The sequence below is a fragment of the Pseudooceanicola sp. genome (assembly GCF_029213205.1).
In the GTDB taxonomy this organism is placed as follows: domain Bacteria; phylum Pseudomonadota; class Alphaproteobacteria; order Rhodobacterales; family Rhodobacteraceae; genus Pseudooceanicola.
The window spans coordinates 166271-209857 of sequence record NZ_JARGNH010000003.1; the positions used below are offsets into that span (position 1 = coordinate 166271).

Here is a 43587-nt window from a genome sequence, read left to right on the forward strand (position 1 = left end):
CGGCGGGCCTTTCACATCGCTCGAAGTCGTGGGTGTTCAGCCTTCCAACTTGTCCTGGGTGCGCAGGTCGAAATCGCTGGCGTCATGACGTTCGTGCAGTTGCTGGCTGAGCTCGCCGCTGGTGCGGTTGACGATCCGCCCGCGTTTGACGGCGGGGCGTTCGGCGATCATGTCGGTCCAGCGGATCACATTGGTATAGCTTTCAGCGTCGATGAACTTGCCCGCGTCATAGGCGATGCCCTTGACCAGTGATCCATACCAGGGCCAGACCGCCATATCGGCAATCGAATAGTCGCTTCCGGCGAAATATTCATTGTCGGCCAGGTGCCGGTCGAGCACGTCGAGCTGGCGCTTGACCTCCATGGTGAAGCGATCAATCGGATATTGCCATTTTTCCGGCGCATAGGCGTAGAAATGCCCGAAGCCGCCACCGAGATAGGGGGCCGATCCCTGCAGCCAGAACAGCCAGTTCAGCGCCTCGACCCGGGCCCGGCCCTTGGGCAGGAAGGCGTCGAATTTTTCCGACAGATGCAGCAGGATCGCGCCGGATTCAAACACCCGGACCGGGGCGCCATCGGAATGATCCATCAGCGCCGGGATTTTCGAATTCGGATTGGCATCGACAAAGCCGCTGCCGAATTGATCACCCTCATGGATGCGGATCAGCCAGGCGTCATATTCGGCACCCGAATGCCCGGCAGCCAGCAGCTCTTCGAACATGATGGTGACTTTTTGCCCGTTCGGGGTGCCGAGGGAATAGAGCTGGAACGGGTGTTTGCCGATCGGCAGTGGCTTGTCATGGGTCGGCCCGGCGACAGGGCGGTTGATATTGGCAAAGCGGCCACCGCTTTGCTGTTCCCAGGTCCAGACTTCGGGGGGCGTGTAGCTGTCTTGCGGCATCGTGGTTCCTGTCATTATGGGGGGCGAGGGACGGTCCAGTTCGGGGCCGGACTAGACACTGATTGCGCCGCCGCCTCAACCCCGCCGAAACCGGTCACCTATTTGTGACGTCGCAGCCTGGCCCGCGCTGCTGCGCGACTAGGCAATGTGAAATCCCCGGAGTTCGCGAAACAGCGGCATGGTGTAAAATGCGGTGACATAATCGCCCAGGCTGATCTGACCCGGCGCCAGGGTGGTGAAGCAATCGGTATAGCTGTCCGCTTGGTGGCGCAGATGTTGCAGCAGCGCGTCGCCGGGCAGCGGGCAGGGTGGCCATCTGGTCTCTCCGATTTCGGGTGCAGGCGCAGGATACCCGCGTTCGTACCTTGGCCAGCCCGCATGGCGAAATCTCATGGCGGGGTTTGCGCCGCGCGGTCAAAGCGACCATGCTGCGCGGATGAAGCCACCTGATGACGCCAAGGCCCGCCGCGCAATCGCGCCGGTGATCTGCTATCCGACCGAGGCGCTGCCGCAGCCCGATCTGGCGCTCTACCGCGCCGCGCGGGCCGGGGCGCGCAAGGTCGGCGCGGTGGTGGTGCCGCCGCGCGACGCGGCCATGTTCAAGGTGGCCGCCGGACAATTCTTTCGCATCAGCTGCAAGGCGGGGCCGCAGGTCGGCGATCTGAACCTCTGGCAGGCGGAGAATCACGACGAGGCGTTCTATTCCGGCAAGACCCGGGCGTTGCATGGCACCCATCTGGGGCTGGGCGATCGGATGTGGTCCCGCTTTCCCTATCTGCGGCCGATGGCGACGATCATTGCCGATACGCTCGACTGGTATGGCCAGGATGACTATGGCGGCCGGGTGCATGATGTGATCGGCACCCGCTGCGATCCCTATACCCATCACCTGCTGAGCGGGCAGGATTATCACCATTGCTGCCATTCCAACCTGACCCGCGCCCTGGCCGCTGAGACCGGCCAGCCCATCGCCGAGGCCGCGGCCTTGGTGCATGACGTGCTGAACGTGTTCATGTGCACCGGGTTTGACCGGGGAACGGGGCGCTATTTCATGAAAGCCTCGCCGGTGCGGCGCGGCGATTACATTGAATTCTTTGCTGAAATCGACCTGATCGGCGGGTTGTCGGCCTGCCCCGGTGGCGATTGTTCGACCGAGCATTCCAGCGATAGAGCCGCCTGTTACCCGCTTCTGGTCGAGGTGTTTGCGCCCGATCCGGGCGCGCTGGCTGGTTGGCAAAGCCCGGCCGTCAACGGGTATTCAGGCAGTCATGGGGCCTAGGCCGAGGCCGCGATCAAGTCAGAGAAACGCCGTTTCCAGCGCGATCTCGACCATGTCGCCAAAGCTTTTCTCGCGCGCGTCCGAGGGCAGCGATTCGCCGGTCAGCAGATGGTCGGACACCGTCAATATCGCCAGTGCCTGCACCCCGTAGCGGGCGGCGAGGGTGTAAAGCTCACCTGCCTCCATCTCGACCGCCAGAATGCCGTGCCGGGTCATCTGTTCGGTCAGGTCGGGGCGTTCGTCATAGAACACGTCCGAGGAATAGATCGGCCCGGTGTGCACCGTCACGGCCTTGTCCTGGGCCCGGTGCCAGGCCTGGTGGGTGAGGCGAAAATCAGCGGTCGGGGCAAAATTCAGCTCGCGGAAAATGCCGCGCGACGGGGTCGACACCGTCGTCGCACTCAACCCCAGGACAATATCGCGGAGCTTGACCCGCTCTTGCATCGCCCCACAGGACCCGATGCGGATCAGGGTCTTGGCGCCGTAATCGCGGATCAGCTCGTTCACATAGATCGACAGCGACGGCATCCCCATGCCGGTGCCCTGAATGGTGACCCGGTGGCCGTTCCAACTGCCGGTAAAGCCCAACATGCCGCGCACCTGGTTCACGCATTCGACATCTTTGAGAAAGGTCTCGGCCGCCCATTTGGCGCGGTAGGGGTCGCCCGGCAGCAGCACGGTTTCAGCGATCTGGCCGGGTTCGGCGCCGATATGGATGGACATGGACAGGCTCCGCCTTGGGTGGATTTCAGGCGAACTATTCCTGTGGACGTGCTGAATTGCAAATGGTGGTTTGCGCGGCGGGGCCGGGCGTCAGGGTCAGCCGCGGCCGATATAGGGCATGTTGGTGGCCATGATCGTCATGAATTGCACGTTGGCCTCGGGGGGCAGATCGGCCATGTTCTGCACCGCGCTTGCCGCGTGGCGCACGTCCATCGTCTGCGGCATCTCCCCGGCGCGCCCCGATTTGATCGCCTCGTCCAGCAGCGGGGTGCGGGCATTGCCGATGTCGATCTGCCCGCAGGCGATGCCAAAGCCACGGCCATCCAGCGACAGGGTCCGGGTCAACCCGGTCACCGCGTGTTTGGTGGTGGTATAAGCCACTGACTTTTCCCGTGGCACATGCGCCGAGATCGAGCCGTTGTTGACGATCCGCCCGCCCTGCGGTGCCTGGGCCCGCATTCGGGCAAAGGCGGCGCGGGCACAGAGGAACATGCCGGTGACGTTCAGGTCGACAATCTTGCGGAACTCGTCCGGGCTCAGTTCATCAATCAGCGCCGCGCGTCCAAAGGCCCCGGCATTGTTGAACAAAACGTCGATCCGCCCGGCCCAGTCGATGAATTGGTCGAACGCCGCCTCAACCGCGCTTTCGTCGGTCACATCGGCGGGCAGGCAGAGCGCGTTGGCATGGCCCCCGGCGACGGCGGCGAGCGCGTCGGCGCGGCGCGCCAGCAGGCCGACCCGCCAGCCCTGGGCCAGGAACAATTCGGCGCAGCTGGCACCAATGCCCGATGACGCACCAGTGATCAGGATGGTTCTCATGTCGTTTCCTCGTCTTCGGCAATCAGCGACAGCGGCGCCGGCGCCACCCGCAGATCATCGACCCTGAGCGGCCCGGTCGGTTTCGACAGCCGGTTGCGCACCACCCAGTACAGCCGCTCTTCGGCCCGGGTGATTGCCACATAGGCCAGCCGTTTCCACAGCGGTTGCCCGGCCTCGCTGCGCCCGGCGCGGGCGGCGGCATAGAGGTCGGGGGCAAAGACCTGCACCGATTCCCACTGACTGCCCTGCGCCTTGTGGATGGTCACCGCCGCGCCATGCAGAAACGCCGCGCCCATGCGGGCGGCAAAGGGGATGAACGGCTCTTCCTCACCGGGTTTTTCGATCTTGACGATGGAGGCGGCCGAGACCTGTGGATTCTCGGCGCCGATCACATGCAGGCGTGAAAATCCGGGCTTTGATCCGGGGCCGAGATAGATCACCTGCGCCCCCTTGATCAGCCCGCGCGCCTCAAGATCGAGGCGTTTCTTGCGGTGTTTCAGCGGCAGCTCGATCCCGTCGCAAATCAGCGGCTCGCCCGCAAGCAGGGCATCCTCGGGCGCGTGATGGACATTGCGAAAGGCGTTGATCAGCCGGATCCGGGTGACATTGCGCCAGACCAGAACCGGTGAGCGCGCCATCAGATCGACCTCGACCCGCTGCGCCCAGACCACCCGGTCGTCGCGTTGGGCAATGTCCTGCACCATCTGTTCGAAGTCCTCGAAATCAATGGCGGGATCGGCCAGCGCATGCGCCAGATCGAGGATCGGATTGTCGGCGTCTTGCCGGTGCACCCGGTCCAGATGCATCACCGTCTCGGCGGGCAGATCGTCAAACACCATCTTGCCGGATTGGTTCACCGGGGCGAGCTGCGCCGGGTCGCCAAATACCAGCAGGGTTGGGAAAATCTCTTGCAGATCGGCAAATTGGCGCTCGTCCAGCATCGAGGCTTCGTCGACCAGCCCCAGATCCAGAGGATCGTCGCGGCGTTTCCAGCCGGTGATGAAATCCGACCCGCGCAGCCCGGCGGCGGCCAGTGCCCCGGGGATCGAATTGTTGGATTGATAGAAGGTATAGGCGCGGTCCAGCGCGGTCTGTGACAGCCCGTCGACCACCGGCCGCTCGCCCTCTCCGGCCAGCCATTCGGCGATCCGTTCATATTCGGGGTCATAGACCGGGGTGTAGAGGATTCGGTGGATGGTGGTGGCAGGCACCCCGCGCAGCCGCAATACCGAGGCCGCCTTGTTGGTCGGCGCCAGAATCGCCAGCGTCCGCTTGTCGGGGCGCTTTTTGGGTTCGTAATCGCCGCTGACAATCGCCACCCCGGCGGCACGACAGGCGCGCACGATTTCCGCCAGCAGCAGGGTCTTGCCCGATCCCGCCTTGCCGGTCACCGCCAGCACCCGTCCCTTGCCAGCCCCGGCGGGGCGGGTGCTGGCCGAGTCGATATCGACGCCAGCAGCGCGCAGCGCTTCGGCGATGCGGTCATGCGCATCGGCCTGGTCATGGCTGAGGGTGAGCGGGCCGGGCGGCGCGGAGGGACCATTCATCGGCCCAGACTAACGCCCCGCGACAGGGCGCGCCAGCATGCTCAGACCACAACAGTGCCGTCAGCCACCGCGCGGGCCACAGCATGGATGGTGGAAGTGGCGCCGAGCTTGACCCGGGCCGAGCGCAGGTGGTCGCGCAACGTGTGTTCCGAGATGTTGAGCCGTTGCGCCGCCTTGGCCCGGCTGAGGCCGCGGGCGATCAATGAAATCACATCGATTTCACGCGGCGTCAGGGCGCGCGGCTGATTGTGTTCGGCCGCTGTCAGACGCCTTGCCTGCATATGGAAGTCGCGGGCGATGAGTTCGATATCGGGGCGCCGATCAGCGACGAAAATCGCCCAGGCGTTGTCGTCACATTCCATATGGGCCGACAAGATCGCGAATTCGCCATGCGGGCCATGGATCGGCACCGACAGCGCTTGCGGGGACAGGCCATGGGCGCTCGATTGCGCCAGAAATTCACGGGCCATGTGGTCGTTCAAATACAGGGATTTCCAATTCCGCGTCTCGAATTCATGGATCAGGCTGCGGGCGATCGGATTGCTCCGATCCTGGCCGGTCGACAGATACCAATCGATCCAGGCCTGGCTGTAGGTCTGGACGCTCACCGGTTTGCCGGGGGCGTTGAACCAACGGTACGACAAATCATCCAGGCCAAGATGGTCACGGGCCAAGAGCACTGCAGATTGCAATGCTGCGAAACTATCCGCGTTCGAAATTGCGCATCTTAGGGCGCTGATTGGCGATATCCGCAACACCTTCATTTTCGCCTCGATCCTCTGCTCGCGGCGTCTGGCTTGACGCAGCCTGTGCCGCCGCCTCAATATGGGCGGCCACATCGGCGAGCCCATGCTCGACCGCATAGCGTCGGACGTCTGACAATACGTCGATGATCCATTTGTGTTTCATGACCGCTACCATCCGAAAGTCTTAATGGAAGTTATTAACAGGCCGTTAATAGCGTAGGCGTCAATACATGTTTCAGGGGAAATGAAGTTTTATCAACACCCTCTTTTCGGGGGGTGCTGACATGTTCAAGTGCCTGCGATGATAGGATTTAACCAAAAAGTAACGCCCCCGATATCATTTAATTGATTCGGGGGCGTTGAATTTTCTCTAGTCGGAATTAGGGGCTATTTGCCCGCTTCGACAACATCCTCGACCGTGCGCAGGCCGGTGCGTGGCGATTGCACCAGAACCGCCATATTGCCGGGCTTGTGTTGATTGCGCAGCATTTTCAGATGCGCCGCCGGGATTTCATCCCAGGGGAACACTTCGGACATGCAGGGATCAATCCGGCGTTCCAGCATCAGCTTGTTGGCCGCCGCCGCCTGTTTCAGATGGGCGAAATGCGAGCCCTGAATGCGCTTCTGGTTCATCCAGACATAGCGGGCGTCCATCGTCAGATTGTAGCCGGTGGTGCCGGCACAGATCACCACCATGCCGCCCTTTTTGCAGACAAAGGTCGAAACCGGGAACGTCGCCTCGCCGGGATGTTCAAAGACCATGTCGACGTTCACGCCCTTGCCGGTGATGTCCCAGATCGCCTTGCCGAATTTGCGGACTTCGCCAAACCAGGTTTTGTATTCCTCACTGTTGACGACAGGGAGCTGCCCCCAACAGTTGAAATCCTTGCGGTTGATCACACCCTTGGCGCCCAGATCCATGACGAATTCGCGTTTGTCTTCGTCCGAGATCACGCCGATGGCATTGCCGCCCGCCGCATTGATCAGCTGGATCGCAAAGGATCCCAGACCACCGGAAGCGCCCCAGACCAGAACGTTTTGGCCAGGTTTCAGCTCATGCGGGTGATGGCCGAACAGCATCCGATAAGCGGTGGCCAGGGTCAGCGTGTAGCAGCCGGATTCTTCCCAGGTCAGGTGCTTCGGACGCGGCATCAGCTGCTGCGCCTGGACATTGGTAAATTGCGCGAATGAGCCGTCGGGGGTCTCATAGCCCCAGATCCGCTGGCTGGGCGAGAACATCGGGTCGCCGCCGTTGCATTCCTCGTCGTCGCCATCGTCCTGGTTGCAGTGGATCACCACCTCGTCGCCGACTTTCCAGCGCTTGACCTTGTCGCCAACCGCCCAGACCACGCCTGCGGCATCCGATCCGGCGATATGATACTCGGCCTTGTGCACGTCAAACGGGCTGATCGGAATGCCGAGCCCGGCCCAGACGCCGTTGTAATTGACCCCGGCGGCCATCACCATCACCAGCACTTCGTGGCTGTCCAGCACCGGGGTGTCGACCACCTCGACCTTAAAACTCTTGTCAGGTTCGCCATGCCGGTCGCGGCGGATCGTCCAAGCATACATTTGCTTGGGCACATGGCCCATCGGGGGCATTTCGCCGACTTCGTAAAGGTCTTTCTTGGGGGCGTCATACGCCGCGATGCCCGGTTCGTTATCGAGCGCCATTGCAAGCCTCCTGCGTGGTTTATGCCGCGATGCAGAATCGCGAGGGGATGCCGCACCGAATATCGACCGATGCGCAACAATGCAATGCCAACCGCGTCAAAATTGTAATTTTATGACCGAGCAGGTGCAGAAAGTGGCGTGTCTGATGATCTAGTGAAAGGCCAGGACCGCTCCGAGGATGATCAGCAAGAGCAGCGCGATATTGCTCCGTCCCAAGAGGCGGGCCCGTGCCGCCGCCGCCGCATCGCCTGCGGCACCGGCGCGGGCTGCCCGGGTTGCCACGACAATCGACAGGACCAGCAGGGCGACCAGCAACAGCTTGCCCCAGAACCAGGCCGATTTGTCCCAGAGATCACCGAGACCGGCCAGCGCCGCCCCGGAAAAGATCAACAATCCAATCGCCGCCCGACCGGTTTTCTGAATCACCGGCACCAGCGGCAGGATCGTCGTGCGCTGATCGACCGGCGTGCGCGCGATCTGCAACGCCAGCAGCGGACTGCCAAAAGTTGCGGCACCGCCCAGTGCCAGGGCGGCAAAATGCACAAACAGCATCAGGTCATACATGGATTTGTCCCATCCGGCCCGGTTTGGGCCTATCCTCACTGTCGCACCGGTGGCACGACTCGGGCAAGGGCTGGATTGCGCCGCAGCGCAGCACGTTGACATTGCCATAATCTGTCCGATATCTAGGCTTGCACGAAAGAATATTACCGACGCCTTGCCGTCGATGACATGCCGCCGATAACAAGATGCCACCGATATGATGACGGAGCGACTGCCATGACCGATACCAAAAAGGACAAGCCCTGGCTGTTCCGCACCTATTCCGGCCATTCGACCGCAGCGGCGTCCAATGAACTTTACCGCACCAACCTGAAGCGCGGCCAGACCGGGCTGTCGGTGGCTTTCGATCTGCCGACCCAGACCGGCTATGACAGCGATCATGTGCTGGCGCGCGGTGAGGTCGGCAAGGTCGGTGTGCCGATTGGCCATCTCGGTGACATGCGCCAGCTGTTCGATCAGATCCCGCTGGCCGAGATGAACACCTCGATGACCATCAACGCCACCGCGCCCTGGCTGCTGGCGCTCTATATTGCCGTGGCCGAAGAGCAGGGCGCGGAGCCTGCGCAATTGCAAGGCACGGTGCAGAACGATCTGATCAAGGAATATCTGTCGCGCGGCACCTATATCTGCCCGCCGGCGCCCAGCCTCAAGATGATCGCGGATGTGGCCGAATATTGCTATCTTGAGGTGCCGAAATGGAACCCGATGAACGTCTGTTCCTACCACCTGCAAGAGGCGGGTGCGACGCCGGAACAGGAACTGGCCTATGCGCTGGCCACGGGCATCGCGGTGCTGGATGAATTGCGGCCCCGGGTCCCGGCCAAGGATTTCCCGACCGTGGTCGGGCGGATTTCCTTCTTTGTGAACGCGGGCATCCGTTTTGTCACCGAGATGTGCAAGATGCGTGCCTTTGTCGATCTCTGGGATGAGATCTGTGCCGAACGCTATGGCGTCGAGGATCCGAAATTCCGCCGCTTCCGCTATGGGGTGCAGGTGAACAGCCTCGGCCTGACCGAGCAGCAGCCGGAAAACAACGTCTATCGCATCCTGCTGGAAATGCTGGCGGTGACGCTGTCCAAGAAGGCCCGGGCGCGGGCGGTGCAATTGCCCGCCTGGAACGAGGCGTTGGGTCTGCCGCGGCCTTGGGACCAGCAATGGTCGCTGAGGATGCAGCAGATCATGGCCTATGAGACCGACCTCCTGGAATATGACGACCTCTTTGACGGCAACCCGGCGGTGGACCGCAAGGTGGCAGAGTTGAAGGCGGCGGCGCGGGCCGAGCTCAACAATCTCGACGCGATGGGGGGGGCGGTCTCGGCGATTGATTACATGAAGTCGCGGCTGGTTGAATCCAACGCCGAACGGGTGAACCGGATCGAGACCGAAGAGACCGTGGTGGTCGGGGTGAACCGCTGGACCGAGGCCGAAACCTCGCCCTTGCTGGGATCAGACGGCGGCATCATGACCGTCGATCCGGCGGTCGAGGCGGATCAGGTTGCCCGGCTGAACGCCTGGCGTGCGGCGCGCGATCCGGCGGCGGTCGAATCGGCGCTGGCGGCGCTGCGGGCGGCGGCGGCGGCGGGCGACAATGTCATGCCAGCCTCGATCGCAGCGGCCAAAGCCGGGGTGACCACCGGCGAATGGGCCGCGCAGATGCGCAGCGTGCATGGCGAATATCGCGGCCCGACCGGCGTTGCGGCGGGCATGTCGAACAAGACCGAAGGGCTGGAAGAGATCCGCGATGCGGTGGATCTGGTCAGTGATCGGCTGGGTCGGCGGCTGAAATTCGTGATCGGCAAGCCGGGGTTGGATGGTCATTCCAACGGCGCCGAGCAGATCGCCTTTCGTGCCCGCGATTGCGGCATGGATATCGACTATGCCGGTATTCGCCTGACCCCGGAAGAGATCGTCGCCAAGGCGAAATCCGAAGCCGCGCATGTGGTCGGGCTGTCGATCCTGTCCGGCAGCCATATGCCGCTGGTCGAGGATGTGCTGGTGCGGATGCGTGCCGCCGGGCTGGGCCATATTCCGGTGATCGTCGGTGGCATCATCCCGGAGGCGGATGCGGCGCAGATGTTGTCGCAGGGGGTGGCCAAGGTCTATACGCCGAAAGATTTCGTGCTGAATGCGATCATGATGGATGTGGTGGCGCTGGCCGATCCGACGGCGGTGGCCGCCGAATAGGGGCGAGTCTGAATCGGGCGCAGTCTGTTGGCGGCGCGGTCTGGAGGACAGATGCCGAGAGAATGCCGCAGGGTTCGGGTGACAGGCCGGGTGCAGGGCGTGGCGTTTCGCGCCTGGAGCCGGGGTCAGGCCAGAAAGCTGGGGCTGAGCGGCTGGGTGCGCAACGACGGCGACGGGTCGGTGTCGGCGCTGATCTGCGGCGACAGAGCGGCGCTCGAGGCGATGATCACCGCCTTCTGGCAGGGGCCGGGGGCCGCCGAGGTGCGCGATGTGCAGGTCGTCGCGGCGGCGCGTGCCGAGATCACCGGGTTTGAAATTCTGCGGTGATGGCGCCGGGTTTTCCCGGCGCCCAAGGGCCCGCCAATCCGGCCATTGAGGCCGGATCAGCGGGGGCCTCCGGCGGGAATATTTAAGGCAAGATGAAGCGCAGGGCGTTCTTGGTGCTCGGCGCTGTGATCAACGGGTCGGCACCGGGCTGTCGCCACGGTAGTCGTAAAAGCCACGGTCGGTCTTGCGGCCCAGCCAACCGGCTTCGACATATTTGGTGAGCAGCGGGCAGGGCCGGTACTTGGTGTCTGCCAGACCGTCATGCAGCACGTTCATGATCGCCAGGCAGGTGTCGAGCCCGATGAAATCGGCCAGTTCCAGTGGCCCCATCGGGTGATTGGCGCCGAGTTTCAGCGCCTGGTCGATGGAGCGGACATTGCCGACACCCTCATAGAGCGTATAGACCGCCTCGTTGATCATCGGCATCAGGATGCGGTTGACGATGAAGGCCGGGAAATCCTCGGCCGAGGCGGCGGTCTTGCCGATCCGTTCAACGATGCCGAGGCAGGTGGCGAAGGTCGCCTCATCGGTCTGGATGCCGCGGATCAGTTCGACCAGCTGCATCACCGGCACCGGGTTCATGAAATGAAAGCCCATGAAGCGTTCGGGCCGGTCGGTGCGGCTGGCCAGCCGGGTGATCGAGATCGACGAGGTGTTCGAGGTCAGGATGGTGTGGTCCTGCAGATGCGGCACCAGCTCGGCAAAGATCGCGTCCTTGATGGTTTCGCGCTCGGTTGCCGCTTCGATCACCAGGTCGGTCTGGCCGAGGTCGGTCAGGGTCAGGGTGGTGCCGATCCGCGCCATCGTCGCAGGGCTGTCGGCCTCGGAGATCAACCCGCGGCTGACCTGCCGGTCGAGGTTGCGCTTGATCAGCGCCATGGCGCTGTCCAGCGCATCCTGGTTCAGGTCAGTGAGCAGAACCTCATAGCCCGCCAGGGCCATCACATGGGCAATGCCATTGCCCATTTGTCCGGCCCCGATCACGCCAATGCGCCCGATGTCCATGTTGCGGCTCTCCCCGTTTCTATGTCGGGCAAGCATACGCGGGGGCGGGGGCGGGCCACAAGGGCGGCAGGCCGCGCGGGTTAGGCGGGCGTTAGCAATTTTGCGCAACAACAGGCGCGGGTGAGGCGATTTGGCGGTGGGGTCGATGACCTACGAGATGCGGCGCGACGAGGCGCTCGATTACTTTTCATATTGCTATGACGGATCGAAAAGCCGGTTTCGCGGGCCGCGCCGGCGGATCGAGGGCAATTACATTGCTTTCCTTGGCGGCACCGACACCTTTGGACGGTTCATTCCGCGGCCGTTCCCGGCGCTTGTCGAGGATCGGATCGGGGTGCCCTGCGTGAATTTCGGTCGGGTCAATTCCGGGGCCGATTCCTATCTGCAGGACGAGGTTGTGCTGGCGGCGATACGCCAGGCCCTGATCACCGTGCTGCAGGTGCCGGGGGCGCAGAATTTCAACAATCGCTATTATTCGGTGCATCCGCGCCGCAATGACCGGTTCCTCAAGGCGACGCCGTTGCTGCGCCAGACCTATCCGGATCTGGATCTGGCCGAGGTGAATTTCACCCGGCATCTGCTGCGCCTGCTGGCGTCGGGCGGCGGCGAGCGCTTTGCGCAGCTGGTGGTGGAACTGCAGCGCGCCTGGGTGGCGCGGATGTCCGAGCTGATCCGTCAGATCGACGGCCCGGTGCTGTTGCTCTGGCTGGCGGATCATCCGCCCTGTGATCCGCGCAGCGCGAGCGGGGGCAGTGCGAGCGGGGGGACACCGGATGCTTGGCGCGATCCGCTCTTCGTCACCGCGCCGATGGTGCAGGCGCTGACGCCACAACCGGCGGCAAATGTTCAGGTGGTGGTCAGCCCGGCGGCGTTGGCGGCGGGCGGCGCGGGCATGGTGTTTGGCGAGGCCGAGGCGGCAGTGGCGGCGGGGTTGTTGGGTCCGGCGGCGCATGTCGAGACGGCGGATGCCCTGGCGCCAATGTTGCGGGCGATGTTGGCCCCGGCCTAGCGCGAAAACGCGAACGGGCCCGACAGAGCGGGCCCGTTCATCAGATCAAGTGACCGGGATCAGCCGGATCAGAGCTTTTCAACCAGCTCCGGCACCGCGTCGAACAGATCGGCAACCAGACCGTAGTCGGCAACCTGGAAGATCGGCGCCTCTTCGTCCTTGTTGATCGCGACGATGACCTTGGAATCCTTCATCCCCGCGAGGTGCTGGATCGCGCCGGAAATGCCGACGGCGACATAAAGGTCCGGTGCCACGACCTTGCCGGTCTGACCAACCTGCCAATCGTTCGGGGCATAGCCCGAATCGACCGCCGCACGCGAGGCGCCGACGGCGGCGCCCAGCTTGTCAGCCAGTTTTTCGATCAGGTTGAAGTTCTCTTCGGACCCGACGCCACGGCCGCCGGACACGACGATCCCGGCCGAGGTGAGCTCGGGGCGGTCAGAGGCCGCGACCTTGTCTTCGAGCCATTCCGACAGGCCCGGATCGCCAGCGGTTGCGGTGGCTTCGACTGCGGCCGATCCACCGGTGCCCGCGACATCAAAGGTCGAGGTGCGGAAGGTGATGACCTTGGTCGCGTCCTTGGATTTCACCGTCTGGATCGCATTGCCCGCATAGACCGGACGTTCGAAGGTGTCGGCATCGATCACCGCGGTCACGTCGGTCAGGATCATCACGTCAAGCAGCGCGGCAACGCGCGGCAGGATGTTCTTGGCGTCGGTGGTGGCGGGGGCGGCGATGTGGCTGTAGTCACCGGCCAGCGACACGATCAGCGCCGCGACGGGTTCGGCCAGGCGATGACCATAGAGCGCGTCTTCGGCGACCAGCACCTTGGACACACCGGCAATCGTCGCCGCCTCTTTGGCGGCATCGGCAGCCGAGGCCCCGGCACAGAGCAAGGTGACATCGCCCAGGGCTTTGGCGCCGGTCACAGCCTTGGCGGTGGCGTCCATCGCCAGCGCGCCATCATTCACTTCGGCAAGCAGAAGAACGGCCATTACACGATCCCCTTCTCTTTGAGTTTGGCAATCAGCGTGTCCACGTCAGGCACCATTTCACCGGCTTTGCGGGTTTCCGGTTCGGTCGTCTTGACGATTTCCAAACGCGGGCTGACATCGACGCCATAATCGGCCGCGGTCTTTTCATCCAGCGGCTTTTTCTTGGCCTTCATGATGTTGGGCAGCGAGGCGTAGCGCGGTTCGTTCAGCCGCAGGTCTGCGGTGATGATCGCGGGCAGCTTGACCTTGATGGTCTGCAGGCCGCCGTCGACTTCACGCGTTACGGAGGCGGTGTCGCCTTCGACATTCAGGTCGTTGGCGAATGTCGCCTGCGCCCAGCCGGTCAGCGCCGCCAGCATCTGGCCGGTGGCGTTCATGTCGTTGTCGATCGCCTGTTTCCCGGCAATGACCAGGCCCGGCGCTTCTTCGTCGATCACGGCCTTGAGGATTTTCGCAACCGCGAGCGGTTCGATATCCTGATGCACGTCATCGGCGGCAACAACCAGGATCGCGCGGTCCGCGCCCATGGCCAAGGCCGTGCGCAGGGTTTCCTGCGCCTGTTTCACGCCGATCGAGACGACGATGATCTCTTCGGCCTTTCCGGCCTCTTTCAGGCGGATCGCCTCTTCGACGGCGATTTCGTCGAATGGGTTCATCGACATCTTGACGTTGGCGAGATCGACACCGCTGCCGTCCGATTTGACACGGACCTTCACGTTATAGTCGATCACACGTTTGACAGGCACAAGCACCTTCATTGACGCGGTCTCCTTTGCTTCGACCCCGGCGCGGATTCGCGGTATCGGGGCCATCTCTCGCGTGTTGATATAGTCTCGAAACCCGACAGGACAGTGCAAAAACGCTCTAAAATTCCATGCGAACGCGGCGAATTGTCCGATCAGCGGGCTTAAATTCCACAATACGGAATGACTGGTGTGCCATTCAGTCGGTTCAACTGCGCCATCGGGCCAAACAAGTCCATCGGCCTGCGGCTGTTTTCACATTTTGGGCGAATTTGTCCAATAGGCTTGACGCCAGTCAAGGCCACAGCGCGCCACCAGTCAGAAAAGGGATCAGGATATGCCAATCAATTCGCGCAATTTTTCCCGCTTCGGGATTGCCGCTCTCGCGGTGCTGGCGCTGGCCTTCGGCATCGCGGCGCTGCTGCGGTCCGGGCCGGAGGTGCGCGTCGTCAGCCAGACCGGTATCGACACCGGCGGTGATGGCTTTGTTCAGATGCAGCGCTCGATCAGCGGTGGGGCGGGCGGGCCCATGCGTGACAGCCTCATCTGCGTTATCGAGAACGGCAATCAGCGCTGTACCCGCAGTTTCGACTGACAGCGCCAGCGGGTGACGCCCGAGCAGCCGGCGCGCTTGGTCGGTTTTGGATCATCATCGGTCGGATGACAGGTGCATTTGACGCGCGTTCAGGGGCATATCTGATCCTGCCCAACAGAACCGGAGCCGCCCGCGATGAAATCCCATGTCAAAGCCCTTGTCGTTGGCGGCGGTGCCGTCGGCACCTCGATCGCCTATCATCTGGCGCGGGCCGGTTGGTCGGATGTGATGCTGCTGGAACGTGACGAGCTGACCTCGGGGTCGACCTGGCATGCCGCCGGGTTGCTGCCGCTGTTCAACATGAGCTACGCGACCACCCATATTCATAAATACTCGGTCGAATTCTATAAATCTCTTGAGGCCGAGACTGGGCTGAACGCAGGCTTTTCCATCGTCGGCAACCTGCGGATGGCACAGAGTGACGCGCGGATGGATGAGTATATGCTCTATGCCGCCACCGCCGAAACCGCCGGGGTGCCCTATGAATGGATGACGCCGCAGCAGATCAAGGACCGCTGGCCCCTGGTGCGGACCGACGACCTGAAAGGCGCGATCTACCATCCGACGGACGGCTATATAAACCCGGCGGATGTCACCATGGCGATGGCCAAGGGCGCTCGTCAGCGCGGCGTGACGATCGAACGGCGCTGGCAGGTCGATGGCTATCACTGGACCGGCTCCGCCTGGCAGGTCACCTGCACCAAGATGATCGAACGCGGCGGCAATCTGGTGGCCTCTGACGAACACGTGGTGATCAGCGCCGAGCATGTGGTCACCGCCACCGGCAATCACGCGCAACGCACGGCGCGGCTGCTGGGGAGCAAGACGCCGGCGATTCCGGTCGAACATCAGTTTATCGTCACTGAACCCGATCCGGCGCTGGTCGCCTATCGCGCCCAGGGCGGCGGCGAACATCCGGTCCTGCGCGACGCCGATGCCAAATGGTATGTGCGCGAGGAACGCGGCGGCTGGATCCTCGGCCCCTATGAACGCGGCGCCCCGGCGCGCTTTGCCTATGGCGTGCCGGACTCGTTCCGTGCCGATCTGTTCCCGCTCGATCTGGATCGGATCGAGACGGAATATCTGTCGATGATCCACCGGTTGCCGTCGTCGGAGAATGTCGGACTGAAGGACGATTTCAATGGCCCGATCTGCTATACCCCGGATGGCAACCCGTTGGTCGGCCCGGCGCCGGGTCTGCGCAACATGTGGCTGGCTGAAGGGTTCTCGTTTGGCATCACCGCTGCCGGCGGCACCGGTCATTACCTGGCGCAGCTGATGGTGGCGGGCGAGGCCGAGATCGACATGGCCAGCCTTGATCCGAAACGCTACGGGGCCTGGATGACCACCGAATACGCGGTCGCCAAGAACGAAGAGGCCTATGAGCACGTCTTTATCCTGCACCACCCGGATGAGGAACGTCCCGCCGCCCGGCCGCTGCGCTGCTCGCCCGCCTATGACCGGCAAAAGGCCGCAGGCGCGCAATTTGGCCAGGTGAATGGCTGGGAGCGCCCGAATTACTACGCGCCGCTTGACTTTGACGACCACGCCGCGCGCAGCTTCCGGCGCGGCGGCTGGTGGCGCCATGCGGTGGACGAGGCGCAGGCGGTGCGTGCGGGCGTCGGGCTGATCGACGCCAGCGCCTTTACCAAGCACATCATCAAGGGACCGGGCGCGACGGCGTTCCTGGACTGGTTCACCACCAACAAATTGCCGAAGGTCGGGCGGATCAACCTGACCTATGCGTTGATGGGATCGGGCACCACCCGCACCGAATACACCATCGTCCGGCTGGCCGATGACGAATATTATCTGGTCTCCGCCGGCGCCTGGACCGCTTATGATTCCGATTACCTGCGCAAGGCGATCGAAGACATGGAACCGGAATTCGGCCGTATCGAACTTCAGGACGTCACCACTCAATGGGGCGTTTTCGCCATTGCCGGGCCGAAATCGCGCGAGGTTCTGGGCGCGTTGATCCGCGATGCCGATCCGGCGACGGCGCTGAGTAACAAACGCTTCCCCTGGCTGTCGATGCGCCTGATCGAACTTGGCATGGTGCCAGTGATGGCGATCCGGGTGGCCTATACCGGCGAATTGGGCTGGGAATTGCACCACCCCATAGAGATGCAGAACCACCTCTGGGATCAGCTGATCGCCGCCGGTGAACCGCAGGGGATGAAACTGGTCGGGGCACGGGCGCAGAACTGGCTGCGGCAGGAAAAGAGCTATCGCGCCTTTGGCACCGAACTGGGCCGCGACGCCACCCCGCTTGAGGCCGGGCTCGACCGGTTTGTCGATCTCGACAAGGAGTATCATGGCAAGGCCGCGATGCTGGCCACCGGCCACCGCGCGACCTGCGTCACCCTGCTGATCGACGGGCCCGGCGATGCCGATCCCTGGGGCCGTGAGGCGCTGTATCACAACGGCGAAAAGATCGGCCGCCTGACCTCGGGCGGCTATTCGGTGGCCTTCGGCAAGAGCATCGGCATGGGCTATGTCCGTCCCGATCTGGCGCAGCCGGGGCAAAAGCTGAAACTCAGGATGTTCAACGTCCTCTGGGACGCCGAAGTGACCGAAGATAGCCCCTATGACCCCGCCAATGCCAGCATCCGCAAGGATGGCTGAGGCCTTTCCCGGCTTCATCTTGCCCTAAATATTCCGGGGGAGTCGCGCCGCAGGCGCGGCGGGGGCAGCGCCCCCTCCGATCCCGGCCAGTTTCTCTAGGCGGCGGCCAGCTCGTCAAAGCATTCCAGCGCCTTGGCCGCGTACATCATCGCCGGACCGCCGCCCATCTGCAGGGTCATCGCCAATGCGTCGCCGACCTCGTCGCGGCTGGCGCCGCTGCGGATCAGCGTGTCGACATGCAGAACGATGCAGCTTTCGCAGCCCTTGGTGACGGCAATGCCCAGGGCGACGAATTCCTTGGTCTTGAAATCCAGCGCGCTGCCCGTCTTGACTGCTTTGGTCAGCCCGCCAAAGGCACGGGTGGCGTCGGGGATGGTCTTGTTCAGCACCCGCAATTGGGATTTGGTCTGTTCGAGTTTGTCACGCCAGGACATCTGCGGCTCCTTGTCGGTTTCACCGCTGTCAGAACATATCCGGGATATCGCGCGCCTTGATCGGGATCAGATTGCGGGTCTATTGCTGCCGCCGGAGCCGCCATTTCTCAAACCCCACCGCCGAGCCGTTGAACAGGTTCAGATCGACCCTGGTGTAGAATCCCGGCGCCAATCCGGTGCCGCTGTATTGCCAAAACGTCCAGCGATGGCCGGGATAGGTCTGTGCCGGGTGACCGGCGGTCGAGCGCAACCAGAATTCGGTGCCGCGCAGCAGATCCATCCGGTTGCGCTCAAAGAAATCCGGGGTCGAGTAGATCAGCGGACGGGTGCCGTAATGGGCTTCAAGCGCGTCGAGGAATACCCTGGCCTCGGCGCGCACCGCTTCGGCGGGCGGGCGCTCGGTACAGGTCGGCGAAAACGGCGTCCATTCCATGTCCAGAACCGGCGGCAAGGCGCCCTTGGTGCGCGGCACATTGGCAATGAACCAGCGCGCCTGTTCGATGGCCGGGCGGCACCAGTAATAGAAGTGATAGGCGCCCCGGGCGATCCCGGCCCGGCCGGCGCCGCGCCAGTTCTCGTGAAACCGTTCGTCCAGCCGGTCACCGCCCTCGGTCGCCTTGATCCAGGCAAAGCGCATCCCGGCCTTGGCGGCGCGATCCCAATAGGCCTTGCCCTGGAACCGCGCCACATCGGTGCCATGCACCGGGTAGCTGGCCGGTGTGCGCCCCGACCAGTCATGCGGATCTGCATCGCCAAATTGCGCGGGCAACCCCGCCACCGGGCGGATCTGCGGGGCTTTGCGACTCTCGCCTTCACCACCGCAACTGGCGATCAGCGCGAGGGCAAGGCAGGCGGTGGCGAGACGGGCCAACATGGCGAGACCCTCCGGTCAGGAAAGCGGCTTAGCGAAAGCGGGCAGGCGACAGGGCGGTGACAACGGCGGCGGGCAGGGACGGCGGACGGCCATCGGCCAGATCGGCAAGCAGTTGGCTGGCCGCGGCGGCGGTCTGAAACCCATAGCCGCCCTGGCCTGCAAACCACAGGAAATCCGGCGCGTCGGGATCCGGCCCGATCACCAGCGCCCGGTCGGGGGCAAAGCTGCGCAGCCCGGCCCAGCTGTGTTCGACCCGGGTGACCGGTTCGGTCACCATCTCCTCATAGCGGGCCAACCCCTCGGCCAGAACCATGTCATCGGCAAAGGCGTCATGCGGCGGCATCGGATGCGCCTCGGCGGGTGAGACGATCAGCTTGCCGGCATCGGGCTTGGCATACCAGCGCTCACCCAGCGCGTCGATGAATGGCCAACCCGAGAGGTCCAGCTCGCCGGGTGCCGGGATCTGCGCCATCGAGCGGCGGTATGGGGTGATGCCGATTGCTGGGACCCCGGCCATTTCGGCAACCGGATCGGCCCAGGCCCCGGCAGCATTCACCAACCGCCGGGCGCGGACCTCTTGCGCCCCGGCCCGCACCCGCCACAGGGCGCCGTCGCGGCTGATGGCGCTGACCGGCGCGTTGAGGCGCAGCTCGGCGCCATGTGCGCGTGCCGTGCGCGCGAAATTCTGGATCAGCAGATCGGTGTCGAGGGCCGAGGAATCTTTGCGCCATGCCGCCAGTGCCACCCGGTCCGGATGCAGGATCGGCACCAGCGCCCGGGCCTCTTTCAGGCTGATCCGGGTAAAGCCGAATTCGGCCGATTCGCGCTGAAATGCCACCTCTTCGCCGGGCCGGGCGATCAACAGAACCGGCCTCGGCGATAATATGCCAGTGTCCGAGCGGGTCAGGTAATCCTCGCTGGCCTCGTTCAGCGCTCGCACCGCCGGATTGCCATAGGCCTTGAGGAACATCGCAGCCGAGCGCCCCGAGGCGTGGTAGGCGAGTGCCGGTTCACTCTCAACCAGTAGTGTTTTGCCCAGCGGTGACAGCCGCGCGGCAGCGGCGACTCCAGCCACCCCGCCACCGATTATCAAGACGTCGAACAGGTCATCCATCGTTGGAATATGGCACGGATGCAGCCAATCCAAAAGCCGGGGCGCAGAGGGTGAGGAATTCCTGACTCGGCGCTGTTACAGTTTCCGGGTAACCTCACGTCAATTCAAAGTGAGGGATAATCATGTCTGCCAACATGTCTGCCAAAAATATTTCCGATATTATCCGTGGGCGCAGTCTTTTTCAGATCGCCCCCGACGTCCCGGTCAGCGAAGCCTGCGCGCGTCTGGCCCAACATCAGATCGGCGCCCTGCCGGTTGTCGAGAATGGCCGTTTGATCGGCATCGTCAGCGAACGCGACGTGATTGGCCGGGTCGTGGGGTGCGGCCTGTCGCCAGAAACCATCCGGGTGCGCGAGGCAATGACCGCCGAGCCCGAAACCATCAACGCCGGAAGCTCGGTGGCGCAAGCGGCGGGCGTGATGCTCGGCGGCGGCTTCCGGCATCTGCCGGTGGTGCGCGAGGGGGCACTGGTCGGGATGATTTCGCTGCGCGATATCCCGGCGCAATACCATGTGCTTATGGAACGTCAGAACGACTATGTCCCTGAGCGGCTGAGCGCCTGAGGCGCAAGCGTCGGAACCCGGCAAGCTGCGGTCGGACAGCCCCGCAAAGAAAAAGGCCCGGTGAGGTGATCACCGGGCCTTTGCTTTGCTGTGACCGCGCTTATTGCGGAATACTGCCTTCGATGCCTTCGACGTAGAAATTCATCCCCGCCAAGGTGCCATCATCGGCGGTTTCGCCCGCCGCCAGCCAATCCGATCCGTCCTGTTTCTTCAGCGGGCCGGTGAAGGGGTGATAGGCACCCGAGGCGATGCTGTCTTTCAGCGCCAGCGCTTCGGCTTTCACGTCGGCGGGCACCGCGTCGGTGATCTCGCCAATGCCGACCATGCCGGCGCCGATGCCGTCCCAGGTCATCTCGCTCACCCAGGTGCCATCCATCACCGCCTTGGTCTGCTTGATGTAATAGGGGCCCCAGTTGTCGATGATCGAGGAGACCCGCGGTTTCGGTGCGAATTCTGCCATGTCCGAGGCCTGACCAAAGGTATAGACATTGCCCGCCGCCTCGGCCGCCGCCTGCGGGGCGGTGGAATCGGTGTGCTGCAGGATCACGTCGGCGCCCTGTTCGATCAGCACCTTGGCCGCATCGGCCTCTTTCGCCGGATCGAACCAGGTAAAGGCCCAGACGATCTTGAACGTCACATCCGGGTTTACCTTCTTGGCGTGGATATAGGCCGAATTGATGCCGCGGATCACCTCGGGGATCGGATAAGAGCCGATATAGCCGACAACGTTGCTTTTGGTCAGGCGACCGGCAATCGTGCCCTGCACCGCGCGGCCTTCATAAAAGCGGGCGCTATAGGTGCCGACATTCGGTGCGGTCTTATAGCCGGTGGCGTGTTCGAATTTCACATCCGGGAATTTCTTGGCGACGTTGATCGTCGGGTCCATATAGCCGAACGAGGTGGTAAAGATCAGCTTGGCGCCACCCAGGGCCATCTGGGTCATCACCCGTTCCGCATCCGGGCCCTCGGGCACGCTTTCGACAAACACGGTTTCCACCGCATCGCCGAATTCCGCCTCGACCGCCTGGCGGCCCTTGTCATGCTCATGGGTCCAGCCGCCGTCGCCGATCGGACCGACATAGACAAATCCGACCTTCAGCTTTTCAGCATGGCTGGCCGCCATCGCGCCCGATGCGACAAGCGCAAGGGTCGCGGCGGTTCCGGCCAGGAAGCTACGTTTGTTCATCTTCATAATGGACTCCCTTCAGTTATTTTGATCCCGCCTCATTGCGCGGCGTGGAATATCCGGCCAAGTGCGGCCGGGGCGCGGCTCTTGTCCGCCGACATGATGACGAGCACGAGGATCGTGATCAGGTATGGGCTCATGGAAAGGTATTCGACAGGAATCGCAAGGCCCGCCGCCTGCAAGTTCAACTGCAGCACGGTGACACCGCCGAACAAATAGGCGCCGAGCAGGACGCGCCAGGGTTTCCAGCTGGCAAATACCACCAGCGCCAGCGCGATCCAGCCAGCGCCCGCGGTCATGCCTTCGGTCCATTGCGGCACCCGGATCAGGCTGACATAGGCGCCGCCGAGCCCGGCGCAGGCGCCGCCGAACATGATCGCCAGCACCCGCACCCGGCGCACCTTGTAGCCCAGCGCATGGGCGGCATCGTGGCTTTCACCCACCGCGCGCAGGATCAGCCCGGCGCGGCTGTAGCGCAGAAAGGCCCAGACCGCAGCGACCAGGGCGATGCCGAAATAGACCATCAGGTCATGGCCGAACAGGATTCGTCCGACCACCGGCAGATCGGTCAAAAACGGGATGTCGATGCGCGGCGTCGCGGGCGGTTTGATCCCGACATAGCCCTGGCCCAGCAGCGCCGATAGCCCCAGCCCGAACAGGGTCAGCGCCAGGCCCGAGGCGACCTGATTGGCCAGCGCATATTGGGTGAGAAATGCGAACAGCAGCGACAGCATCGCGCCGCCCAGTGCCGCCGCGACAAAGCCCAGCAAGGGTGAGCCGGTGATCACGGCCGCGGCAAAGCCGCAGATCGCCCCGGTGATCATCATCCCCTCGACCCCGAGGTTCAGCACCCCGGCGCGTTCGGTCACCAGCTCGCCGATCCCGGCCAGCAGGATTGGTGTCGCCGCGACCATCAGCGAGGCGATCAGCAGGACCGGGTTGATGGCGCTCAAATCCATGCTGCGTCCTCCGTTGTGTGCTGGGTCCGGCCTGGCCTTGCCCGGCCGAATTGCCCTGCAGGGCCTGGGCCGAAACCGGGCTCAGCCCGAGGAGGACCGCCAGCCTGGTCCGATCTGAACGTCGTATCGAACGGCGCATCGAAAACCGCATCCGAGAATCCCATCGCAAAAATCCTTGTTGCACCAGGATAGGATGGCTTTGGCGTCTCGCACATCATGCCTTGACCCTCCCGCCAAATCGCAGCCGGTAATTGGTCAGCACGTCGACCGCCAACAGAAAGAACAGCAGCATCCCCTGGAACACCTGAATCGCCGCGGCGGGCAGGCCCAGGGTGGATTGCGCGATCTCGCCGCCGATATAGGTCAGCGCCATCAGCAGCCCGGCCAGCAGAATGCCGACAGGATGCAGCCGCCCGAGAAAGGCGACGATGATCGCGGTAAAGCCATAACCGGCATTGAAATCGATGCTGACCTGCCCGGCAGGGCCCGAGACCTCGAACAGCCCCGCCAGCCCGGCCAGGGCACCGCCGACGCCAAGGCAGAACACCACCAGCCGTGCCGGAATCACACCGGCAAAGCGCGCCGCGCGCGGCGCCTCGCCGGTCAGCCGGATGTGAAATCCCAGCAGGTGCCGGTTGAGCAGGATATAGCCGAATATCACCGCGATCAGCGCCGTCGCCACGCCCCAATGCATGCCGGTCCCGGCAAAGATCTCGGCGTTATGGGCACTGTCATATTGCTGCAAATTGCGGCTGCCGGGAAACCCGAATCCCTGCGGGTTCTTCAGCAATCCCAAGGACACCGAGGCCAAAAGCTGCTCGGCCACATAGACCAGCATCAGGCTGACCAGGATTTCGTTGGTGCCAAAGCGCACCTTCAACAGTGCCGGGATCATCGCCCAGAGGAAGCCACCCAGCGCCCCGCAGATCACCATCAGCGGAAAGATGAACCAGCCCTCCATCGGGTAAAACGCCAGCCCGCAGCCGGCGCCACAGATCGCCCCGATGATATATTGCCCCTCGGCGCCGATGTTCCAGATCCCGGCGCGAAACCCCAGGCTCAGCCCGGTGGCGATCAGGATCAGCGGTGCCGCCTTGACCAGCAATTGCGGGCGATAGAAAAACGCGTGCTCGCCGAGCAGCGGGTCATAGAAAATCGTCTGCAACGCCACCAGCGGGTCCTTGCCCAGCGCCGCGAACAGCAGCCCGCCGAACACCAGCGTCGCCAGCACCGCCAGCAGTGGCGTCGCCCAGGCCCAGCCGCGCGACGGCTGGCGTCGTTTTTCCAGCCTCAGCATGCGCCCGCCTCCAGATCAAACCGGACCCCCGGCTTCATCTTGCCAGAAATATTCCCGCCGGAGGCTCCGACCCGTGCCAGGGGCACCAAAGCCGGGCGTGCGTGCGCGCCCAAACCAAATCTCCTGAATTCACCGGCCCTAGACATGCGCCACCTCCATCCCGTGGGCGCCGCCCATCATCAGCCCGATCTGTTCGACCGACAGCCCCTTGGCGGGGACCACCGTGCTCAACCGGCCTTCGTTCAGCGCCGCAAAGCGGTCCGAGACCTCCATCAATTCGTCCAGGTCCTGGCTGATCACGATCACCGCGGTGCCGCCCTCGGCCAGGTCAAGCAGCGCCTGGCGGATCACCGCAGCGGCGGCGGCGTCGACGCCCCAGGTCGGCTGATTGACCACCAGCACCCCGGGCCTCTGCATCACCTCGCGGCCAATGACGAATTTCTGCAAATTCCCCCCCGACAGCGACCGCGCCGCGTTTTCGGTGCCCGGGGTGCGCACATCGAACCTCTTGATGATCGCCTCGGCAAAGTCCCGCGCCTTGCCCCAGTATAGAAACCCGTGGCGTTCCAGCCCCTCGCGTTCGACCCCGGTCAGCAGCGCGTTCTCCGTCAGGCTCATATCCGGCGCCGCCGCGTGGCCCAGCCGTTCTTCGGGCGCGCTCAACAGCCCCATCCGGCGCCGCGCCGTCGGCCCCAGGTTGCCGATCTCGCGTCCGTCAAAGCTGACCATCTCCGCAGAACTGAGCATTTCGCCCGAGAGCGCCGCCAGCAGCTCGTCCTGGCCATTTCCGGCAACCCCGGCCAGGCCCAGCACTTCGCCGCCGCGCACCTCAAAATCGATATCTTTCAGCGATGTGCCGAATTGCGCCGGTGAGGCGATGTTCAGCCGGTTCACCGCCAGCCGCACCGGGCCGGGCAGCTTGCCTGCCCGTTCCGGCACATGCAGTTCGGCGCCGACCATCAGTTCGGCCATGTCTCGGGCGGTGGTGTCGCGCGGCACGCAGGTCGCCACCTTCTTGCCCAGCCGCAGGATCGTGGCCTCGTCGCAAAGCGTGCGGATTTCCTCAAGCTTATGGGAAATATATAGGATCGAGGTGCCCTCGGCGCTGAGCTTGCGCAGGGTGGCGAACAGAATCTCGACCTCCTGCGGGGTCAGCACCGAGGTTGGCTCGTCCATGATCAGCAGCTTGGGATCCTGCAACAGGCAGCGCACAATCTCGACCCGCTGACGCTCGCCCGCACTCAGATTGCCGACCAGGCGGTCAGGATCCAGCGGCAGGCCATATTGTTCGGACACCTCGCGGATCCGCTGTGCCAGGTCGCGCATCTTTGGCGGATCGGCCATGCCGAGCGCGATATTCTCGGCCACATTCAGCGCGTCAAACAGTGAGAAATGCTGAAACACCATCGCCACGCCCGAGGCCCGCGCCGCCTGCGGCTCCGCCGGGGCAAAGGGGGCGCCGTTCAGCACCATCTCGCCGCTGTCCGGTTTCACCAGCCCATAGATCATCTTGACCAGCGTCGATTTCCCGGCACCGTTCTCGCCCAAGAGCGCGTGCACCTCGCCGCGCAGGATATCAAGGGAGACGCCGTCATTGGCGACCACGCCGGGATAGGCTTTGGTCAGCCCCCGGATCGAAAGCAATATGTCTGTCTCGGTCACGCGGTCCTGTCCTTTCGGATATCCTGCTGCGCCACATTCATCAATAAGGCCGCAGCCACCCCGACGGCAATCGCCTGGGGATGTTTGCCGAGGCGTTTGTCGCCGATCGGGCACTGGATGCGGGAAATATGCGCATCCGCATGGCCCGCTGCTGTCAGCCGTTTGCGGAACCGCGCCCATTTGGTCTTCGATCCGATCAGCCCGGCCCAGCCAAAGCCGCGGCGCAGCAGCGCGTCGCAGATCGCCAGATCCAGCGCATGGGCATAGGTCAGCACCAGATGCGCCGCGTCCGGCGGCGCATGTGCCGCCAGCACCGCCGGATCGGCAGCCGGGATCGTCTCGACTCCCGCCGGGATATCCTCGGGAAATCGCTCAGGCGTGGTGTCGATCCAGGTGATCGCCAGGCCGGGCAGGGGCGCCATCACCGCAACCAGGGCGCGGCCGACATGACCGGCGCCCCAGATCCACAGCGCCCGCCGCGGTGGCGCCACGGATTCCAGCAGCCAGCCGCCCTCCAGCAGGGTCTCGACATCCGCGCCGCTGCCCCGGGCTGCTGCCATACGGCGCCGGATACCGAGCGGCATGTCACCGGGTTCTGCCGCGACCGGGCGCGCATAGGCGCCTTCCGGCAACGCCGCCAGTGTCGCGGCGTCGATGGGCTCATAGACCAGCGCCACTGAGCCGCCGCAGCATTGCCCGAGGTCGGGGCCAAGCGCGCTCCAGATCGTCATCGGGCCGTCCAGTTCCTGCGCCCGTCCGATCGCCTCATATTCCAACGCGCCGCCGCCGATGGTGCCGCTGGCGCCGCCGGGCCCGACGATCATCGCCGCGCCGACCTCGCGCGGCGCCGAGCCGCGCACCGCTGCCACCACCACCCGGACGACCCGGCCTTCGGCCGCCACGATGCGGCGCAGTTGCTCGAGCTCAATCGCCATCGCGCACCCGTGTCACCGCCGCCAATATCGCCTCGGGCGTCGCCGGGGCATCCAATGCCGGATAGGCGGTCCCGCAGGCGGCCACCGCATCGCTCAGCGCCAGAAAGGCGGAAATGCCCAGCATCAACGGCGGCTCACCCACCGCTTTTGAGCGCTGTACCGTCTCTTCACGGTTCGGGGCATCCCAGAGGCTGACCCGGAAAATATCCGGCCGGTCGCCGCAAGCCGGAATCTTGTAGGTCGAGGGCGCATGGGTGCGCAGCCGCCCGTTATCGTCCCAGATCAGCTCCTCGGTGGTCAGCCAGCCGGCGCCCTGGACATAGCCGCCCTCGATCTGGCCGATATCCAGCGCCGGATTCAGGCTGGTGCCGGCGTCATGCAGAATGTCGGCGCGCAGAATCCGGTATTCGCCGGTGAGCGTGTCGATCACCACCTCGCTGATCGCCGCGCCATAGGCAAAATAGAAAAACGGCCGCCCCTTGCCGGCGATCCGGTCCCAGGCCACTTTCGGGGTCTTGTAGAATCCGGAGGCCGACAGGCTGACCCGGTTCTCATAGGCCAGCTTGGCGGCTTCGGCAAAGCTCAGGGTCGTCGCTCCGGCCCGGACTTCGTCGGCCTCGAAGGCCACCGCGCTCGCCGGGCATTGATGCAGGGCGCCGATGATTTCGGCCATCCGATCGCGAATGGTTTCACAGGCCACCTGCACCGCCATCCCGTTCAGATCGGCGCCGCTCGACGCGGCGGTGGCCGAGGTGTTGGGCACCTTGGCGGTATCGGTCGCGGTGATCCGCACCCCGCCGGGGTCGATCCCGAACACCCGCGCCGCCACCTGCTGCACCTTGCGGTTCAGCCCCTGGCCCATTTCGGTGCCGCCGTGGTTCATCGCGACCGAGCCGTCCTGATAGACATGCACCAGCGCCCCGGCCTGGTTCAGATGGGTCAGGGTAAAGGAAATCCCGAATTTCACCGGCGTCAGTGCGATGCCCTTCTTCAGGATCGGCTGGCTTTCATTCCAGGCCGCGACCGCCGCCCGGCGGGCCAGATAGTCGCTCTCCGCCACCAGCGTCTCGGTCATCGCGTTGAGGATGAAATCCTCAACTTCCATACCATAGGGTGTGGTCTGAATGCCGCCATCAGCGTCCGGCTTCATCTTGCCGGAAATATTCTCGGGGGGGCTCGGGCGGATGCCCGAGTGGGGGGCAGACAGCCCCCCGCCAGCGCCGATGTCATCGGCATCGGCATAATAATTCAGCCGCCGCACCGCCAGCGGGTCCAGGCCCAGATGATGAGCGATGTGATCCAGCACCCGCTCGATCCCGATCATCCCCTGCGGGCCGCCAAAACCGCGAAAGGCGGTGGCGCTCTGGGTGTTGGTCTTCAGACGGTGACTCTCGATCCGGCAGGCGGGCAACAGATAGGCATTGTCGGCATGCAGCATCGCCCGATCCGCCACCGGCAGTGACAGATCCTGGGCCCAGCCGCAGCGCGCATACTGCACGAAGTCGACCCCGCTGATGCGGCCATCACCGTCGAACCCGACCCGGTAATCGATCCGGAAATCATGCCGCTTGCCGGTCACCATCATGTCGTCGTCGCGGTCATAACGCATCCGGCAGACCTGGCCGGTGGCCCGTGCCGCCAGCGCGCAGGCGACGGCCAGCGCATTGCCCTGGCTTTCCTTGCCGCCAAAGCCGCCGCCCATCCGGCGCATTTCCACCCGCACATCATGCATCGGACGGCCCAGCGCCTCGGCCACCTTGTGCTGGATCTCGGTCGGGTGCTGGGTCGAGGAATGGATCAGCATCTGCCCGGCTTCCTGCGGCACCGCCATCGCCGCCTGGCCTTCCAGGTAGAAATGCTCCTGGCCGCCGATCTCGAACCGGCCCTCCAGCACCTGCTCGGCCCCGGCAATCGCCGCTGCCGCATCGCCCTTTTCGTAGATCCGCGGCCCCTCTTCAAAGTGGCTATCGGCGGCCAGCGCCTGATCTATGCTGAGGATCGGCTCCGCTGCGGCGATCTCGATCCGGCCCAGCCTTGCGGCGGCGCGGGCGGCCAGATGCGAGCGGGCGATCACCAGAAAGATCGGCTGCCCGAGATAATGTACCTCGGCATCGGTCAGCAGCGGCTCGTCATGGACCGAGGGCGAGACATCGTTGGCAAAGGGCAGATCGGCGGCGGTGATCACCGCGACCACGCCGGGGGCGGCGCGCACCGGCTCCAGATCCATCGCGGTGATGGTGCCGCGCGCCATCTGGCTCAGCCCAAAGGCCAGGTGCAGCGCCCCGGCGGGCGCCTGCAGATCATCGACATAATTGGCGGTACCGGTGACATGCAGCGTAGCGCTGTCATGCGGCAGCGGGCGGGGGGCAGTCATGCTGACACCTCGCGCACCCGGGTCGCGGCACCCAGATCCTCAAGGTAATAACGCACCAGAAGGTTCCGCGCCGTCTCCAGACGGTAATCGGCCGAGGCGCGCATGTCGCTCATCGGGGTGAAATCCGCCGCCCAGGCGTCCCAGGTTCCGGCAATCGCGTCCTCGTTCCAAGGCATATCCATCAGTGCCGCTTCGACATGGCTGGCGCGTTTGGGCACCCCGGCCATACCGCCAAAGCCGATGCGGGCGCCGGTCACCACGCCATCGGTGACCTGCACGTTGAAACAGCCGCACAGGGCCGAGATATCCTGGTCGAAGCGTTTGGAGACCTTGTAGCAAGCCAGCCGGTCGGGCTGACGCGGGATGCTCACCGCTTCGACGAATTCGCCAGGCTGCCGGTCCTGCTGGCCATAGGCGACAAAGAAATCCTCTAGCGGGATCACCCGGCGGTCACTGCCCCGGCGTAGATGCAGTCGGGCGCCCAGGGCGATCAGCGCCGGTGGCGCGTCGCCAATCGGCGAGCCATTGGCGATATTGCCGCCAATGGTGGCGGCGTTGCGCACCTGGACCGAGCCAAAGCGCGACAGCATCGCGGCGAAGTCGGGATAGAGCGGGGTCAGCGCCCGGGCCAGTTCGTTGATCGTCACCGCCGCGCCGATCTGCAGGCCGGAGCCGGAGAGCGTGACCTCTCTGAGGTCGGCGCAGCGCCCGACAAAGGCCACCGGCCCAAGAGTGTCGAGCCGCTTGGTCACCCAGAGCCCGACATCGGTGGCACCGCCGACGATCACCCCGTCGGGATGCGCCAGGCACCAATCCGCCAGTTGATCGGCATCGGCGATCACCGCCGCGTCGCCACCGGTCAGGTCATCCTCGGGATTGGGGACTGTCGGGGCTTCGGCCGGCTTTGCCAGATGCGCGGGCACCGTCAGCTTTGCCGCCGCTTCGGCGGCGCGGATGATCGGCGCATAGCCGGTGCAGCGGCACAGATTGCCCGCCAGCACCGAATCGTAATCCTTGGCGCCGCTGCTGTGCGCGGCGGCCAGCGACATCACGATGCCCGGGGTGCAGAACCCGCATTGCGATCCGTGGTGATCGATCATCGCCTGCTGGACCGGATGCAGGCTGCCGTCAGGGGCAGGCAGGCCTTCGACCGTGGTCACCTCACGCCCATGCAGCTGGGGCATCAGCAGGATACAGGCGTTCAACGCCCGGCGGCTGGTGCCATCGCGCAGCATCACGGTGCAGGCGCCACAATCGCCTTCGTTGCAACCTTCTTTGGTGCCAGTCAGCCCGCGCTGGGTGCGTAAATAATCCAGCAGGGTCATCTGCGGCGAGACCTGGTCGAGTTCGACAGGCGCTCCGTTCAAGAGAAAGGAGATCTTCATAATAGGCACCGCCGCTGTCTGTTCCCTGAACGGTCCCGCCCGATGCGGCGTAAAGCGGAAGCCTTACCACAGTGAAGCCTCCGCTTGCCCGCAACGCAAGAAATTTGAAGCGTTTAGGTGCCCAAAGCCGGTCTTGGGGTCCTGCGCACCGACAAAATTGCCATCGCAGCAAGCAGACACAGCAAACCGGCGGTCTGAAGCGCGGGCATATAGGTGCCGGTTGCGGTGCGGATCGCGCCCGCACCCCAAGTGGCGGTCGCCGCGCCCAGCTGATGCCCGGCAAAGACCCAGCCGAACACCATGCCCGCCTGCTCGGGTCCGAACCGCTGGGCCGCCAGTTTCACCGTTGGCGGCACCGTGGCGATCCAGTCGAGGCCATAGAAGATCGCGAATATTCCCAGGCCGATGGGCAGAAACCCGGAGTAGCTGAGAAACACCAGCGACAGCCCGCGCAGCCCGTAATACCAGAACAGCAACCAGCGGCTATCGAACTTGTCCGACAGCCAGCCCGACCCGATGGTGCCGATAAAGTCGAACACGCCGATCAGCGCCAGAATGCTGGCTGCCGCCACTGGCAACAGCCCGAAATCGCCGCAGATCGACACCCAGTGGGTCTGAATCAGCCCGTTGGTCGACATGCCGCAGATAAAGAAGGTGCCGAACAGCGCCCAGAAAGTGCCCGTGCGCGACGCCGCGCGCAGCACCACAAAGGGGGCCGCGATCAGTGGCATCAGCCCTTTGGCCATCTGTGCGGGTGGCTTCACCTCGGTTTCGCCAAAGGCGGCAAGGCCAAGGTCCGAGGGGTGATCGTGCATCAACAACGCCACCAGGACAAAGGCGGCGGAGATCGCCAGCATGGTGCCGACCAGCGCCATGCGCCAGCCATATGCCTCGGATATCGCGGCCAGGGCGGGCAGGAAAATCAGCTGTCCGGTGGCGTTCGCCGCCGTCAGCACACCGACAACCAGCCCGCGCCGCGCACCGAACCAGCGGGTGGCCACCGTGGCGCCCATCACCAGCGCCGTCATGCCGGTGCCAGTTCCCGCGACAACGCCCCACCACAGCATCAGATGCCAGGCTTCGGTCATGAAGATCGAGCCGCAGACCCCGATGGTGATCATCGTTGTCGCCGTCATCGCCACCGCCCGCACCCCGAACCGCGCCATCAGCGCTGCCGCAAAGGGCGCGACCAGCCCGAACAGCCCCAGCCGCAGCGCCATCGCACTCGAGATCGTTTCGGTCGACCAGCCAAACTCTGCGCGCAGGGGCGGGATCATGATGCCTGCCGCACCCATTCCACCCGCGGTCGATAACGTGGTCAGAAAGGTCACTGCGACCACGACCCAGCCATAATGCCAGCCCCGGCGCGCCATCCGCTCCGCAATCCAGTTCGATATCATTGCTGTCCCTTTTCGCGGCCCTTTGGCCTGTCTTGATCTGGGCATATATCTGCATCTGCAAAAATTAAAGCGTGTTCAGCAACCCTTTCAGAGCTCGCATTTCGCCGTCTGCCGGATTCTCGCCGGTTTCATCCTGCACCGCGCGCCGACCTGCCGGGATCGACGACGATTGCAGTTTTGCCCCGCGCCAAGCCACGCTAATCTCACCCAATGAACAGCCAACCCCGATTCATCCACCTCCGCACCCATACCGAATATTCGCTTCTCGAAGGCGCGCTGCGGCTGAAGAAGCTGCCGGAGATGTGCGACCGGATGGGGATGCCGGCGGTGGCGGTCACCGACACCAATTCGATGTTCTGTGCGCTGGAATTCTCGGTCACCGCAGCGGCAGCGGGGATTCAGCCGATCCTTGGCTGTCAGGTCGATCTGGCCTATCTGCCGGTCGAACCGGGTCAGCAGGCCAAGCCACCGGCGCCGCTGGTGCTGCTGGCGCAGAACGCCGCTGGCTATGCCAATCTGATGCGGCTGTCCTCTTGCCTCTACATCGACCATCGCGGCGAGCTGCCGCATGTGACGCTGGACGAGCTGTCCGCCCATGGTGCAGGGCTGATCTGTCTCAGCGGTGGGCCGGACGGGCCGGTGGGTCGGCTGCTGCGCGCCGGTCAACGCGGCGCCGCCGAGGCGCTGATGCAGCGGCTCAAGGCGATCTTCGACGACCGGCTCTATGTCGAGTTGCAGCGCCATCCGGGCGAGGGTGGCCTGCCCGAGGCCGAGCGGCTGACCGAACGCGGCCATGTCGAAATGGCCTATGCGATGGATCTGCCGCTGGTCGCCACCAATGACGTCTATTTCCCCAAGGAATCGATGTATGAGGCGCATGATGCGCTGCTCTGCATTGCCGAGGGCGCCTATGTCGATCAGCAGGAGCCGCGTCGCCGCCTGACCCCGCAGCATTATTTCAAATCCCCCAGCGAGATGGTGACCCTGTTTGCCGACCTGCCGGAAGCGACTGAAAACACCGTTGAAATCGCCCGGCGCTGCGCTGTCGCGGCTGAGCGGCGCGATCCGATCCTGCCGAAATTCGCCGATGACGAGATCGACGAGCTGCGCCGTCAGGCCAAGCTGGGGCTGGCTGACCGGCTGGCGGTGATCCCGCATGCCACCTCGGTCGAAGAGTATGAGAAACGGCTGGAGTTCGAGCTTGGCATCATCGAGGGCATGGGTTTTCCCGGCTATTTTCTGATCGTTGCGGATTTCATCAAATGGGCCAAGGATCACAGTATTCCGGTCGGACCGGGCCGGGGCTCCGGCGCCGGGTCTCTGGTGGCCTATGCGCTGACCATCACCGACCTTGACCCGTTGCGCTACAACCTGCTGTTCGAACGGTTCCTCAACCCGGAGCGGGTTTCGATGCCCGATTTCGACATCGATTTTTGCATGGACCGGCGCGAGGAGGTGATCCGTTACGTCCAACAGAAATACGGCCGTGACAAGGTCGGCCAGATCATCACCTTTGGTGCCCTGCTGTCCAAGGCGGCGGTGCGCGACATCGGGCGGGTGTTGCAAATGCCCTATGGCCAGGTCGATCGCCTGTCCAAGATGATCCCGGTCGAAGGGGTCAAGCCGGTCAGCATCGAACAGGCGCTGGCGCAGGAAGAACGGCTGCGCGACGAGGCCAAGAGCGAAGAGGTGGTCAAACGGCTGCTCGACTACGGCATGCAGGTCGAGGGGCTGTTGCGCAACGCGTCGACCCACGCTGCCGGGGTGGTGATCGGGGATCGCCGGCTCGATCAACTGGTGCCGCTTTATCAGGACCCGCGTTCCGACATGCCCGCGACCCAGTTCAACATGAAATGGGTCGAACAGGCCGGGCTGGTGAAATTCGACTTTCTCGGGTTGAAAACCCTGACGGTGATCCAGAACGCGATTGACCAGATTCACGCTTCGGGCCGCCCCCTGCATGTGGCCGCCGATGGCACCCGGCTCTACGAGCCCGCCGAGGGCGCCGAGAACCAGATCAACGCGATCCCGCTGGACGATCAGAAATCTTATGAGCTTTACGCCGCCGCCAAGACGGTCGCGGTGTTCCAGGTGGAAAGCTCAGGCATGATGGATGCGCTGAAACGGATGAAGCCGACCTGCATCGAGGATATCGTTGCCCTGGTCGCGCTCTACCGTCCGGGCCCGATGGAGAACATCCCGACCTATTGCGAGGTCAAGAACGGCCTCAAGAAACTGGAAAGCATCCACCCGTTGATTGACCATATCCTTGAGGAAACTCAAGGGATTATCGTCTATCAGGAACAGGTGATGCAGATCGCCCAGGTGATGGCGGGTTACAGTCTTGGCGGCGCCGATCTGCTGCGCCGGGCGATGGGTAAGAAGATCGCCGAGGAGATGGCCAAGGAACGCCCGAAATTCGAAAAAGGCGCGATGGAGAACGGCGTCGATCAGGCCAAGGCGTCTGAGGTTTTCGATCTTCTGGAAAAATTCGCCAATTACGGGTTCAACAAATCCCACGCCGCCGCCTATGCGGTGGTCAGCTATCAGACCGCCTGGCTCAAGGCCAATCATCCGGTGGAATTCATGGCCGGGGTGATGAATTGCGATATCCACCTCACTGACAAGCTGGGCGGCTATTTCGAAGAGGTGAAAAAGGCGCTGGCGCTGCCCTGGGTGCCGCCCTGCGTCAATCGCTCGGCCGCGACGTTCACGGTGGTCGACGGCGCGCTGGTCTATGCGCTGGGCGCGCTGAAAAACGTCGGGGTCGAGGCGATGCGGCTGCTGGTCGAGGGCCGGATGGTGGACGGGGTCGACAAGCCCTTTGTCAACCTGTTCGACGTCGCCCGCCGGGTTGAACTGAAGCGTATCGGCAAGCGCCCGCTGGAAATGCTGGCCCGGGCCGGGGCCTTTGATGTGCTCGATCCAAACCGGCGGCGGGTGTTTGACAGCCTCGATGCGCTGACTGGCTATTCGGCGGCGATCTGGGAACAAAAGACCTCGAACCAGGTGTCGCTGTTTGGCGAGGCGGGCGATGATCTGCCGGAACCACGGCTGTCGCCGGTCGATGACTGGCTGCCCTCCGAACGGCTGGCGCAGGAATTCCAGGCGGTCGGATTCTATCTCTCCGGCCATCCGCTCGACGATTACATGGGCGCGCTGAAACGCAAGGACGTCAAGACGCTGGACGAGGTCACCAAGGCGGCACAGGGCGGCCCGCTGGTGGCGCGTATGGCCGGGGTGGTCGCTGGACGGCAGGAGCGTAAGTCGGCGCGCGGCAACCGCTTTGCCTTTGCGCAATTGTCCGACACCACCGGCGCCTATGAGGTGACGATCTTTTCCGACACGCTTGAGGCGGCGCGCGATTATCTGGAAAACGGCTCAAAGGTGGTGCTGACGGTCGAGGCAACCCTGGAGAGCGAGCAGTTGAAACTGCTGGCCCGTGGGATTCAGTCAATCGAGACGGTGGTGGCCGATGCCGGGGCCAGCGGGCTGATGATCTTTGTCGAGGATCCGGCGGCGATCCCTTCGGTCGCCTCGGTTCTGGCCGGGGCAGCGGAAAGCCTGAAACGGATGCCGCGCGGCCCGATCCGGTTCTGCCTGCTTGACGCCGGATTGCCGGGCGAGGTCGAGATCGACACCGGTGTCGAATACCCGGTGACCCCGCAGATCCGCGGTGCGATCAAGAGCCTGGGCGGGGTGATGGCGGTCGAGGAAATCTAGGCCCCCGCTGTCGCGCCGTTCGGCCATCGCACAGAAATGTGGACCGGGGCCGGGCCGGTCGTGTAGGCCGGGCAGGCAAATAGGGGGCTGGTATTGGTGTTGCGTCTGTTGTCGGTGTTCATTGTCTGCCTTGGGCTGGCCGGGTGTGGCAGCTCTCTGGATCAGGTGCCGCGCCTGTCCGAGGTCGATCTGCCCGCAGATGCTGGCCGGGTGTCGGCGCTGGCCGAGCCTGAGGCAGAGGCCCGTGAGTCGCAGGCCACCGAACCGCAGACAACAGAGGCCGCCACGCCGAAACCGCGCGGTCTCTTTGGCTTTCTGCGCCGCAAAGCGCCCGAGGCGGACCCGGTGGCCATGCCGAATCTTGCCGCCCCGGAGCCTGTCACCACGGAGGTGGCCAGCCCGAACCCCGAAGCCAGCCCGGCCCCCGAAACCGGCCCGGCCAAGCCAAAACCAGGGCTGTTCGGGTTCCTGAAATCCGCAAAGCCGCGCGATCCGCCCGTCGGGGCGGCGCCAGTGACGGCCAAGCTGAATGCCGCGGCTGACCCGCCTCCCGCCCCGACTGCCAAGCAACCGGCCACCACGCCGGAACCCCGGCGCGGCCTGTTCGGTTTCCTGCGCAAATCTGGCAACAAGGGTCAGGCGACGCCTGAGGCCGGGTCTGATCCGGCTGCCAGCCCCGCACCCGATGCCACCACAGAGGCAGCACCGCCCACCGCCCGCGCCGGGCTGTTTGCCGGGTTCGGGCGCCGCGCCGCCAAGCCTTTGGAAAAAGACGATCTCTCCGGCCCGCTGGTCTTTGGCCAATTGCGCCGCGCCTGTGGCGTCAGTCGCAGCACCATGGGCAAGCCGGTGGCGAAATACCCCAGCAGCGGCACCCGCTATCGGCTGCTGGACAGTGAGCCGGGCAATATCGGCGTGCATGATTTCTATATCACCGGCTTTGCCGATGGCTGCCCCCGGCAGACCCGCGCCACCTTTGGCATGTTTGGCGATGCGGCGGTGCATGAGACGATGCGCTACAGCGCCGAGTCAAAGTCGCGCGACTGGGGCGCGGTCGACAAGGCCTATGAGCGGATCAAGGGCCGAATCTGCGGCACCAGACGCGGCAAACCCTGCGGCAACCGCATCAGCCAGTTGCAGCGCAGCACCGCGTTTCTGACACTTTATGAAAGCTTTGCCGACGGGTCGCGCTGGGTCGATCTATTGATCCATGACGGTCAGTTGAGCGCCTCCGAGGTGCATCACCCCTGACCGCTGGCCCCCCGGTGCGGTTACCAATGCGGCGGCGGGCTGTCAGCGATATGGACCGAGGATTGCGCCTGTGATTCCCGCTCGGCCTCGCGCTCCATCAACAACTGGACCCGGCGGGCCAGCATGGTGATCTCGCTCTGCTGGCGCGCCACCACGTCGGACAGATCCTCGACCGTCTTATCCAAATGTGCCAATTTTTCTTCGATCACCCGCATCACCACCACCTCAAAATAACCTATTCAAAATCGACTCACCCCAATCCGGCGCATGTAGGGCGTCAGAACAGTTAATAGAGTGTTACCAACAATCCGCCTATGCCCAATGCTTGCTTGCCCCCGGTGCTTAAGCTAGACCGCGCCGCGTAGCCTGACCGGGACAAACGCATGGCCAAGATCAAGAAAACTCCACGCCCCAAGGCGGAAACGCCGAAGGGGTTTCGCGACTACTTCGGCGCCGAGGTGACCGAACGCGCCGAGATGCTGGCGCGGATCGCCGGGGTCTATCATCGCTATGGCTTTGACGCGCTGGAAAGCGCCGCCGTCGAAACCGTCGAGGCGCTGGGCAAGTTCCTGCCCGATGTCGAGCGCCCCAACGAAGGCGTCTTTGCTTGGCAGGAGGGCGAGGAAGAGGGCAAGGGCGACTGGCTGGCGCTGCGCTATGACCTGACCGCGCCGCTGGCCCGGGTCTATGCCCAGCACCGCAACGATCTGCCGACGCCCTACCGCCGCTACGCGATGGGGCCAGTCTGGCGCAACGAAAAGCCGGGGCCGGGGCGCTATCGCCAGTTCTATCAATGCGACGCCGATACCGTTGGCAGCGCCAGCCCGGCAGCGGATGCCGAGACCTGCGCGATGCTGGCGGATTGCCTGGAAGAGGTCGGAATCCCGCGCGGCGACTACCTGATCCGGGTCAACAACCGCAAGGTGCTGAACGGGGTGCTGGAGGCGATGGGCGTCACCGACGCGGCGCAGGCGGCGGACGTGCTGCGCACCATCGACAAGTTCGACAAGGTTGGCGAAGCCGGGGTGCGGGAGCTTTTGGGCAAGGGGCGGCTGGATGCCTCGGGGGCCTATATCGACGGGGTTGGTCTGAGCGATGCGCAAATTGAAATAGTCGTAGGTTTCCTCACGTCAAACCTGATCGTAGAAGAAGAATTGAGGAATGGGCCGCCTGAGCCAGACGGCAGGATCCCGGGTGGTATGGGGGAAACAATTTCCGGGCAACCTGAGGCGACTGAGCATGATGGTAGGGTGTGGAATTGGGCGATATTGGACCATTTGATGCGCTTGGTCGGCTCGACCGAAATTGGTTTTCAGGGGATTAAGGAACTCGGTGAAATTTCTGACTTGCTGGCTGCCCAAGGTTATGGCCCCGACCGCATCACCATCGACCCTTCCGTCGTTCGTGGCCTCGGCTATTACACCGGCCCGGTGTTCGAGGCCGAGCTGACCTTTGAAATCCTTGACGAAAAGGGCCGTAAGCGACAGTTCGGTTCGGTCGCTGGCGGCGGGCGCTATGACGATCTGGTGAAACGTTTCACCGGCCAGGAGGTCCCGGCCACCGGGGTTTCGATCGGGGTGGACCGGCTGCTGGCGGCGCTGCGCGAAAAGGGCCGGGTTGGCGGCACCGAGTCGGGGCCGGTGGTGGTCACGGTGATGGATCGCGACCGGATGGCGGATTACATGGGTATGGTCAGCGAGATCCGCGCGGCGGGCCTGCGCGCCGAGGTCTATCTCGGCAATCCCAAGAATTTCGGCAATCAGCTCAAATATGCCGACAAGCGCGGCTCACCCGCCGCAGTGATCGAGGGCGACGATGAAAAGGCGCGCGGTGTGGTGCAGATCAAGGACCTGATCCTCGGCGCCAGGATCGCCGAGAACGCGACGCTGGAGGAATGGAAGGAACGCCCCTCGCAATTCGAAGTGCCGCGTGACCAGCTGGTGGCCAAGCTGCGCGAAATCCTGGCGGGGCAGGGCTGATGGCCGCTGGTGAGCGCCCGGCCTTTGCCGCGATCCCGGATGCCCGCGCCGCCGCCCGGGCCGAGGCCGCGCGCCTGTCGGCGCGGTTTCAGGACGCCGGGGCGGTGCCGGTGGAAACCGCGGTGCTGCAACCCGCCGCCACCCTGCTGGACCTCTATGGCGAAGACATCCGCGCCCGCGCCTATGTGACCTCGGACGCGCTGCGCGGCGAACAGATGCTGCGCCCGGATTTCACCGTGCCGGTGGTGCAGATGCATATGGCCGACGGTGCCGAACCGGCGCGTTATTGCTATGCCGGTGAGGTGTTTCGCCGTCAGGAAGAGGACGAGGATCGCGCCAACGAATACCTTCAGGTCGGGTTTGAGGTCTTTGACGCCACCCGCCCGCCGGATGCGGATGCCGAGGTGTTCGCCCTGTTCCAGAGCATCCTGGCGCCGCTGTCGCTGCGCGCCGCCACCGGCGATATCAGCATCCTGACCGCGGTGGTGGCCGGGCTGCAAACCAGCGACAAACGCAAACAGGCGCTGATGCGCCACATCTGGCGGCCGCGCCGGTTCCGCGCGCTGCTGGATCGCTACTCCAGCACTGCACCGCTCTCTGACAGCCGCGCCGCGCTGCTCGCTGCCGCCGATCCCTTTGCCGGAACCGGCGCCGAGATCGGGCTGCGCCGCCGCGCCGAGGTGATCGCGCGGTTGGACAATCTGCGCGAAGACGCGGCGGCCGATCCGATCCCGACCGGGATCGTCGCGCTGATCGACGCGGTTCTTGCGGTGCGCGAAAAGATGCCCTTCGCGCTGGAGCGTCTGCGCGATATCGCCGTCGATCTGCCATGGATCGGCGTCGCCATCGACCGGCTGGATGCCCGCGCCACGGCGCTGGCGGATCGCGGGGTCGATGTCGATGCGCTGGATTTCGAGGCCAGCTATGGCCGCACCCATATGGAATATTACGATGGGTTCGTCTTTGGCTTCTACGCTGAAAATCGCCCCGATCTGCCCCCGGTCGCCAGCGGCGGGCGCTATGACGCGCTGACTCGGCATCTGGGCCAGGGCCGGGCGATTCCCGCGGTCGGCGGGGTGATCCGCCCGGGGCTGGTGCTGGAACTGGGGGGGCTGGGATGAGCATCAAACTGGGGGTGCCGTCAAAGGGACGGCTGATGGACAAGACCTTTGACTGGTTCGGCGCGCGCGGCGTGACCCTGGGCCGGGCCGGGTCGGACCGCGAATATGCCGGCCGGGTCGAGGGCGTCGACGGGGTCGAGCTGATCCTGATGGCGGCGGGCGAAATCCCCCGTGAACTGGCGGCCGGACGCATCCATCTCGGCGTCACCGGCACCGATCTGGTGCGTGAGAAACTGGCGCGCTGGGACATGCAGGTCGAAGAACTGGCCGAACTCGGCTTTGGCCATGCCGACCTGATCATTGCGGTGCCGGATTTCTGGGTCGATGTCGAAACCCTCGACGATCTTGACGCGGTGGCGGCGGCGTTCCGGCGCGCGCACGGCTTCCGGCTGCGCATCGCCACCAAATATCACCGGCTGATCCGCGATCACCTGCGCGAGGCCGGGGTCGCCGATTACCAGCTGGTCGACAGCCAGGGCGCCACCGAGGGCACGGTGAACAACGAGACCGCCGAGGCGGTGGCTGACATCACGTCGACCGGCGAGACCCTGCGCGCCAACCATCTGCGCCCGCTGACCGATGGCCCGGTGCTGCGCAGCCAGGCGACGCTGTTTCGCGCGCGAAACGCGCCCTGCGACGAGGGCGACCGCGCCGCCCTGACCGCCCTGATTGACCGGCTCGGCCTCGCCTGATCCAGCTCGACCAGATTGCGCGCCGCCAGCGGCGCATGCCTTGGCTTGGTCGGGGCTCTGCCCCGAACCCCGGAGTATTTGTCGAAAGATGAAGCACGAGCGTGTTTCCAATTCATCTTTCCTAAAATACTCCCGCCGGAGGCTCCGACCGTGTCAGCCGCGTTGCCGCCGGGCTACAGCACCCCGATATCGGCCAGCGCCGCCGAGAGCTCGGGCGGCAGCGCATCGTCGCTGATCCGCGCGACGCTCAGATCCGGCGGCGCTTCGCCCGCTGCCAGATAGCGCCAGCCCTGGAAGGCGCGTTTCGGCGCCGGGGTGGTGCGGATCAGCTCGGGGTCCATCGCGATGGCGCAGCGGCGGATGCCATCGGCGCGGGTGAGCTCGTCCAGCCGCAGGATCCGCTGACGGCACTGGATTACCCCTTTTATTACCCAATAGATCGAACCGCCCGCGATCACCTCGGCCTCGCGCCTTGGCCACATTCTGGTGACATGGCAAGGCAGATCATCGGCGCTGCGCAGGGCACCGGCCGCCTGCCATTCGATCAGCGACTCGACGCTCTCGGTTCCGACGCTAAGTTTCAGCAGATTTACAAAACTCGCCACGATACCCCCAAGATGTTGTGGTAACGCGGTCTATTTCCGCGATATGTTGCTTTCACTTAACCATATCGCAATTGAGGCCATTGGCAACCGGTGCTAGGGTAAGCTTCCCCTGCTGCCGCCACTGGATATTCCCATGACTCGATTTACCGCCCCAATCGCCGAGCAGATCTGGGATGCCAAATATCGGTTCAAAGAGGCCGACGGAACCCCGATCGACCAGTCGGTCGAAGACAGCTGGCGCCGCATTGCCGGGGCGCTGGCCGCGGTCGAGGCCGATCCGGCGGCCTGGGAGGGGCCGTTTTATCAGGCCCTGGAGGATTTCAAATTCCTGCCCGCCGGGCGGATCACCGCCGGCGCCGGCACCGGGCGCAGGGTGACGCTGTTCAACTGCTTTGTCATGGGCACCATCCCCGATTCCCTCGGTGGCATTTTCGAGATGCTGAAAGAGGCGGCGCTGACCATGCAGCAGGGCGGCGGCATCGGCTATGATTTCTCGACCATCCGCCCCAAGGGCGCGGGGGTCAAAGGCGTGGCGGCGGATGCCTCGGGCCCGCTGTCGTTCATGGATGTCTGGGATGCGATGTGCCGCACCATCATGTCGGCCGGATCGCGGCGCGGCGCGATGATGGCGACGATGCGGTGCGACCATCCGGATATCGAGGAATTCATCACCGCCAAGAGCGATGCCGCCCGGCTCAGGATGTTCAATGTCTCGGTGCTGGTCACCGATCCGTTCATGGCGGCGGTCAAGGCCGATGGCGGCTGGGATCTGGTGTTCGACGGCAAGGTCTATCGCACCCTGCAGGCGCGGGATCTGTGGAACAAGATCATGCGCTCGACCTATGATTACGCGGAACCGGGGGTGATCTTCATCGACCGGATCAACGCCGCCAACAACCTCAGCTATGCCGAGACCATTGCCGCGACCAACCCTTGCGGCGAACAGCCGCTGCCGCCCTATGGCGCCTGCCTGCTCGGCTCGGTGAACCTGGCACGGCTGGTGTCCGATCCGTTTTCGGACGCCGCGCAGCTGGACGGCGCGGCGCTGTCGAAACTGGTGCGCACCGCCATTCGGATGATGGACAACACCGTCGATGCCTCGCGCTTCCCGCTGCCGCAGCAACAGGCCGAGGCGCAGGCGAAACGCCGGATCGGGCTCGGGGTCACCGGGCTGGCCGATGCACTGCTGATGCTGGGCCTGCGCTATGGCAGTGACGAAGCCGCCGCGCAGACCGAGCAATGGCTGCACCTGATCGCCCGCGAAAGCTACCTCGCCTCGGTCGATCTGGCCAAGGAGAAGGGCGCGTTTCCGTTGTTCGATGCCGACCCCTACCTCGCCTCCGGCACCATGCAGACGATGGATGCGGATGTCCGCGAGGCGGTGCGCGACCATGGCATTCGCAACGCCCTGCTGACCTCGATCGCGCCGACCGGCACCATCAGCCTCTATGCCGGCAATGTGTCGAGCGGGATCGAACCGGTGTTCGCCTATGCCTACACCCGCAAGGTGCTGCAAAAGGACGGCTCGCGCAGCGAGGAAAAGGTGGTCGATTACGCAGTCAAGATGTGGCAGGACCTGAAAGGCGACGCGCCGCTGCCGGAGTATTTCGTCAACGCCCAGACCCTGGCACCGCTGGATCACGTCAAGATGCAGGCGGCGGCGCAGAAATGGGTCGACAGCTCGATCTCCAAGACCATCAACTGCCCCGAAGACATCAGCTTTGACGCGTTCAAAGAGGTCTATATGGCCGCCTGGGATCAGGGCTGTAAGGGCTGCACCACCTACCGGCCCAATGATGTGACGGGGTCGGTTTTGTCGGTGGAGGAGAAGCCGGTTCATTCTTCGATGGTCGAGCGACTAAGGACATTGATGGAAACAAAAGGATTCAACGCTAGTTCACTTGCTGAAAAGGCCGGCCTCAACTCAACTGGGGTCTACGATATCTTGAGCGGGAAGAGTGTTTCGCCCAAGATCTCAACTCTAACCAAGATCGCGGATGCACTGGGCGTTTCGCTGGGAAAACTGGCTGAGAATAATGACAGCGCCCCCGAAGCCCTCGCCACCTCCGACGACGAACCCAACCACCCCCACGGCGACGTCATCCACCTGCAGGAACCGCTCGACCGGCCGCAGGCGCTTGAAGGCAATACCTACAAGCTGAAATGGCCGGACAGCGAACACGCGATCTATATCACCATCAACGACATCATCATCGGCGGCCATCGCCGCCCGTTCGAGGTGTTCATCAACTCCAAGAACATGGAGCATTTCGCCTGGACCGTGGCGCTGACCCG

General features: G+C 64.2%; 38 protein-coding genes. 13 read left to right on the plus strand and 25 right to left on the minus strand.

Going from position 1 to position 43587, the window contains the following annotated elements; translation table 11 throughout:
* Positions 1–36: 36 nt before the first annotated feature.
* Both yghU and P1U48_RS04425 read right to left on the minus strand, forming a co-directional pair.
* Positions 37–900 carry a glutathione-dependent disulfide-bond oxidoreductase gene (gene yghU, locus P1U48_RS04420; RefSeq protein WP_301067679.1) on the minus strand — a complete coding sequence of 288 codons (864 nt, stop codon included), beginning with the start codon at positions 898–900 and terminating at the stop codon, positions 37–39.
* Between the two features lie 138 nt (positions 901–1038).
* Positions 1039–1293 carry a hypothetical protein gene (locus P1U48_RS04425; protein ID WP_301067619.1) on the minus strand — a complete coding sequence of 85 codons (255 nt, stop codon included), beginning with the start codon at positions 1291–1293 and terminating at the stop codon, positions 1039–1041.
* A 43-nt stretch (positions 1294–1336) separates the two neighbouring features.
* On the opposite strand from P1U48_RS04425, the gene P1U48_RS04430 reads away from it, so the two are divergent.
* Entirely contained in the window at positions 1337–2179 is an 843-nt protein-coding gene (locus P1U48_RS04430; RefSeq protein ID WP_301067621.1) for a DUF1989 domain-containing protein, read from the plus strand.
* A gap of 18 nt (positions 2180–2197) precedes the next feature.
* On the opposite strand, the gene deoD is transcribed toward P1U48_RS04430, so the two are convergent.
* From deoD to P1U48_RS04465, 7 genes are all read right to left on the minus strand, one after another.
* Positions 2198–2902, minus strand: a complete 705-nt coding sequence (deoD, locus tag P1U48_RS04435) for a purine-nucleoside phosphorylase (protein WP_301067623.1) — start codon at positions 2900–2902, stop codon at positions 2198–2200.
* Positions 2903–2998: 96 nt separating this feature from the next.
* Complete coding sequence (locus P1U48_RS04440; RefSeq protein WP_301067625.1) at positions 2999–3721, minus strand: SDR family oxidoreductase; 723 nt, start codon at positions 3719–3721, stop codon at positions 2999–3001.
* Entirely contained in the window at positions 3718–5268 is a 1551-nt protein-coding gene (locus P1U48_RS04445; protein ID WP_301067627.1) for an AAA family ATPase, read from the minus strand. The genes P1U48_RS04440 and P1U48_RS04445 overlap by 4 nt, the downstream gene beginning before the upstream one ends.
* A 41-nt stretch (positions 5269–5309) precedes the next feature.
* Positions 5310–6032 (minus strand): LuxR family transcriptional regulator, encoded by a 723-nt coding sequence (locus tag P1U48_RS04450; RefSeq protein ID WP_301067629.1) that lies wholly within the window; start codon positions 6030–6032, stop codon positions 5310–5312.
* Positions 5971–6177 (minus strand): hypothetical protein, encoded by a 207-nt coding sequence (locus P1U48_RS04455; protein WP_301067630.1) that lies wholly within the window; start codon positions 6175–6177, stop codon positions 5971–5973. Before P1U48_RS04455 ends, P1U48_RS04450 begins: the two co-directional genes overlap by 62 nt.
* A 224-nt stretch (positions 6178–6401) precedes the next feature.
* Positions 6402–7688, minus strand: a complete 1287-nt coding sequence (ccrA, locus tag P1U48_RS04460; protein ID WP_301067631.1) for a crotonyl-CoA carboxylase/reductase — start codon at positions 7686–7688, stop codon at positions 6402–6404.
* Between the two features lie 150 nt (positions 7689–7838).
* The gene (locus tag P1U48_RS04465) at positions 7839–8252 is read right to left on the minus strand and encodes a hypothetical protein (RefSeq protein WP_301067632.1); all 414 of its coding nucleotides are present in this window, start codon (positions 8250–8252) and stop codon (positions 7839–7841) included.
* A gap of 216 nt (positions 8253–8468) precedes the next feature.
* Between P1U48_RS04465 and P1U48_RS04470 the strand changes: the two genes are divergently transcribed.
* Both P1U48_RS04470 and P1U48_RS04475 read left to right on the plus strand, forming a co-directional pair.
* The gene (locus tag P1U48_RS04470; protein ID WP_301067633.1) at positions 8469–10436 is read left to right on the plus strand and encodes a protein meaA; all 1968 of its coding nucleotides are present in this window, start codon (positions 8469–8471) and stop codon (positions 10434–10436) included.
* Positions 10437–10487: 51 nt separating this feature from the next.
* Positions 10488–10763: an acylphosphatase gene (locus tag P1U48_RS04475; protein WP_301067634.1), complete on the plus strand. Its 276-nt coding sequence runs from the start codon at positions 10488–10490 to the stop codon at positions 10761–10763.
* A 129-nt stretch (positions 10764–10892) separates the two neighbouring features.
* Here P1U48_RS04475 and P1U48_RS04480 read toward each other — a convergent pair whose 3' ends face one another.
* On the minus strand, positions 10893–11768 hold the full coding sequence (locus tag P1U48_RS04480) for a 3-hydroxybutyryl-CoA dehydrogenase (RefSeq protein WP_301067635.1): 876 nt from the start codon (positions 11766–11768) through the stop codon (positions 10893–10895).
* 145 nt (positions 11769–11913) lie between these two features.
* Here P1U48_RS04480 and P1U48_RS04485 point away from each other — a divergent pair, with 145 nt between their 5' ends.
* Positions 11914–12777 (plus strand): DUF6473 family protein, encoded by an 864-nt coding sequence (locus P1U48_RS04485; protein WP_301067637.1) that lies wholly within the window; start codon positions 11914–11916, stop codon positions 12775–12777.
* A 68-nt stretch (positions 12778–12845) separates the two neighbouring features.
* On the opposite strand, the gene P1U48_RS04490 is transcribed toward P1U48_RS04485, so the two are convergent.
* Positions 12846–13772, minus strand: coding sequence for an FAD-binding protein (locus P1U48_RS04490; protein WP_301067639.1), 927 nt, complete (start codon positions 13770–13772; stop codon positions 12846–12848).
* Positions 13772–14530: an electron transfer flavoprotein subunit beta/FixA family protein gene (locus P1U48_RS04495; protein WP_301067641.1), complete on the minus strand. Its 759-nt coding sequence runs from the start codon at positions 14528–14530 to the stop codon at positions 13772–13774. Before P1U48_RS04495 ends, P1U48_RS04490 begins: the two co-directional genes overlap by 1 nt.
* A 322-nt stretch (positions 14531–14852) precedes the next feature.
* On the opposite strand from P1U48_RS04495, the gene P1U48_RS04500 reads away from it, so the two are divergent.
* Both P1U48_RS04500 and P1U48_RS04505 read left to right on the plus strand, forming a co-directional pair.
* Entirely contained in the window at positions 14853–15110 is a 258-nt protein-coding gene (locus P1U48_RS04500; protein ID WP_301067643.1) for a hypothetical protein, read from the plus strand.
* 135 nt (positions 15111–15245) lie between these two features.
* The gene (locus P1U48_RS04505; protein ID WP_301067644.1) at positions 15246–17738 is read left to right on the plus strand and encodes an FAD-dependent oxidoreductase; all 2493 of its coding nucleotides are present in this window, start codon (positions 15246–15248) and stop codon (positions 17736–17738) included.
* Positions 17739–17833: 95 nt separating this feature from the next.
* On the opposite strand, the gene P1U48_RS04510 is transcribed toward P1U48_RS04505, so the two are convergent.
* The 3 genes from P1U48_RS04510 to P1U48_RS04520 form a co-directional block, all read right to left on the minus strand.
* The gene (locus P1U48_RS04510) at positions 17834–18172 is read right to left on the minus strand and encodes a carboxymuconolactone decarboxylase family protein (RefSeq protein WP_301067645.1); all 339 of its coding nucleotides are present in this window, start codon (positions 18170–18172) and stop codon (positions 17834–17836) included.
* Between the two features lie 79 nt (positions 18173–18251).
* The gene (locus P1U48_RS04515; RefSeq protein WP_301067646.1) at positions 18252–19046 is read right to left on the minus strand and encodes a GH25 family lysozyme; all 795 of its coding nucleotides are present in this window, start codon (positions 19044–19046) and stop codon (positions 18252–18254) included.
* Positions 19047–19074: 28 nt separating this feature from the next.
* Positions 19075–20160, minus strand: coding sequence for an FAD-dependent oxidoreductase (locus P1U48_RS04520; protein WP_301067647.1), 1086 nt, complete (start codon positions 20158–20160; stop codon positions 19075–19077).
* Positions 20161–20294: 134 nt separating this feature from the next.
* On the opposite strand from P1U48_RS04520, the gene P1U48_RS04525 reads away from it, so the two are divergent.
* On the plus strand, positions 20295–20723 hold the full coding sequence (locus P1U48_RS04525) for a CBS domain-containing protein (protein WP_301067648.1): 429 nt from the start codon (positions 20295–20297) through the stop codon (positions 20721–20723).
* 100 nt (positions 20724–20823) lie between these two features.
* Here the strand turns inward: P1U48_RS04525 and P1U48_RS04530 are convergent, their stop codons facing one another.
* From P1U48_RS04530 to P1U48_RS04565, 8 genes are all read right to left on the minus strand, one after another.
* Positions 20824–21915, minus strand: a complete 1092-nt coding sequence (locus tag P1U48_RS04530) for a BMP family ABC transporter substrate-binding protein (RefSeq protein ID WP_301067649.1) — start codon at positions 21913–21915, stop codon at positions 20824–20826.
* Between the two features lie 32 nt (positions 21916–21947).
* A complete protein-coding gene (locus P1U48_RS04535; protein WP_301067650.1) occupies positions 21948–22868 on the minus strand; it encodes an ABC transporter permease in 921 nt (306 codons plus the stop codon).
* Between the two features lie 214 nt (positions 22869–23082).
* Positions 23083–24165 (minus strand): ABC transporter permease, encoded by a 1083-nt coding sequence (locus P1U48_RS04540; RefSeq protein ID WP_301067651.1) that lies wholly within the window; start codon positions 24163–24165, stop codon positions 23083–23085.
* Between the two features lie 138 nt (positions 24166–24303).
* Complete coding sequence (locus P1U48_RS04545) at positions 24304–25827, minus strand: ABC transporter ATP-binding protein (RefSeq protein ID WP_301067652.1); 1524 nt, start codon at positions 25825–25827, stop codon at positions 24304–24306.
* Positions 25824–26762: a xanthine dehydrogenase accessory protein XdhC gene (gene xdhC, locus P1U48_RS04550; RefSeq protein WP_301067653.1), complete on the minus strand. Its 939-nt coding sequence runs from the start codon at positions 26760–26762 to the stop codon at positions 25824–25826. The genes P1U48_RS04545 and xdhC overlap by 4 nt, the downstream gene beginning before the upstream one ends.
* Positions 26752–29136, minus strand: a complete 2385-nt coding sequence (gene xdhB / locus P1U48_RS04555; protein WP_301067654.1) for a xanthine dehydrogenase molybdopterin binding subunit — start codon at positions 29134–29136, stop codon at positions 26752–26754. Before xdhB ends, xdhC begins: the two co-directional genes overlap by 11 nt.
* Complete coding sequence (gene xdhA, locus P1U48_RS04560; protein ID WP_301067656.1) at positions 29133–30521, minus strand: xanthine dehydrogenase small subunit; 1389 nt, start codon at positions 30519–30521, stop codon at positions 29133–29135. The genes xdhB and xdhA overlap by 4 nt, the downstream gene beginning before the upstream one ends.
* Before the next feature lie 113 nt (positions 30522–30634).
* The gene (locus tag P1U48_RS04565; protein ID WP_301067657.1) at positions 30635–31921 is read right to left on the minus strand and encodes an MFS transporter; all 1287 of its coding nucleotides are present in this window, start codon (positions 31919–31921) and stop codon (positions 30635–30637) included.
* Between the two features lie 210 nt (positions 31922–32131).
* Here P1U48_RS04565 and dnaE point away from each other — a divergent pair, with 210 nt between their 5' ends.
* Positions 32132–35644, plus strand: coding sequence for a DNA polymerase III subunit alpha (gene dnaE, locus P1U48_RS04570; RefSeq protein ID WP_301067658.1), 3513 nt, complete (start codon positions 32132–32134; stop codon positions 35642–35644).
* Positions 35645–35740: 96 nt separating this feature from the next.
* Positions 35741–36895 carry a hypothetical protein gene (locus tag P1U48_RS04575; protein WP_301067659.1) on the plus strand — a complete coding sequence of 385 codons (1155 nt, stop codon included), beginning with the start codon at positions 35741–35743 and terminating at the stop codon, positions 36893–36895.
* Positions 36896–36915: 20 nt separating this feature from the next.
* Here the strand turns inward: P1U48_RS04575 and P1U48_RS04580 are convergent, their stop codons facing one another.
* On the minus strand, positions 36916–37110 hold the full coding sequence (locus P1U48_RS04580) for a SlyX family protein (RefSeq protein ID WP_301067661.1): 195 nt from the start codon (positions 37108–37110) through the stop codon (positions 36916–36918).
* 168 nt (positions 37111–37278) lie between these two features.
* On the opposite strand from P1U48_RS04580, the gene hisS reads away from it, so the two are divergent.
* From hisS to hisG, 3 genes are read left to right on the plus strand one after another with little or no spacing between them, the layout of a single operon-like run.
* Entirely contained in the window at positions 37279–38874 is a 1596-nt protein-coding gene (gene hisS / locus P1U48_RS04585) for a histidine--tRNA ligase (RefSeq protein WP_301067663.1), read from the plus strand.
* Between the two features lie 32 nt (positions 38875–38906).
* The gene (locus P1U48_RS04590) at positions 38907–39995 is read left to right on the plus strand and encodes an ATP phosphoribosyltransferase regulatory subunit (protein WP_301067680.1); all 1089 of its coding nucleotides are present in this window, start codon (positions 38907–38909) and stop codon (positions 39993–39995) included.
* Positions 39992–40687 (plus strand): ATP phosphoribosyltransferase, encoded by a 696-nt coding sequence (hisG, locus tag P1U48_RS04595; RefSeq protein ID WP_301067665.1) that lies wholly within the window; start codon positions 39992–39994, stop codon positions 40685–40687. Before P1U48_RS04590 ends, hisG begins: the two co-directional genes overlap by 4 nt.
* Positions 40688–40860: 173 nt before the next feature.
* On the opposite strand, the gene P1U48_RS04600 is transcribed toward hisG, so the two are convergent.
* Positions 40861–41292: a DUF1489 domain-containing protein gene (locus P1U48_RS04600; RefSeq protein WP_301067666.1), complete on the minus strand. Its 432-nt coding sequence runs from the start codon at positions 41290–41292 to the stop codon at positions 40861–40863.
* Positions 41293–41425: 133 nt separating this feature from the next.
* On the opposite strand from P1U48_RS04600, the gene P1U48_RS04605 reads away from it, so the two are divergent.
* On the plus strand, positions 41426–43587 hold a 2162-nt coding region (locus P1U48_RS04605), incomplete at its 3' end, for an adenosylcobalamin-dependent ribonucleoside-diphosphate reductase (protein WP_301067667.1).

Bases quoted from the DNA above. Each gene is read 5' to 3' on its own strand.
- P1U48_RS04445 (WP_301067627.1), bottom strand. From the start codon at position 5,268: ATGAATGGTCCCTCCGCGCCGCCCGGCCCGCTCACCCTCAGCCATGAC.
- P1U48_RS04535 (WP_301067650.1), bottom strand. From the start codon at position 22,868: ATGGATTTGAGCGCCATCAACCCGGTCCTGCTGATCGCCTCGCTGATG.
- P1U48_RS04500 (WP_301067643.1), top strand. From the start codon at position 14,853: ATGCCAATCAATTCGCGCAATTTTTCCCGCTTCGGGATTGCCGCTCTC.
- P1U48_RS04425 (WP_301067619.1), bottom strand. From the start codon at position 1,293: ATGAGATTTCGCCATGCGGGCTGGCCAAGGTACGAACGCGGGTATCCT.
- hisG (WP_301067665.1), top strand. From the start codon at position 39,992: ATGAGCATCAAACTGGGGGTGCCGTCAAAGGGACGGCTGATGGACAAG.
- xdhC (WP_301067653.1), bottom strand. From the start codon at position 26,762: ATGGCGATTGAGCTCGAGCAACTGCGCCGCATCGTGGCGGCCGAAGGC.
- P1U48_RS04455 (WP_301067630.1), bottom strand. From the start codon at position 6,177: ATGAAACACAAATGGATCATCGACGTATTGTCAGACGTCCGACGCTAT.
- P1U48_RS04515 (WP_301067646.1), bottom strand. From the start codon at position 19,046: ATGTTGGCCCGTCTCGCCACCGCCTGCCTTGCCCTCGCGCTGATCGCC.
- P1U48_RS04470 (WP_301067633.1), top strand. From the start codon at position 8,469: ATGACCGATACCAAAAAGGACAAGCCCTGGCTGTTCCGCACCTATTCC.
- yghU (WP_301067679.1), bottom strand. From the start codon at position 900: ATGCCGCAAGACAGCTACACGCCCCCCGAAGTCTGGACCTGGGAACAG.
- P1U48_RS04580 (WP_301067661.1), bottom strand. From the start codon at position 37,110: ATGCGGGTGATCGAAGAAAAATTGGCACATTTGGATAAGACGGTCGAG.
- xdhB (WP_301067654.1), bottom strand. From the start codon at position 29,136: ATGACTGCCCCCCGCCCGCTGCCGCATGACAGCGCTACGCTGCATGTC.
- P1U48_RS04475 (WP_301067634.1), top strand. From the start codon at position 10,488: ATGCCGAGAGAATGCCGCAGGGTTCGGGTGACAGGCCGGGTGCAGGGC.
- P1U48_RS04485 (WP_301067637.1), top strand. From the start codon at position 11,914: ATGACCTACGAGATGCGGCGCGACGAGGCGCTCGATTACTTTTCATAT.
- deoD (WP_301067623.1), bottom strand. From the start codon at position 2,902: ATGTCCATCCATATCGGCGCCGAACCCGGCCAGATCGCTGAAACCGTG.
- P1U48_RS04530 (WP_301067649.1), bottom strand. From the start codon at position 21,915: ATGAAGATGAACAAACGTAGCTTCCTGGCCGGAACCGCCGCGACCCTT.
- hisS (WP_301067663.1), top strand. From the start codon at position 37,279: ATGGCCAAGATCAAGAAAACTCCACGCCCCAAGGCGGAAACGCCGAAG.
- dnaE (WP_301067658.1), top strand. From the start codon at position 32,132: ATGAACAGCCAACCCCGATTCATCCACCTCCGCACCCATACCGAATAT.
- P1U48_RS04490 (WP_301067639.1), bottom strand. From the start codon at position 13,772: ATGGCCGTTCTTCTGCTTGCCGAAGTGAATGATGGCGCGCTGGCGATG.
- P1U48_RS04465 (WP_301067632.1), bottom strand. From the start codon at position 8,252: ATGTATGACCTGATGCTGTTTGTGCATTTTGCCGCCCTGGCACTGGGC.
- P1U48_RS04480 (WP_301067635.1), bottom strand. From the start codon at position 11,768: ATGGACATCGGGCGCATTGGCGTGATCGGGGCCGGACAAATGGGCAAT.
- P1U48_RS04540 (WP_301067651.1), bottom strand. From the start codon at position 24,165: ATGCTGAGGCTGGAAAAACGACGCCAGCCGTCGCGCGGCTGGGCCTGG.
- P1U48_RS04505 (WP_301067644.1), top strand. From the start codon at position 15,246: ATGAAATCCCATGTCAAAGCCCTTGTCGTTGGCGGCGGTGCCGTCGGC.
- ccrA (WP_301067631.1), bottom strand. From the start codon at position 7,688: ATGGCGCTCGATAACGAACCGGGCATCGCGGCGTATGACGCCCCCAAG.
- P1U48_RS04495 (WP_301067641.1), bottom strand. From the start codon at position 14,530: ATGAAGGTGCTTGTGCCTGTCAAACGTGTGATCGACTATAACGTGAAG.
- P1U48_RS04525 (WP_301067648.1), top strand. From the start codon at position 20,295: ATGTCTGCCAAAAATATTTCCGATATTATCCGTGGGCGCAGTCTTTTT.
- P1U48_RS04450 (WP_301067629.1), bottom strand. From the start codon at position 6,032: ATGAAGGTGTTGCGGATATCGCCAATCAGCGCCCTAAGATGCGCAATT.
- xdhA (WP_301067656.1), bottom strand. From the start codon at position 30,521: ATGAAGATCTCCTTTCTCTTGAACGGAGCGCCTGTCGAACTCGACCAG.
- P1U48_RS04565 (WP_301067657.1), bottom strand. From the start codon at position 31,921: ATGATATCGAACTGGATTGCGGAGCGGATGGCGCGCCGGGGCTGGCAT.
- P1U48_RS04440 (WP_301067625.1), bottom strand. From the start codon at position 3,721: ATGAGAACCATCCTGATCACTGGTGCGTCATCGGGCATTGGTGCCAGC.
- P1U48_RS04520 (WP_301067647.1), bottom strand. From the start codon at position 20,160: ATGGATGACCTGTTCGACGTCTTGATAATCGGTGGCGGGGTGGCTGGA.
- P1U48_RS04430 (WP_301067621.1), top strand. From the start codon at position 1,337: ATGAAGCCACCTGATGACGCCAAGGCCCGCCGCGCAATCGCGCCGGTG.
- P1U48_RS04510 (WP_301067645.1), bottom strand. From the start codon at position 18,172: ATGTCCTGGCGTGACAAACTCGAACAGACCAAATCCCAATTGCGGGTG.